This is a genomic window from Pseudomonas sp. LFM046 (assembly GCF_000949385.2).
Classification (GTDB): Bacteria; Pseudomonadota; Gammaproteobacteria; order Pseudomonadales; family Pseudomonadaceae; genus Metapseudomonas.
Map to the genome: position 1 here is coordinate 4,404,522 of NZ_JYKO02000001.1, position 57,671 is coordinate 4,462,192.

Sequence of the window (57,671 nt, forward strand, 5' to 3'; positions counted from 1 at the left end):
TTTCCAGCGCCAGCAATACCGAGAAGTAGCGGGTGGCAAGGCTCACCGCCGACTCCTGGGTCTTGGCGTCGAATACCGCGTCACTGAACAGGGTCCGATCCTTTCCCTGGCGGTACTCGGCCATGCGCTGCTTGTTGAACAGTGGCTGGCGCAGCTCCACGACTCCGCCCTGGGAGTCGTACTTGAGGTCGCTTTCTATCGTGCGCCCCAGTACGTCCTGTTCAGAGGTGCCGTCCACCCGCTTCCAGTACGCGGTAGCGTTGATGTTCGGCAGCAGGCCCGCCTTGCCCAGTTCCTTGTACTCCTGGCCTGCCTGGCGCTCGTGCACCGAAGCGAGGTAGGTGGGGCCCTGGTTCTGGTAGACGTCCCAGGCTTGCGTGAGGTCCATGGCCGTCACGGGCAGGGCGACGGCTCCGAGGAAACCGGCTAAGGCCATCCGGGCTCTCATGTCACTGCTCCTTGAATGCGTTACCGACGCGGCCCATCAGCGGTTTCATCAGGTAGCTCATCAGGCTACGTTCGCCGGTCTTGATGGTCACGGTAGCGGGCATGCCCGCGCGGATATTGTTCGGACCGAGCATCTTCATGCCCTCTTCCGTTACTTCTACCTGTGCCAAGTAATAGGGCTGTTTGCTGGCTTCGTCCACCAGGCGGTCGGCAGCCACCGTCAGCACGCGACCGGGAATGTTCGGCGTCTGGGCGTGGTTGAAGGCCGGGAAGGTGATATCCACAGACAGGCCGGGAACCATCTTGTCGATGGCCTGCACCGGCACCTGGGCATCCACCTGCAGCGGTTCCTTGTCCGGCACCACGTCCATGATCCGCGCGCCAGGCTGGATGACGCCGCCGACCGTGGCAATGTTCAGGCCCAGGACGATGCCGTCGATGGGAGAACGGATCACGGTGTTTTCCACCTGGTAGTCCACCGAGCGCAGGCGTTCGGCCAGGGAGGTGACTTCCTTCTGCACGTCGGTCAGCTGGGACTCCACTTCCTTCTGGAAGTCCTGCTCGCGCTGGAGGATGCGCAGCTTGAGTTCGGCGATCTGATTGCGGGTGCGGCCGATGTCCGCGACGTTCTGCGCCATGGAGCCGTTCAGCTCGGAGGCGTTTCGCTCCAGCTCCAGCATGCGGTTGCGCGGGATATAGCCTTCGGCCGCCAGGCTCCGTACGCCATCGAGCTCCTGACCCAGGAACTTCGACTGGCTGGCGCGGGTAGCCTGCACCTGGCGCAGGCCCTTGAGCTGCTCTTCGGCACCATTGAGGTTCTCGTGGAGGATGCTGATTTCACCCAGCAATGCCTTGCGCCGGGTATGGAACAGCCGCTGCTGCAGGGCGATGGATTCCTGCAGGCGCGGATCGCCGCCGAAGCGCTCCAGCAGTGCCGGGGCGAAGGTCACGGTATCGGCACCGTCGCGCTCGGCCATCAGGCGGTCTTCCACCGTCTTGGCGACGATGTACTGGGAGCTCAGGGCGCCCTGCTCGGCGATCGCCTGGGTCGGGTCCAGGCGCACCAGTTCCTGGCCGGCGCGTACCTTGTCACCCTCGCGCACCAGGATGGCATCCACTTCGCCGCCGGTGAGATGCTGCACCGTCTTGCGAGCGTTGGTCACATTGACCGTGGCGTTGGCCACCACGCCGGCATCCAGCGGGGCCAGCACGGCCCAGACCAGGAAGCCGCCGAACCCGGCCAGCACCATCCAGACGCCCCAACGGGCCGGACGGATGTCGTCCGTGTCCACCGGCGTCGGTTTGTCGACCCGTACCAGGGCCTTGCTTTCGCTTGCCGCTTGCATGATCGATTACTCCTTAGCCCGCATCGACGCCAGGTTGGGTGTGCCCACCGAGGGCATGACGCTGGCCTGGCGCAGCGCCGCGAAGACTTCTTCGCGAGGACCGAACAACTGCATGCCGCCGTCGCGCAGCAGCAGGACCTTGTCCACCGTGCCGAGCACGCTGGGCCGGTGGGAAATCAGGATCAGCGTCTTGCCGCGCTTCTTCAGGTCGAGGATGGCTTCCACCAGCGCCGCCTCGCCGACGTCGTCGAGGTTGGCGTTGGGTTCGTCGAGCACGATCATCGAAGGGTCGCCATAGATGGCGCGGGCCAGCGCGATGCGCTGTTTCTGCCCACCGGACAGCGGGCTGCCGTCCACGCCCAGGGGCGTGTCATAGCCCTTCTCGAAGCGCAGGATCATCTCGTGGACCCCGGCGCGCTTGGCGGCCAGGATCACTTCTTCGCTGTTCAGTTCGCCGAAGCGGGCGATGTTGTCGGCGATGGTGCCTTCGAAGAGTTCGACGTCCTGGGGCAGGTAGCCAATCCAGGGGCCGAGTTCTTCCTTGTTCCACTGGAAGATGTCGGCGCCATCCAGGCGCACCTTGCCCGACTGCGCCGGCCAGACACCCACCAGCAGGCGGGCCAGGGTGGATTTGCCAGACGCGGACGGGCCGATGATGCCAAGAGCCTCCCCGGCAGGCAGGGCGAAGTTGATACCGCGCAGGATGGCGACCCCGCCACCAGGAGCAGAAGTGGAAGCCTGCTCGACCGCCAGTGTGCCCTGCGGCTTGGGCAGGGCCATGGATTCGTTACGTGCCGGGAAGTCCTGCAGCAGCTTGCTCAGGCGCGCCCAGGAGGCACGGGCGGACAGCAACTGCTTCCACACCCCGATGGCCTGTTCCACCGGCGCCATGGCGCGGCCGCTGAGGATGGAGCTGGCGATCATCATCCCCGAGGTGATCTCACCCTTGATCGCCAGCAGGGCACCGGCGCCGAGGATCAGCGACTGCAGGCTTACCCGCACGAAGCGGCTGGCCCCGTTGATGAAGGCGGCGCGGTCAGAGGCCTGGGTCTGCTTCTCGAGGATCTTCTGGTGGCTGCCATACCAGCGGTCGCGAATGGCCGGCAGCATGCCCATGGCCTCGATCACTTCGGTATTGCGCAAGTTGTTGTTGGCGAAGGTGCCGGAAGCCATGGCCGCCTGGTTGGCCTCCATCAGCGGGCCACGCGTCAGCACTTCGGTGAGCAAGGCCAGGCCGAAGAGGATGGCCGACCCCACCAGGGTGATGACACCCAGCAGCGGGTGCACCAGGAAGATCACCAGCAGGTAGATCGGCGTCCACGGCGCATCGAAGAAGGCGAACAGGCCGTTGCCGGTGAGGAACTGGCGGACCAGGGCCAGGTCCTGCAGCGCCTGGGCCGGGTTGCCGCCGGCGCGCCGCAGGTTGCGCTCGAAGGAGGCGTTGAAGATGCGTCGGTTCAGGCTCATGTCCAGGCGGTTGCCGAGGCGGATCAGCACGGTCGAGCGCACCACCTCCAGCATCGACATGAGCACGTAGAGCCCAAGCATCAGCACCGTCAGCATGAGCAGGGTGGTGATGTTGCTGCTCGCCAGCACGCGGTCGTAGACCTGCAGCATGTAGAGCGCGGGCGCCAGCATCATCAGGTTGATGACGCCGCTGAAGCCGCCGATCACATAGAACGTGTGGCGCAGGCGGTTCAGGGCTTCGGACAGCTCGGATCGGGGCTGCGAGAAATTCTTCATCTCGTCGACGCTCCATCGGCGGAAGGTTGGATTGGGTCGTGCATGACCATTCTTATCGTTGAATCCGCAGAGCGTTTCGGCACCAGCCCCCGCGGCAACCTCTCAACAGGCTTAGCCAAGGGTGCTCCCGTCCGCCAGCCGGAATCCCGTGCCAGCGGACGGCTGAGGAACTTAGCCCGACCAACGCGACAGCGGGCGTCTCGATAGGCATTCGCGTTAGCGCTGAAAACCCGCTCCAGAGGCTCTGGATTGGGCCATTCCCCAGGTCGTGAGCCGTGCGGGCGCCTGCCATGCGACGCTTTTCCGCCAGATTCAACGTCAATTGCCTGACGCGTGGTGTCGAGCTGATTCCGGGACGGGAGATAGCGCATCGGTCCGGGCCCCATCAGGCCTTGGGATAAAGGACAGATCTCCGCTGTGCTTCGTTTGAGTGCGCTGCATAGGACTCACACATGGTGGCGCCGCTGGGGGTCCATTGCGGCGGCAGGTGGGATGGCGATCCGATGAGGCTTTTTGCCAGCATTCCGGACTGGCGCGGATTCTTGCGCGTCCGGATGGGCGGACGCAAGGAGTGATCGCCGATCGGAGCTGACTCAGGCGTTCGCCGTGCGCAAGGCCGGGCTGAAGCGCAGCATGTCCATCAGGCTGTCCACCAGGTCCTCCGCCTCTTGCGCCAGCGAATACCCGGCGGGGGTCAGCAGCCAGTTGGTCTGGACGCCTTCCACATAGGCATGGACGCAGATGGCGGCGCGGCGGCAGTCCAGCCCGGCAGGCAATTGGCCGCGACTCACCGCATTGCGCAGGGCCTTGGCGATGCGCAGATCGCACTCGCTGCTCAGGTCCTGCATCTTCTGCCGCAGGTCCCCCAGCTCCTCGGTGTATTCCACCTTGTGCCGAAGGATTTCGTGGATGCGACGGCTCTGGGGGTCCAGCTCCACGCGCCGGAGCAGGCCCACCAGTAGCTGGCGCATGCGCCCGAGGGGATCGGGCTCATCCGCGCTCTCGCTGGCCCGGGCCAGTTCCTCCAGGGGCATGTGGATGCGCTCCAGCATCGCCTGGAACAGGTCCGTCTTGTTCTCGAAATGCCAGTAGATGGCGCCCCGGCTGACACCGGCGGCGGCGGCGATTTCCGCCAGCGAGGCACGGGATACGCCTTTTTCGTGAAACACCCGCTCGGTCGCGTCGAGAATCTGCACGCGGGTCTCTTCGGCTGCCTCTTTGGTACGTCTGGCCATTCGCCTCGGGCCCTATCTGATTGCTCTCAAAGGAAAAATCCCCCGTCTCACGTAACGATTTCTGACATCGGCCTAGGAAGATTCAATTTACAAACATTCACGCATGTAAGTATATTCTTACGCCTCCGCAAGAATCCAGAACCTGCCCTGCGCCAAGCCATCTCCCAGTGGCTGCACTCAAGAAATGACGAGGTCCCTTCAGATGCCCATGAAGCCAGCCTTTGCCGCCTTGGTTTCCGCCATCGCTCTGGCCACCCTCAGCCTTGCCGGCTGCCAGGAAGCCTCAGCTCCACCCCCCGCACCGGCGCCCAAGGTCGGCGTCGTCACCCTCCAGCCCCAGAGCTTCACCCTGACCGCCGAACTCCCCGGACGCACCAGTGCCTATCGCATTGCCGAGGTACGCCCGCAGGTGAACGGCATCATCCAGAAGCGCCTGTTCACCGAAGGCAGCGAGGTCAAGGCCGGCCAGCAGCTCTACCAGATCGACCCCGCCGTCTACACCGCCACCTTCAAGAGCGCCCAGGCCAGCCTGGCGTCGGCCCAGTCCCTGGCGGCGCGCTACAAGGACCTGGTCACCGACCAGGCCGTGAGCAAGCAGGCCTACGACGAGTCCCAGGCGGCACGCCTGCAGGCCGAGGCCAATCTGGAGAAAGCCAAGATCGACCTGCGCTACACCAAGGTAATGGCCCCCATTTCCGGCCGCATAGGCCGCTCGGCGGTCACCGAAGGCGCCCTGGTGAACAACGGCCAGACCCTGGCCATGGCCACCATCCAGCAGTTGGACCCGATCTACGTCGATGTCACCCAGTCCACCAAGGACCTGCTGCGCCTGCGCCGGGAAATGGCTGAAGGCCAGCTGGAAAAGGCGGGCGACAGCGGTGCCAGAGTCTCCCTGCTCCTCGAAGACGGCAGCGAATATCCCCACAAGGGCAGCCTGGAGTTCTCCGAAGTCTCGGTTGACGAAGGCACCGGCTCGGTGACCCTGCGCGCGGTCTTCCCCAACCCGGAACACACCCTGCTCCCGGGCATGTTCGTCCACGCCAGCCTGAGTTCCGCGGTGAAGCAGCAAGCCATCCTCGCGCCGCAGCAAGGCGTGACCCGCGACCTCAAGGGCCAGGCCACCGCCCTGGTGGTGAACGCCGAGAACAAGGTGGAACTGCGCCACCTCAAGGCCGAACGTGCCGTCGGTGACCGCTGGCTGGTCAGCGAAGGCCTCAACCCCGGCGATCGCCTGATCACCGAAGGCCTGCAGTTCGTCCGTCCTGGCGTCGAGGTCAATGCCGGCCCGGCGACCAACGTGGCCGCCCAGAAGCCCGCGGGCGACAGTCTGGCCAAGAGCCACTGAGGAGCTCACTAGATGTCGAGATTTTTCATCGATCGCCCGATCTTTGCCTGGGTGATCGCGCTGGTGATCATGCTTGCCGGCGCCCTGTCCATCCTCAAGCTGCCGATCAACCAGTACCCCAGCATCGCCGCGCCGGCGGTAGGCATCCAGGTCAGCTACCCCGGCGCCTCGGCGCAGACGGTGCAGGACACCGTGGTGCAGGTCATCGAGCAGCAGCTCAATGGCATCGACGGCCTGCGCTACATCTCCTCGGAGAGCAACTCCGACGGCAGCATGACCATCACCGCCACCTTCGAGCAGGGCACCAACCCTGACATCGCCCAGGTGCAGGTGCAGAACAAGCTCCAGCTGGCCACCCCGCTGCTACCGCAAGAGGTCCAGCAGCAGGGCATCCGTGTGACCAAGGCGGTGAAGAACTTCCTGCTGGTCATCGGCGTCGTCTCCGAAGACGGCAGCATGGACAAGAACGACCTGGCCAACTACATCGTCTCCAACATCCAGGACCCGATCTCGCGGACCAAGGGCGTGGGCGACTTCCAGGTGTTCGGCGCCCAGTACGCCATGCGCATCTGGCTGGACCCGGCGCGGCTGAACAACTACCAGCTGACCCCGGTGGACGTGAAGACCGCCATCCAGTCGCAGAACGTGCAGATCTCCTCCGGCCAGCTCGGCGGCCTGCCCGCCTCCCCCGGTACCCAGCTCAACGCCACCATCATCGGCAAGACCCGCCTGCAGACCCCCGAGCAGTTCGGCGCCATCCTGCTGAAGGTGAACCGCGACGGCTCCCAGGTGCGCCTGCGTGACGTGGCGAAGATCGAGCTGGGCGGCGAGAACTACAGCATCAGCGCCCAGTTCAACGGCAAGCCGGCGTCCGGCATGGCGATCAAACTGGCCACCGGCGCCAACGCCCTGGACACCGCCAAGGCGATCCGCGCCACCATCAAGGAACTGGAGCCCTTCTTCCCCGCCGGGATGAAAGTGGTCATGCCCTATGACACCACCCCCGTGGTCTCCGCCTCCATCGAAGGCGTGATCCACACCCTGGGCGAGGCCATCGTCCTGGTGTTCCTGGTGATGTTCCTGTTCCTGCAGAACTTCCGCGCCACGATCATCCCCACCCTGGCCGTGCCCGTCGTACTGCTGGGCACCTTCGGCGTGCTGGCGATGTTCGGCTTCACCATCAACACCCTGACCATGTTCGCCATGGTGCTCGCCATCGGCCTGCTGGTGGACGACGCCATCGTGGTCGTGGAAAACGTCGAGCGGGTGATGGCCGAAGAAGGCCTCTCGCCCCTGGAAGCCACCCGCAAGTCCATGACCCAGATCCAGGGCGCCCTGGTGGGCATCGCCCTGGTGCTGTCGGCGGTGTTCCTGCCCATGGCCTTCTTCGGTGGTTCCACCGGCGTGATCTACCGGCAGTTCTCCATCACCATCGTCTCGGCCATGGCCCTGTCGGTGCTGGTGGCGCTGATCTTCACCCCGGCCCTGTGCGCCACCCTGCTCAAGCCCATCGACAAGGGCCACCATGAGAAGCGCGGCTTCTTCGGCTGGTTCAACCGCACCTTCGACCGCAGTGTGAAGAGCTACGAAAGCGGCGTGCGCGGCATCCTCCAGCGCAAGGCGCCGTACCTGCTGCTCTATGTGGCGATCATCGTCGCCATGGGCTGGCTGTTCACCCGCATCCCCACCGCCTTCCTCCCCGAGGAAGACCAGGGCGTGCTCTTCGCCCAGGTGCAGACCCCGTCCGGCGCCAGCGCCGAGCGCACCCAGGTGGTGGTGGACCAGATGCGCGAATACCTGCTGGAAAACGAAAAGGACACCGTGAAATCCGTGTTCACCGTGACCGGCTTCAACTTCGCCGGCCGCGGCCAGAGCTCGGGCATGGCCTTCATCATGCTCAAGCCCTGGGAAGAGCGCACGGCCGAAGGCCAGAGCGTGTTCGACCTTGCCCAGCGTGCCCAGAAGCACTTCTTCAGCTTCCGCGACGCGATGGTCTTCGCCTTCGCCCCGCCGGCGGTGATGGAGCTGGGTAACGCCACCGGCTTCAACTTCTTCCTGCAAGACCGCGCCGGCATCGGCCACGAAGCCCTGAACGCCGCCCGCGACCAGTTCCTCGAACTGGCGGCGAAGAACCCGGTGCTCAACCGCGTGCGCGCCAACGGCCTGCGTGACGAGCCCCAGTACCAGTTGCTGATCGACGACGAGAAGGCCCGTGCCCACGGCGTCTCCCTCGCCGACATCAACAACACCGTGTCCATCGCCTGGGGCGCCAGCTACGTCAACGACTTCATCGACCGTGGCCGCGTGAAGAAGGTCTACCTGCAGGGTGAACCCGAAGCGCGGATGAACCCGGAAGACCTGAACAAGTGGTACGTGCGCAACGACCAGGGCCAGATGGTGCCGTTCAGTGCCTTCGCCAGCGGCGAGTGGACCTATGGCGCGCCCAAGCTCGCCCGCTACAACGGCGTGCCGGCGGTGGAGATACTCGGCGAGGCGGCTCCGGGCCACAGCTCGGGTGAAGCCATGGCTGCGGTGGAAGAGATCGCCAAGCAGCTGCCGGCCGGTGTCGGCTACTCCTGGACCGGCCTCTCCTACGAGGAACGCCTGTCCGGCTCCCAGGCCCCGGCCCTCTACGCGCTGTCGCTGCTGGTGGTGTTCCTCTGCCTGGCGGCGCTCTACGAGAGCTGGTCGATTCCGTTCTCGGTGATGCTGGTGGTCCCGCTCGGGGTGATCGGCGCGCTGATGTTCACCAGCCTGCGCGGCCTGTCCAACGACGTGTTCTTCCAGGTCGGCCTGCTGACCACCATCGGCCTTTCGGCGAAGAACGCGATCCTCATCGTCGAGTTCGCCAAGGAACTGCACGAACAGGGCAAGAGCCTGTTCGACGCCGCCGTGGAAGCCTGCCGCATGCGCCTGCGCCCGATCATCATGACCTCGCTGGCGTTCATCCTCGGCGTGGTGCCCCTGGCCATCTCCAACGGCGCCGGTTCCGGCAGCCAGCACGCCATCGGTACCGGCGTGATCGGCGGCATGTTGACCGCCACCGTCCTGGCCATCTTCTGGGTGCCGCTGTTCTACGTGCTGGTCGGCTCGCTGTTCAAGGACAAGGCGAGCCGCGCCGCAATCAAGAAGGAGGCCCTGCAGTGAGGCGTTCCCTGATATCCCTGGCCATCGCCGCGACCCTGCTCGGTGGCTGCTCCATGATCCCCGACTACCAGCGCCCGGAGGCGCCGGTGGACGCCGCCTGGCCCGCGGGCGAGGCCTACAGCCAGAACCAGGCGCAGGTGAGCACCGCCGCCGCCGACCTGGACTGGCGCGACTTCTTCCAGGACCCGGCGCTGCGTCAGCTGGTGCAACTCGCCCTGGACAACAACCGTGACCTGCGCACCGCCGCGCTCAACGTCGAGGCCTATCGCGCGCTCTATCGCATCCAGCGCTCCGAGCTGTACCCCAGCCTCTCGGCCGACGGCGGCGCCACTCGCCAGCGCATGCCGGGCGTCATGAGCCAGAGCGGCGAGGCCGACACCAGCAGCACCTACAGCGCCACCCTCGGCACCAACGCCTGGGAACTGGACTTCTTCGGCCGCCTGCGCAGCCTCAATGAGCAGGCGCTGGAGCAGTACTTCGCCACCGAACAGGCGCGCCGCAGCACCCAGATCAGCCTGGTGGCCGCCGTGGCTACCGCCTACCTCGACTGGCAGGCGGACCAGGCCCTGCTGCAACTGACCCGCGACACCCTGAAGACCTATCAGGAAAGCTACGCCCTGACCCAGCGCAGCTTCGACGTGGGCGTCGCCGATGCCCTGGCCCTGAGCCAGGCGCGCACCGCCGTGGAAAGCGCCCAGGTCAGCCTGGCGCAGTACAGCCGCCTGGTGGCCCAGGACCGCAATGCCCTGAACCAACTGGTGGGCACCGGCCTGCCGGCCAACCTGCCGAAGGGCCTGGCCCTGGACGACGACCTGTTGGCCGAAGTGCCGCCGGGCCTGCCGTCCGACCTGCTGCAACGCCGACCGGACATTCTCCAGGCGGAACACCTGCTCAAGGGTGCCAACGCCAACATCGGCGCGGCGCGCGCGGCCTTCTTCCCCAGCGTCAGCCTGACCGCCAACGCCGGCAGCATGAGCAATGAACTCTCCGGACTGTTCGACGCCGGCTCCGGCAGCTGGCTGTTCCAGCCGAGCATCAGCCTGCCGATCTTCACCGCCGGCCGTCTTGAGGCCAACCTCGACTACAGCGAGCTGCAGAAGAACATCCAGGTGGCGCAGTACGAGAAGGCCATCCAGGTCGCCTTCCAGGAAGTCGCCGACGGCCTCGCCGCCCGCACCACCTACCAGCAGCAACTGGGCGCCCAGCGCGCCCTGGTGACCACCACCGAGGAGTACTACCGCCTGGCCGAGCGTCGCTACCGCACCGGTGTCGACAGCTACCTGACCCTGCTGGACGCCCAGCGTCAGCTGTTCAGCGCCCGCCAGCAACTGATCGGCGATCGCCTCAACCAGTTGGCCAGCGAGGTGAACCTGTACAAGGCCCTCGGCGGTGGCTGGAAAGATCAGGGGGAAACCGCCCCGAACGCGTGATCCGCGATTCCCCACGTCTCATGGAGGAGGCATCCACGCGGCGCCCCTGCCCTTCTTGGCGGGGGCGTTTTTTTGGTGCGCCAGAATTGCCGGGGAGAACGATGTCTCCGCCCATCCTTCCAGGAGGCGGAGTCCCCAAACAAGCAGAGCCGTCGGAAATACCCATGCCAGTCAGAGACTTGCATCTGCCCGCCGGTCCATTTTTTCGCCATCCGTCAGCTTGTCGTCGCGGGCTGTAACAAAGGCCGATCCTAGTTATCCAGCTCGTAAGGGGAACGAGTGGGGGAACAAGAGGACACGATGATGAAATCGACAATCAACATGACGACCCTCAGCGGCCTGTTTCTGGCCCTGGCGGTGACAACGGCTCCGAGCCTGGTCCTTGCGGAAAATGGAAGCGCTTATCTGGACCAGTACCGCATACGTCAGCAACAGCTACAGATGAAGGAGGGCTCCAGCGCAAGCTTCACCCGGATGGTCGAGGAACAACCGACTGCAGCCGGTGCACGGTATCAGGACGACGAAATGCAGTCCGTTGGAAGGCAAACACCGAAGTACCAATCGCTGATCCATCAGCAGAAGGTCGAGTACGGGAAATAACCCGGAATGACCGCCCGTCGGTTGCGCCCCCATCCGCGCACCCGGCGGGTAGCCAGCCCCCGCACTTTCCGACAACCGGCGCAACCGCGCAAAACCCCGTTCCAGAGCCATCCCGCTTTTGCCGGGGACAGCCGTCCCTGCCGCGCGTCTCCTGCTTCTTGCGGTGAATCCCGCACTGCCTCTAGTGTGCGCTCGTCCCTGCCTGGCGAAGGTGCCTTTGCCAGTACTCCGCTCAACGGATTGATTGACCGCTGAACCCGGCCCCGGCCGCTTTCCCTGGAGAGTCAACCCGTTGCAGAAGCCTGCCTCCCGCCGCTTCGGCGCGTCCCTGTCCTGGCAAATGTTCGCCATCACCGCCCTCTGCGGCAGCCTGCTGCTGGGTGCCACCGATGCCAAGGCCTCCTGGAGCCTCGACCCGGTGCTGCGCAAGGCGGAAAAGCGCTACGGCCGCAGCGGCCCGGCCAAGGATCGCCTCCAGGCCTGGCACGACCTCCTCGAAGGTAATCGCCAGAAGTCCGAACAGCAGCAGCTGCAGGCGGTCAACCAGCAGATCAACCAGCAGGTCCGCTTCAGCGACGACAGCGCGCTGTGGCAGCGCCGCGACTACTGGGCCACCCCCGTGGAAACCCTGGCCAAGGGTGCCGGTGACTGCGAGGACTTCGCCCTGGCCAAGTACTTCACCCTGCTCCAGCTCGGCGTCGATCCGCAGAAGCTGCACATCTCCTACGCCCGCGCGCTGAAGCTGAACCAGGCGCACATGGTGGTGACCTACTACGAAACCCCGGACGCCGATCCCCTCGTGCTGGACAACCTGGTGGACGCCATCCTCCCCGCCTCCCAGCGCAAGGACCTCGCCCTGCGCTACGCCTTCGATGCCCAAGGGCTATACGCGATGGAGCACGGCACGCTGAAGCGCATCGGCGAACCCGCCGAACTACGGCCCTGGCAGGTCGTTCTGACGCGAATGGAACGCGAAGGCTTCCGCCTCGCGAGCGCGCAGCTCCAGCCCGCCGGCGGCTGAGGCCGTCAGCGCAGCGCCCCCTTGAGCACCTTGCCCGCCGCATTCATCGGCAGTTGGGCCACCACCTCGACACTGCGCGGCACCTTGTAATTGGCCATGCGCTCACGGCTCCAGGCGATCAGCTCGTCCGCCGCGAGCACCGCCCCCTGGCGCGGGATCACGAAGGCCTTGCCAACCTCCCCCAGACGCTCGTCCGGTACGCCGATCACCGCCGCCTGCGCCACCGCCGGATGCTCCATGAGCAGGCGCTCGACCTCGGCCGGATAGCAGTTGAAGCCGCCGACGATGTACATGTCCTTGAGGCGGTCGGTAATCCGCAGGTAGCCGCGCGGGTCGAGCACGCCGATGTCGCCGGTATGCAGCCAGCCCTGCGCATCGATAGCCTCGCGGGTCGCCTCCGGGTCGTTGAAGTAGCCCTGCATCAGGTTGTAGCCGCGGATCAGCACTTCCCCCGGCTCGCCCGTTGGCACTGGAACTCCGCGATCATCCACGCAACGCACCTCGATGCCGTCCAGTGGCCGTCCACAGGTTCCAGCGACCGTCAGTGCATCATCGCCGGGCCGGCAGACGGTCGTCAGGCCACAGCTTTCCGTCAGCCCATAGGCCGTGACCACGCTGGCAAACCCCAGCTCCTCGCGCATCCGCTCCACCAGCACCGGCGGCACCGAAGCCGCCCCGGTAACCGCGACGCGCAGCGAAGACAGGTCGAAATCCCCCCGCTGCGGATGGTCCAGCATGGCGGAGTAGAGGGCGGGAGGACCCGGCAGAAAACTCACCCGGTCCCGCTCGATGCAACGCAGCACCGCCTCGGCCTCGAAGGTCCGCGCCGGCAGGATGGTCGCCCCCCGGATGAGCGCGGCGAGCCAGCCGGCCTTGAAACCGAAGCTGTGGAAAAACGGGTTGACGATCAGGTAGCGATCACCGCTGTGCAGCCCGACGATCTCGCTCCAGCTGTCGAACAACCGCAGGTTCTGCCCATGGGCACAGAGCACCCCCTTCGGATACCCCGTGGTGCCGGAGGTGAACATCAAGTCCGACAGGCTGTCGCCGTCGAGGCCATCGATCCGCTGTTGCAGGTCTTCTTCGGATAGCTGCCCGGCCAGGGCGAGAAAGTCCTGCCAGGTCTGATCGCCTTCCCGCGCCTGTTCCAGGACGATCCTGTGCCGCAGGCCATCCAGCGAATGCTCCGCCAGCAGCACCGGGTAATAGCTGCCCAGAAACTCGCCAATGCTGAACAGCACCCGCGCGCCGCTACGCCTGAGGATATCCGCCGCCTCCCCGCCCTTCATGCGCGTACTGAGGGGCACCAGCACCGCCCCGGCCATCAGGCTGCCCAGGGCCGCCACCAGCCACTGATGGCTGTTCGGCGCCCAGATCGCGACCCGCTCACCCGGTTCGAGGCCGAGCGCCAGCAGCGCCCGGCCGGCCGTCCGGCTGAGCTGCTCCAGCTCGGCATAACTGATCCGTACCGCGCCTTCTTCGATGGCGATGTGCGGCCCATGGCGGCGGGCGGACAGCGCCAGGGCGGCGGGAATGGTGCGCGCAATGGCGGCGGGTGGAGTCATGGGCGACCCTCTTGCGAATTGTCGGTTGCGCCCAGGGCCGGATAGTCGGTGTAACCGCGAGCCCCCGGGGTATAGAGCGTGGAACGGTCGAACCCGGCAAGTGCCTGCCGCTCGCGCAGCCGTGCCACAAGATCCGGGTTGCCGATGAAATGGCGCGCGAAGGACACCGCCTCCCCCACACCGTCCGCAACGGCTTGGGCGGCACTGCCCCCCTCGAAGCCATCGTTGAGAATCAGCGGGCCGCTGAAATGCCGACGCACCAGGGCAAAGGCATCCAGGCCTGGCTGCGGTGAGCGGCTGACCTGGACGTAGGCCAGGCCCAGCGGGTCCACCGCCTCCAGCAGCGCGCCGTAGGTGGCGGCGGGATCGTCGTCCTGCATGTCGTTGTAGGGATTGCCGGGGATGATCCGCAGGCCGACCCGGCCCGCGCCGATCGCCCCGGCCATGGCCTCCAGTGTTTCCACCGCGAAGCGGATGCGGTTGGTCAGCGAGCCGCCATAGCCGTCCTGGCGCTGGTTGCTGCCCGCCAGGAGGAACTGCATCGGCAGATAACCGCTGCTGCAGTGCAGCTCCACACCGTCGAATCCCGCTGCACGGGCATTCAGTGCCGCCTGCCGGTACGCCTCGATCACCCTGACGATCTCCGCGCTTTCCAGGGCGCGCGGGACGTCCATCGGCACCATGCCGTGGCTGTCGCTGTACAGGCTGCCCTGCGCGGCAATGGCCGACGGCGCCACGGTGTCGGCATCGACGGCCTTGTTGTGTCGACTTGCGACCCGCCCCACGTGCATCAATTGCAGGACCGTACTCGCCCCGCCGCGCTCGCGCACACGCCCGGTCACCCGGCGCCAGGCGTCGATCTGCCCGGCCGTGACGATGCCCGGCGTGCGGCAATACCCCTTGCCTTCAGGGCTGGGATAGGTGCCCTCGGCAATGATCAGGCCGGCGTCCGCGCGCTGGCCGTAGTAGGCCGCGTGCAGTTCGCTCGGCGCGTCGAAACCGTCGGCGCGGCTGCGGGTCATGGGTGCCATGACAATGCGGTTGGCCAGGCGCAGCTCGCCCAGTTGCACCGGTTCGAACAGGCGGTCGAGGGTGGCGGATTCGACACGGGCCATCAGCGCACCCTCACCCGGGGTGCGGCCGAACCGCGCCGCATGCGTTCCAGGAAGGCGTCCAGCGGTGCCGGCTCGGCCACTTCCGGCAGGGCATCACCCGGCTTTTCGCTCCAGAAGGTCTTCCAGCTCGGCCACAGCTCATGCCAGGAGCCGTCGTAGGGCTCGCGGCCCGGCCAACGCATCTTCTTCTCGCCGATGGGCGGCTTGTTCAGGTCGCTGGCGTAGAGGTAGCACGGCAGGCGCCGGCGGAAGAACCAGCGTCCATCGATGCGCTGGTAGTCGTCCCAATAGAGCATCTGCATGATCACCCACTCGGGGCCGGCCTCGTGCTCGTTCTTCGAATAGACCACGCCACAGGCGTTGTCCGGGTCCTTGAACTCGATGATGTGGCCGCCGATATGGTGCGAGGTGGTGCTGAACTGCAGGCGCAGGGTGTCGTCGATCCAGGCCTTCAAGTGAGCGCGGCCGACCTTGTCCTGGCCGACCTTGATGTCTTCAGGGAACAGCCCGACCCAGGCGTCCAGGTCACGCATGTCCAGGGCCAGCGCGTACTTGGCCGGAAGCATGCGGATTTCCTCCAGCGATTCCAGCCGGTCCAGCCGCGCCTGCAAGGTTTGCTCGTTCATGGCGATCTCCCGGATCAGCGCTGCGAGGAAATGTTGCCGCCGTCGACGACGATCTCGGCGGCGTTGATGTAGCTGGCTTCGTCGGACAGCAGGAAGCGCACCACCCGGCCGATCTCCTGCGGCTGGCCCAGGCGGCCAAGGATGATCCGGCGCTCGAAATGACCGGGCCGCGCCGCGGCGATCGGCGCCACCATCGGCGTGAGGATCTGCCCCGGCGAAACCGAATTGACGCGAATGCCATCGGCGCCCAGGGCGTCGGCCAGGGAACGCACCATCGACAGCATGCCGCCTTTGGAGGCGCTGTAAGCCGGAATCAGCCCGTTGCCGAGGGTGGCGTTGATCGAGGCGATGCCGACCACCGCAGAACCCGGATGGGACCGCAGGTCCGGCAGCATGGCCTGCACCAGCAGCGCCATGGCGCGCAGGTTGACGTTCAGCACCAGGTCCCAGCGCTCCGCCGTGAGCTGTTCCAGGCCGCTCTGATCGACCACGCCAGCGGCATGCACGAGGGCGCCCGGCGCACCCAGCTCGGCGCGGGTAAGGTCCAGGGCTGAATCGATGGCCGCCGGATCGCGCAGGTCGATGCCCACACCCAGGCAGGGCACGCCGTACTGCTCGGCCAGACGCGCCGCCACGGCCTGGGCCTTGTCGGCCTGCAGGTCCCAGATGGCCACCGGGCGCTTCACGGCCGCCAGCGCCTCGGCAGTGGCCTCACCGATACCGGAAGCACCGCCAGTCACCAGCACCGGGCTGGCTGGAACATTCAGTTGGATATCCATGGGTCACGCCTCGCTCAGGGCCGATCTGATTTCAGTGGAAGTCGCCGAGGTGTAGTCGCTGGCGCCGACGTTGAGTTCGCTGGTCTTGCCGCCATCGACCACCAGGGTCTGGCCGGTGATGTAGGAGGCTTCGTCCGAGGCCAGGAAGAGGATGGCGTTGGCCACTTCCTCGGGCTCGCCGATGCGCTTGAGCGGAACCGACCGCGCGGTGCCGGCGGCCATCTCTTCGCTGCGCATCGCCTCGCGGGTGCCTTCGCTCCAGACCACGCCCGGAATCACCACGTTGACCCGGATGTTTTCGGGGGCGCCTTCCAGTGCCGCCGCGCGGCTGAAATTGACGACGCCCGCCTTGGCCGCGCCGTAGGCGCTGAGACCGGGGCTGCCGAGCAGGCCCACCACCGAGCCCATGTTGACGATGGAACCGCCCTTGCCCTGCATCACGCGCATGGCCGCGCGGGTGCCGAAGAAGGCCACGTCCAGGCTGCCGCGCAGGCTCTTGTGCCACTCCTCGGTGGACAGCCCCACCAGCGGGCCCCAGGTGTAGTTCACCGCGTTGTTGACCATGATGTCGAAACGGCCGAAGCGCTCCAGGGTCTTGCTCACGGCGCGATCCACGGCCTGTTCGTCGGTGACGTCGGTCTGCACCCAGTCGGCCTCCCCGCCCTGCTTGCGAATCTGGGCCACCACCGCCTCCAGCGGCGCCTGGCGGCGGCCGCAGACCATCACCCTGGCGCCCTGGGCGGCGAACAGCCGCGCCGCCGCCGCACCGATCCCCGTACCGGCGCCACTGATCAGCGCCACCTTGCCTTGCAGTCGTCCACTCATGGGAAGTCCTCTCAGAGCATCATCATGCCGCCGGCGGCGGCGAGGGTTTGTCCGGTAAACGCACTGGCTTCGTCGCTGGCCAGGAACAGGCAAGTGCGGGCGATTTCGTCCGGCTCCAGCAGGCGTCCCAGGGGAATGGCGCGTTCCAGGGCCTGCTGCCATTCGCGAGAGATCGACTGCATCATCGGCGTGCGGGTCGGCCCCGGGCAGATGGTGTTGACGCGGATTCCGCGCGGGCCGAGGTCCCGCGCCAGGCATTTGCCCAGGCCGATCACCGCGGCCTTGGATGCGCAGTAGGCCGCCGGCCCTTCGCCGCTGAGCGCGGACAGGCTGGCGATGTTGATGATCGAGCCGCGCCGGCCGCTGGCGATCATCAGGCGCACCGCCGCACGGCTGCAGTAGAAGGTGCCGCCCAGGTTGATATCGACGATGCGCTGCCAGCCGGCATCGGTCAGGTCGACGACCATGTCGGTGAACACGTCGGGCTCGACACCCGCCGCCAGCTGCTCATTGCGGCGCGCCAGCCGCTGCTGGTACTGGTCGAAGCCATCGCCTGGCACCTGGCCGATGCCGGCGTTGTTGACCAGCACATCGAGGCAGCCGTAACGCGCCTCCACCTCGGCGAACAATCTCGCCACCGCCGCGCTGTCACCGATGTCACAGGCCCTGGCAAGACTGCTCTCGCGCGTTGCCAGTTCGGCGACCGTGCGCTGCGCCGCCGCCTCGTCGATGTCCACCACCACCACGCTCGCCCCTTCGGCAGCGAACAATGCCGCCGTGGCGCGCCCCATTCCCGATCCTGCGCCGGTAACCAGCGCGACCTTGCCTTCGAGCCTCATGTCCCGTCCTTCCGTTTCTTGTTGTTCTCAAATGCCCAGCTCAGATCAGGTGCAGTTGGCTGCGGGCCTGTTCGGGCACTTCGGCGAGCTGCTGCCAGACACCGCCCTTGCACTCGAATACCTTGCGGGTCGGCACAGGCAGGTCGGCAACGTCGGTGTAGAACTGCTCGTACCACTCGCGCAGCTGGTACACCGGGCCATCCCCCTCGCAGAGAATCGGTTTGTCGATGCGGGTCTTGCTGTGCCAGATCTCCACGTCCTGGAAGAAGGACTTGTGCGCCTGCCCGGCATAGCCTTCGGCGATGGCCAGGTTCTGCGCCTCGGACAGCCCCGGCTGCTTGCGCACCTTGATGGCGTAGCGCAGCTCGAAGCTGTTCTGGTCGATCGGCACGTGGCAGTTGAGCAACAGTGAGTCGAGGGTCTGCTCGCCGGCCTGCGCGCTCATGCGGGTGATGTGGTAGGCGGGGCCGAAATAGGCGCTGTCCGCGCGCAGACCGCTGCCCAGCAGCTCGCTGTCCTCGCCCTGGAACATCTGGTAGCCCCGATGCCCGTCGAAGGTGTTGCAGAAGTAACTGGCCGGCGAGCCATGCACCGGCCCGAAATGCGCGAAGTCGGCGAGGTTATCCACCAGTTCGCGGCAGTTCGTCTGGATGACCATCTTGCGCATCATCCACTCCGTCCACTCGGACGAATAACAGGCCTCGATGCGCGGCACCTCCACCTCGGGGTCCGGCGCATTGCCCTCGGGGTCGTTCCAGACGTACAGCAGCTGGTTCTTCTCCAGCGTCGGCCACGCCTTGACCCGCGCCCGCAGGGGCACGCGCTTGCAATAGGGAATCGACACGCACTTGCCGTCGCTGCCCCACTTCCAGTGATGGAACGGGCACACCACGGCATCGCCCTCCACGTGCCCACTGGCGAGGTCCGCGCCCATGTGCGGGCAGTAGCCGTCGAGGATGTGCATCGCGCCATCTTCGCCACGGAATGCCACGAGGCGGGTGCCAAAGATGTTCAGTGGGTGAGGCTTGCCGTCTGCGTAATCGGCGACCAGGCCGAGGCAGTGCCAGCCTCGGGCGAAGCGCGGCGCGGATACGCCGCCTTGAAGGGGAGTCGACTGTTCCATGCTGATCTCCTGACAGGGGATGGATGTCGACTCGAACTATTCTCCATCCCCGATTCCCGGACATCCTTGCCCGGGACTAGCCCACGCGGGTTAGGTCCGGCAGGAGAGACGCACCATAACGCTTCACCGGTCCACCATCGGCGTACGGCATGGCAAGGACGGTGGAAATAAAAAGCGATTTCCACCCTACGGCACTGTGCCCAAACACGGGTGCGCACAGCGCACCCTACGGGATGGTCCTTGCACAGGCTCCACCGTAGGGTGTGCCGCGCGCACCGAGAGCGGGGCTACAGGACCGGCTTGGGATACGCCTCGAGGAACTGCCCGGCGAAACGCTCGACGGCTTCGGCCGGCAAACGATTGATCCCCGCTGCGCGCTTGCGCCCTCCCCCGGTGGCGAACCCCCGGCAGAAGGCATCCGCCTCCAGGCTGGCGGTGGCCGGCACCCGCAGGCTGAACATCCAGTCACCGTCCGTCCTGACACTCAGCAGACCCAGCGCACGCCCTGGGTCGCGGGCGGCCAGCTGGTTCGCCAGCACGCCGCTGACCCGCCGGGCCCAGGGCTCGGCCGGCAAGCGGTAGAGGGTCGCCCCACGCCCCGCCTGCCAGGGCTCCAGGCTGGCCGCATGTGCCATATCGGCGGCGTGCCCGGCGCGCAGGCGGGCGAAGCTGGGGCTGTTGCGGATGAAGTCGAGCGGGTCCTGATACGGCAGCAACTCGGCGGCCAGGGCCACCGGCTCGAAATGCAGGTCGGCCAGGCTGTCGCCGTAGGCGTTGTAGTTCAGCAGCAGGCCCAGCTCTTCGAGCGCGCGGATATCCGCTTCCTCCAGCCCATGACGCGCGGCCAGCAACCGAGCCGGCCCGGCCATGCCATCGCCGAAGGCCGCCGCCACCGCCCAGCGGTGGAATCGCCCGTCCAGGAAGCGATCCACCAGCAGGCTGGTGCAGACATCCGCAGCGGTGTCGATGTAGGACTCGAAGCCGGGATGGTCCGGCAGCTCCCCGGCGAAGTGGTGGTCAAAGTAGCGGACACGCCCGCCCGCGCCGAGAATCCGCGCCGCCTCGGCGCGGTTTTCCTCGTGGGAGACGTCGAGCACCGTCACCCGCTCCCCGGCTGCGGCCTGCACCCGTTGCAGCAAGGCAATGTCACGCTTCACCCCGCTGACCAGGCGCACATCCGCCGCCAGTTCGCCCGCGAGGCGCAGTTGCTGAAGCGCGCAGAGTCCGTCCGCATCGCCGTTGAAAGCACAATGATCGAGCATCGTCGTCTCCCCCTCACTCAGCGCATCAGCTCGCCACCATTGGCGTCCAGCTGCACACCGTTGATGGCGCTGGCGTAGTCGGAGGCCAGGAACAGTGCCGCGCGGGCGCATTCCTCGTCGCCCGGCATGCGCCCGCCGGGAATCCCCGCGCTGAATTCGGCGCGCACCTGCTCCTCACTCACACCCCGTGCCGCCGCTGCCTGACGCACGTGCGCCTGCACCGGCTCGCCCCACATCCAGCCGCAGGCCAGGCCGTTCACCCGCAGGCCATGCTCGGCGAGCTCGGATGCCAGGTAACGCACCGCCACGGCCAGGGTGCCCTTGGACACGGCGTAGGCACCGCCGCCCGCATAGGGCTGGTGAACGCCCAGGGTGCTGATCATGACGACGGCGCCGGCGCGCTGGGCCTTCATCTGCGGCAGGACGGCGCGGGTCAGGTGCAGCGAGCCGAACAGGTTGACGTCCAGGGCCTCCTGCAGCAGCTCGTCCGAACAGCCTTCCAGCGAGTCGAAGCCGCCATGGGCATAGGCGCTGTTGACCAGGGCATCAATGCGCCCGAAGCGCTCCACCGTGGCCTTGGCAAAGGCCCGGCAGGCCTTGGCATCGCTGACATCAGTGGGCATCCAGAAGACCTGGCAGTCCGTGCCCAGGGCGCGGATGCGCTGCTCCGCGTCACGCAGGCGCGCCTCGTTACGGGCGCAGATGGCGACGGCGCGAGCGCCTTCACGGGCGGCTTCCAGGGCGAGCTTGATGCCCATGCCCGGGCCGATGCCGGAGATCATCACAACCTTGTCTTTCAGCAGCATGTTCGATTCCTCTTGTTGTTATTCATCTGCACAAAAAAAAGCGGCGCCGCCCGGTTCAGGCCAGGTGGCGCGCACGGTACTCGCCGAAATCGCGCTGCAGCCGCGCCTCGTCGAGGCCGAACGCCTCGGCGTCGTAGTGATGCGCGGCGCGCTTCTCACGGCCATTGGCGGCCAGCCAGTCGACCATGGCGGCGCGCACGTCCGCCGCAAGCTCCAGCCCGGCGAAGCGGTAGATCCGCTCCACCACCTCCAGCGGCTGGCTGACGGTGTCCTCGAAGTGCACGTCGAGAAACGCCCCATCCGGCATGGGCTCGCGGACCGCCATGGTGTGGCGCAGGGCGCGGGCCATGCGGGTGTTCCACTGCTCGCCCACCTGGGCCGGGTCCGCCTCTTCGCTGTAGATCTGCCAGAGGGTGTGGATAAAGCTCGCCAGGGAAGGAATGGTCTTGCCCGGATCGCGGTGGGTGAGCACCACCTGGGCACGCGGGAAGACCTGGAACAGCAGCTCCAGGGTGTGCAGGTGCTGCGGGCTCTTCAGCAGCCAGCGGCGCCCCGGTGCGATGCCGCGACGGGCCTGCTGCCAGCTCAGGAACTGCAGCATCTTCTTCAGGTAGGCGTAGACCTGGACCTGGTCCTGGCGATCGAGCCAGGCGGTATAGGCCGGCACGTTCACATAGGAATCCATGGCGCAGAGGAACGAATGCTCCATGAGCATGAACTCTTCGTCCGGCTGCTCGGCATCCAGCGGATGGATGGTGAGGATCTGCGGCACGAACTCGATCATCGCGGCGACCTCGGCCTTTGCCCGGCCGATGCGCACCTCAGGTTGCTCCAGCGTCTCCCCGGGCAACGGCGCCGGGTAGCGGGTCTCCCACCATTGCGCCTTGCTGAACTGCGGGTCCACCGACAGCACGCGCTGCAACAGCGTGGTGCCGGTACGCGGCAGGCCGACGATCACCAGCGGATCGTCGATGGACTGCTGGAGGATTTCCGGATAGCGCTTGCAGTGGTCTTCGATCACCAGGCGGTTGACCAGTTGCGCCACCAGCTTCTCCCGAAGCAGGCCGCGTCCGTGGGCAGAGAGGCGGGCCTCCTGGTTCAGGGCGCCCTCAAGGACCTTCAGGGCCTCGCGGAAGTCGCCAGGACCGAAGTCCTCCAGGCCGCCAGCGCGGGCACTGGCCTCGGCCAGCAGGCTGTCGGGGGCGAATTCGCTGCCCGGTGCGATGGAAAGGGTCATTGCAGCTCCTTCAGGTGGTCCAGCTTGACCACGCGGGTGGTGGGATGGACGGGCCGGCGGGCGCCGACCCAGCGCAGGCAGAGGGTGCCGTTGGCATGGCCGGCGGTTTCCAGCCAGTTCGGCAGGCCGGGGTTGCGGTGGCTCAGCACCAGGCGGACGCCACCACGCTCATCCAGCTGCGCCGAATGCTTGTTCAGGCAGATGCGGTGGTGGCGGTAGTCCAGCGACTCCATCCAGTAGTTGTTGATTTGCAGGTTCCAGAAATCGCAGTCCGGCACCTGGTCGACCTCGATCAGCAGCGCCTCGTCGTCAGCCAGGTCCCAGTAGCCGTGGTAGTAGAAGATGTTCGGGTCGCCGCCCACCGACTGACACAGGGCCTGGTCCGCCGGCGGCAGGCGGTTGGTCTGGACCTGGTAGCTCTCGGCCCAATCCGCGAACAGGCGCGCGGTGTTCTCGACGAAGCTGGCGGCGCGGCCCAGGCTCTGCTGCAGGCGCGCGGCGCTCAGGGGCTCGGGCTGCTGGCGACTGTCCAGCCGCTCGATGCGGAGTTGCGCGGGCTGCTCGCTGGCGCGGTCGAGGAAGGTCTGGCGCACGATCAGCGCGTTGCTCTCCGGCTCCAGGCGCACCCAGTTGCCCTGGGCCGGCGGCTCCTGGCTGAGGATGACTTCGAAGCTGCCATCGGCCTCCAGCTGCAGCTGGCTGGCATCGATGAAGCCGGTCTGGATCATCTTGCCGTCGCTCTCGTAGCCGCCCTTCTGGGTGCCGAAACTGAGGTAGGACACGCTGCCGCGACGGCCGCTGACGCGGTACTGATGCTGGCCGTTCAGGCGGGCGTACTGGTAGAGGTTGTCCGGGTTGTCGGCGCCGATCTTGGCCGTCTCGTGGGACGGCGAGAAGAAGCCGGGGAAGTCCGGGTCAGCGAACTCCAGGTGCATTTCCAGGGCAATGCGCAACAGGCGCGTGAGGTAGCGGAACCCCTCGGCGCGGGTGTGCGCATCGCTGGGTGCCTCGCTGCGCAGGATCTGCTCACCGCTACGTTTGAGCTGGTCGCAGAAATCGCTCCAGACCTGCCCGCTGCACACCTGTTGCTCGATGTTCTCGGTCGTCATCTCGGTCTCCTCTGGTCCGGCGGATGGCCCGCCACTGCGGAAACCTTAGGGAGAGGGACGGGGCGGATTCTTCGTCTGGGTGGACTAAAAGCACAGCCCAAAGCGAACCTCGAACGCTCGCATTGGACAGTCGTAGGATGGGTGGAGCGGAGCGATACCCATGCGGACAGAAGCTGATGGGTATCGCAGACTCCACCCATCCTACGGTTTGAAGTGGGACGCTCAACCTAGTCCACCCGGACGAGGAACCCGGCGCGGCGTGCGCGGAGCATCGGCCGGATCGGTGCCGCGCGGTGCGGTGCCGCCTGTGACCCTAGGAGTCCCCGATGCCTGAAGAAAAAAACCTGGTCCGCTCCCTGACCGTGGATATCGCCGCCCCCGCCGAGCTCGTGTGGTCGGTGCTGGTGGACCTGGCGCGCTATCCCGAATGGAACCCCTTCACCGTCAAGGTGGAGTCCAGCCTGCAACTGGGTGAACCGGTGAACCTGTTCCTGCCCAATCCCGCCAGCCCCGGCGAGCTGGTGCACGTGATCGAGCAACTGGTGGCCTTCGAACCGCACCGCCTGCTCTCGTGGGAGATGTTCGCCAGCGCCGACAATCCCGACGCAGCCCGTCGCGACCAGGTGATCGAAGCCACCGGTCCGGCAAGCTGCCGCTACTACACCACCGACCTGTTCCTCGGCCCCACCGCCGACCAGGTGATGGAACTGCACGGCCCCTGGGTCAAGCAGGGCTTCGATGCGGTCGCCCTGGCGGTGAAGGCACGGGCCGAATCGCTGTTCGGCGCCAACCGCTGAAACCTTGTCCGGTCAGACGAAGAACCCGAAGCGACGCATTCCCTACCGTGGAAAAAAGCCGGCCCGCCTCATGCGGCGCCGGCTCCATCCAACGGAGGCAAGCGATGCTGACACACCTACAACGACTGGAAGCGGAGAGCGTCCAGATCATCCGGGAAGTCGTCGCCGAGTGTGAAAACCCGGTGATGCTCTACTCCATCGGCAAGGACAGCGCGGTCATGCTGCACCTGGCGATGAAGGCTTTCGCCCCCGGCAAGCCACCCTTCCCCCTGCTGCACGTGGACACCACCTGGAAGTTCCGCGAAATGATCAGCTTCCGCGACCAGACGGCCAGCCGCCTGGGCCTGGAACTGCTGGTACACGTCAACCCGGAGGGCGTGGAGCGCGGCATCAACCCCTTCACCCACGGTTCCGCCCTGCACACCGACATCTGGAAGACCCAGGGCCTGAAGCAGGCGCTGGACCAGTACGGTTTCGACGCCGCGTTTGGCGGCGCGCGGCGCGACGAGGAGAAATCCCGCGCCAAGGAGCGGGTGTTCTCGATCCGCTCCGAGCAGCACCGCTGGGACCCCAAGCAACAGCGTCCCGAGCTGTGGCGCCTGTACAACACTCGCAAACGCAAGGGCGAGAGCCTGCGCGTGTTCCCGCTCTCCAACTGGACCGAGCTGGACATCTGGCAATACATCTACCTCGAAGGCATCCCGATCGTGCCCCTGTACTTCGCCCAGGAACGTCCGGTGGTACGCCGGGACGGCACCCTGATCATGGTCGATGACGAGCGTTTGCCGCTGCTGCCCGGCGAAACACCCGAGCTGCGCAAGGTGCGCTTCCGCACCCTCGGCTGCTACCCGCTGACCGGTGCCATCGACAGCGAAGCCGACAGCCTTCCGGCCATCATCCAGGAAATGCTGGTGAGCCGGACCTCCGAACGCCAGGGCCGACTGATCGACTCCGATTCGTCCGGTTCCATGGAGAAGAAGAAGCAAGAGGGGTACTTCTGATGACCGCGATTTCGAACCTGGACCAGTACCTGCAGCAGCAACAGCACAAGGACCTGCTGCGCTTCATCACCTGCGGCAGCGTCGATGACGGCAAGAGCACCCTGATCGGGCGCCTGCTCTACGAAACCAAAGTGCTCTTCGAGGACCAGCTCGGCCAGCTGGAAGCCGACTCGAAGAAGCTCGGCACCCAGGGCGGCGAGCTGGACTTCGCCCTGCTGGTGGACGGCCTGGCCGCCGAGCGTGAACAGGGCATCACCATCGACGTGGCCTACCGCTTCTTCGCCACCGACAAGCGCAAGTTCATCGTTGCCGACACCCCCGGCCACGAGCAGTACACCCGCAACATGGTCACCGGCGCCTCCACCGCCGACGTGGCGGTGATCCTGGTCGACGCGCGCCAGGGCCTGCTGCCGCAGACCCGCCGGCACAGCTACCTGGTGTCGCTGCTGGGCATCCGCCGGGTGCTGGTGGCGGTGAACAAGATGGACCTGATGGGCTATTCCGAAGAGGTCTTCAACCAGATCGAAGCCGACTACCGCGCCTTCGCCGAACAGCTCGGCCTGAGCGATATCCAGTGCATCCCGCTGTCGGCGCTCAAGGGCGACAACCTCATCGAACGCAGCACCAGCATGCCCTGGTACCAGGGCCCCAGCCTGCTGCAGCACCTCGAAACCGTGCCGCTGGACGACGACCGTGCGAGCCACGCGCCGTTCCGCCTGCCGGTGCAGTGGGTGAACCGCCCCAACCTCGATTTCCGGGGCTACTCGGGCAACGTGGCGGCGGGCAGCATCCGCGTCGGCGAGCGCATCCGCGTGCTGCCGTCGGGCAAGCAGAGCCGGGTGAGCGGCATCCTGGGCCTCGCCGGCGAACAGCAGGAAGCGGTCTGCGGCCAGGCGGTGACCCTGACCCTGGAAGACGAAATCGACATCAGCCGTGGCGACCTCATCGCCCTGGCCGACGCGCCGCCGGCGGTGGCCGACCAGTTCGAGTCCACCCTGGTCTGGATGGGCGAGGAGCCAATGCTGCCCGGCCGTCCCTACCTGCTGAAAATCGGCTGCCGCACCCTGGGCATGAGCTGCACCACCCTCAAGCACAAGGTCGACGTCAACAGCCTGCAACAGCTGGCGGCGCGGACCCTGGAGCTGAACGAGATCGGCGTCTGCGACCTGAGCCTGGACCAGCCGATCCCCTTCGATGCCTATGCGGATAACCGCGACACCGGCGGCTTCATCATCATCGACCGCCTGACCAACCAGACCGTCGGCGCCGGCATGCTGCACTTCGCCCTGCGTCGCGCGCAGAACGTGCACTGGCAGGCCATCGACGTGAACGGTGCGGCCCGCGCCACCCTCAAGGGCCAGACGCCACGCATCCTCTGGTTCACCGGTCTCTCCGGCGCCGGCAAGTCGACCATCGCCAACCTGGTGGAGCGCAAGCTGCACGCCCTGGGCCGGCACACCTACCTGCTGGACGGCGACAACGTGCGCCATGGCCTGAACCGCGACCTGGGCTTCAGCGAAGCGGACCGGGTGGAAAACATCCGCCGCGTAGCGGAAGTGGCGCGGCTGATGCTGGATGCGGGCCTGATCACGCTGGTGTCCTTCATCTCGCCGTTCCGCGCCGAGCGCGACCTGGCACGCAGCCTGGCGGGCGAAGGCGCCTTCCTGGAGATCTTCGTCGACGCCTCGCTGGAACTGGCTGAACGGCGAGACCCCAAGGGGCTTTACCAGAAGGCCCGGCGTGGTGAGCTGAAGAACTTCACCGGCATCGACTCGCCCTACGAGCCGCCGCTGGCGCCGGACCTCCACATCGACACCGGACGTGAATCGGCCGAAGCCGCCGCGGAACGCATCGTCGAGCACCTGCTGGGGCTCTGACGACGCCACCCTGTAGGGGCGAATTCATTCGCCCCTACAGGTCATGCGCGGCTTGCCATATAGGCCAAACGGACGATTTATCCACGCTCCGGCCCACCAATACTCGGCTCATCCAGCCCGACAACCACAACAAGCGAGGCGAGGATGCACGACTACAGACACGCCCATGAACTTGCCGCCATCAGCTCCGTGGAACTCAGCGAGCTGCTGGCCTTGACCTACCAGGGGCCGCTGGAGTCCACGCCCTGGGCCGGCCTGCTGGAAGCGCTGCGCCAGCGTTTCGAGGCCAGCTTCCTGACCCTGGTACTGCGCAACCCCGCCCACGAACGGCCGGGGTTGATCGTCAACGCCTCGATCCACGGGCCGCACCTGCCGGGCGAGCCCTCCTACAGCGAGCATTACTACGCGATCTGCCCCTTCCTCCACTGGCCTGCCGACCAGGTGGCCAGCGCTGACCAGGTGATGGGCAGCGACCACTGGCTGGCGCACGATTTCTACCGGAACTACCTGCAACCGCTGGACCTGCGCTACGTGATGGTGGCCAACATGCGCACGGCGGCGGGCATGCATTGCGCGCTGTTCGCCTGCCGCGAGCACGCCAGCCGGGACTTCGACGATGGCGAAATCGCCCTGGTGCGCCTGCTGCTGCCGCATTTGCAACAGGCCGTGGACCTGCATTCCACGGTGGACCAGTTGGACTCCGAGCGCCTGCTCTATGCCGCCACTATCGACCGCCTGCTGGTGGGCACCGCCATCCTCGACGAGAACGGCAAGGTGATGCGCAGCAACCAGGCCGCCCAGCACCTGTTCGACAGCCGTGACGGCCTCGAATGCCGGCAGGAAAAGCTCAGCGCCTTCTCCGGCCAGGACAACCGCAACCTGCAACGGGCGATCCTCGCCGCGCTGCAGCATCACCAGCACGGCCGGGAAGACTGCGTCGAAGTGCTGACCCTGACGCGCCCCACCGGCGAAGTGCCGTTGAACGTGCTGCTGCGGCCCATCGCCCTGGACCACGAAAGCCGTGGCGCCGCCCGACGGCCTGCGGTGGCGGTGTTCATCCGCGACCCCAGCGACTCGCCCCAGGCCTCCCGGCAGCTGTTGCGCAGCCTGTTCCAGCTGACCCGCACGGAAACCGAGGTGGCGATGCTGATCATGGACGGCCTGACCCTCGACGAAAGCGCAGAACAGCTCGGGGTCACGCGCAATACCGTGCGGGCGCACCTGCGCGGCGTGTTCGCCAAGACCGGCGCGACCCGCCAGGCACAACTGGTGAAGACCCTGCTGAACAGCGTCGCTTCGCTGGCTTGATCGGATTGCGTGCGGTAACCGCTCCCCTCCGTGCAGCCGGTCTGTCGGCCGCTGCTGCCTTGGGGACCCACGTGATAAAACGCCTAGCCCGTTCGAACGATGAACGGGTCAATCATCCGGGTAACGCTGTATTACCGGACCCGTTGAAACCTCGCGACTGCCACGATTTTCGCGCCGCCTGCAGGGTGAACAAGCATCATGAATCCATCCGACATCTCCCTGGATCAGCTCAGCCAGCTCATCGAGCAGATCTACGAAGGCGCCAGCGAAGAGCTGCCCTGGCAACGCAGCCTCGAACAGCTGCGGACCGCGCTGGGCGCCAACTACGTCACCCTGATCCTGCGCCCCAGCGCACCGGGTGACCCCGGCTTCATGGTCAACGCCGGCCCGGTCGAGACCTGGGCGATCTCCGCCTACAGCGAAACCTATTACGCCCTCGACCCCTTCGTCGGCCTGCCTGCCGGCGAGGTCCACACCGTGGCCGAACTGCTGGGCGAGGACCGCTGGCTGAAGTCGGATTTCTACCTGCAGTTCAATGCACCGCTGGATGTGTTCCACATCATGGGCGCCGACCTGTATACCGCCAACGGCATCGAGTGCCGCCTGCGTGTCTGCCGTCCGCACCAGGACAGTGCTTTCACTGCGCAGGACAAGGCGTTCTGTGCCCGCCTGCTGCCCCATCTGCGGCGGGCGGTCAACCTGTACGGCCAGCTCAAGCGCAGTGAAGTCGAGCGCCAGCTGTATGCCTCGGCCGTCGAGCGCATGCAGATCGGCACCATCATCCTCGACAACCATCTGGAGGTCCTGGAAACCAACCAGGCCGCCAGCGAAATGCTGGGTGAGGGAGACGGCCTGAACGTCTCCGGCAGCCGTCTCGGTGCAGCCTATCGGCGCGACAACCAGACCTTGCAGCGGTTGATCAAGCGCGCCCTGGAGGAACGCTTGTCGGAGGGCCCACGAATCGCGGAAGCCATCACCCTGCAGCGCCCCTCCGGCCGCAGCAGCCTGGGCGTGGTGGTGCAAAGCCTGCCCCGTGGGGAAAGCCTGGAAGGCCGACACCCGGCCGTGGCGGTTTTCCTGCGCGACCCGGAACGCCGGGCAGACGTGCAGCAGCAACCGCTGCGCCAGCTGTTCGGCTTCACCCCCGCCGAAGCCGCCCTGGCGATCCAGCTGGCCCATGGCAACACGCTGGACGAAGCCGGCGCCCAGTTGAACATCCGCCGCAACACGGTGAAGGCGCACTTGCGGGCGATCTTCTCCAAGGCCGGCGTTACCCGTCAGAGCGAGCTGGCCTATGTCCTGCACAACAGCGTGGCGGTGCTGGGCGGCAGTGCGGCGGGTGCAAGCACCGCACACAACGCGGGCCCCTGAGCAGGTAGATCGTAGGGTGCGCCGTGCGCACCGAATTCGATGCCAAGCCTGACGCCGAGCCTGCCGATACCCCGGTCTGGTGCGCGCGGCGCACCCTACTGCCATACACCGTGCTGGGCGGCAGTGCCGCAGGCGTGGAAAGCGCCAGAGCTCTGTAGATCGGTTGTGGGGGCGAATTCATTCGCCAAGGGCTGCGCAGCAGCCCCAAGCTGACTGCCGGGCCTGCCGCCTTACCCCGCCATCCTGCGCAGGGCGTCCTTGGTCACCTTGCCGGCCGCGTTGAGGGGCATGGCATCGACCAGCAAGGCGCGGCGCGGCACCTTGTAATTGGCCATCTGCTCACGGCACCAGCCGAGGAAGGCCTGGGTATCCACCGGCTGGCCTGCGGCGGGCAGCAGGAAGGCCATGGCCACCTCCCCCAGGCGCTCGTCGGGAATGCCGATGACCGCGGCCTGGGCCACCCCCGGATAGCGCAGGATGACCTGCTCGATCTCCGCCGGGTACACGTTGAAGCCGCCGGTGATGAACATGTCCTTGAGGCGGTCGGTGATGCGCAGGTAACCGTCCTCGTCGAGCACGCCGACATCGCCCGTGTGCAGCCAGCCATCGGCATCGATGGCTTCGGCCGTGGCCTCGGGGTTGTTGAAGTAGCCCTTCATCAGGTTGTAGCCGCGCACCAGCAGCTCCCCCGGTTCGCCGGTCGGCACCGGGTTGCCGGCGCCATCGACGCAGCGCACTTCCACGTCCGGGAAGGCGCGGCCCGAAGTGGTGGCGATCCGTTCTGCGGAGTCCCCCGGACGGCAAATGGTGACGAAGCCGCACGCCTCGGTCAGGCCGTAGGCGGTGACGATGGTCTCGAAGCCCAGCTCGCTGGCCATGCGCCGCACCATTTCCACCGGCACCGAGGCGGCGCCCGTGACCGCCACGCGCAGGCTGGAGAGGTCGTATTGCTGGCGATCGGGGTGGCTGAGAATCGACTGGTACAGCGTCGGCGGGCCTGGCAATACGGTAATGCGTTCGCGGGCGACCCGCTCCAGCATCACCGGCACGTCGAAGATCTGCTGCGGCAGGATGCAGCAGCCGCGCATCAGCGCCGCCAGCCAGCCGGCCTTGTAACCGAAGCTGTGGAAGAAGGGATTGACGATCAGGTAGCGGTCGCCCTGGCGCAGGCCGACCATGGCGCTCCAGTCGCGGACGATGCGCAGGTTCTGGCCGTGGGCGGTCATCACGCCCTTGGGCTTGCCGGTGGTGCCGGAGGTGAACAGCAGGTCGGACAGGCTGTCCTGGTTCACGTCGCCTTCGCGCACCGCCAGTTCCGCCGGCGAGACTTCATTGCCCAGGGCCAGGAACGCGTCCCAGCCCAGGCAGCCCGGCGAATCCCCACGCAGGCAGACGCGCGTGCGCAGCTCGTGCAGCGCCTCGCCGGCCAGCAACGCCGGGTAGTCGGTGCCGAGGAACTCGCCGATCACGAACAGCAGGCTGGCGCCGCTCTCGCGCAGGATGAAGCCGGCCTCGGAACCCTTCATGCGGGTGTTCAGCGGCACCAGCACGGCGCCCACGCTCTGCAGGGCGATGGCGGCGACGATCCACTCGTGGATGTTCGGCGCCCAGATGGCCACGCGCTCGCCGGCCTGCACCTCAAGCGCCAGCAGGGCGCGGGCGGCCTGGCGGCGCAGCTCGTCGAGCCGGTGATAGCTGATGCGGGTGCTGGCGTCCTCGATGGCCATGGACTCGCCGTAACGGGTCGCGGCGGCGGCCAGCAGTTCAGGGATGGTCAGGGCGCTTTCCAGGTCGGTCATGGGCTTTTCTCGGGCGCGACGGGGCGACGGCCGGAAAGTCCGGCCGCTGCAGGGAGGTTGGAATCAGGCTTGCGGGGGTGCGAAGCGGCGGCCGGCGGAGAAACCGCCGTCCACGGCGATCATCTGGCCGCTGACGAAGGAAGACTCATCGGACGCCAGGAACAGCGCCACGTTGGCCACTTCCACCGGCTGCCCGGCACGGCACAGCATGTGCTGGGAAGCGAAGTAGGCGTGGAACTCCTTCTGCTCCTTGACCATCTGCGTCATGGGGGTGTCGATCAGCCCCGGGCACAGGCCATTGACGCGAATGTTGGCGTAACCGTAGTCGATGGACATGGAGCGGGTGAGCTGGCTGATACCGCCCTTGGCGGTGTTGTAGGCGGCGTTGCCGTCGCAGCCCTGGAGGCCGAAGATCGAGCCGAAGTTGATGATCGAGCCGCTGCGCTGGGCGACCATCTGCGGCAGGGCGTACTTGCTGGTGAGCATGCTGCCGGTGAGGTGAATCTCCAGCACGCGGCGCCATTCCTCGGTGCTGGTTTCGGTGATGCTGCCACGGCTGGCGATGCCGGCGGCGTTGACCAGCGCATCGATGCGGCCGAAGCGCTTCACCACGTCATCCATCACCGCCTGCACCCGGTCCTCGTCACGCACGTCCAGGGTCATGAACAACGGCGCCAGCGGCAGCCCTTCCAGGCTCGCGGCAGCCTCAGGGCGCGGCTCGCCCATATCCAGCCCGACCACCTGTGCGCCTTCCTCGGCGAAACGGCGGACGCAGGCCAGACCGATACCCGATGCGGCGCCGGTAATGACGGCAACCTTGTTCGCAAGACGTGCCATGGATCTTCCTCGCTCTTGTTCTAATGGGAGTGGAGCCTGCGCCGCAGTCTAACCCCGGCGGGTTAGCCTGTTGATCGTCCGTTGAGACTACGCCCAGGCTCATTGTGGGAGCGATATCAATCGCGAAAGCCGCATAGCGGCCGTAGGGTGGATCACGCTTTATCGATCCACCACCGGCGCCCACCGGAAACACCGCCGGTGGAAGTGAAAAGCGACTTCCACCCTACACACTTCGTGTGATGGGTTTCGCAGGCTCGCGGAACGCCGCCCGACCCATCCTACAAAAGCAGTCCCTGCGCCCTCGGGTGCCAAAAAAAATGCCCGGCCAAAGCCGGGCATAAAGGCACAGACATACACGCTCAATACCACCCCGCAGGGCGGCAGGACCCGGCTGTCACCCCGGGAACCTCAGTTTCAGCCGCGCGCTGCCCGGGCGGCCCTGGCACGCCAGGGTCCAGCCTTCGGCCAGTTCGGCGGGGCTGAGAATATCGTTACGGGAAAGGACCACTTCGCCCTCCTCCACCTTGCACATGCAGGCGCCGCAGAAGCCCTCCTCGCAGGAGTAGGGCGCATCGAGGCCTGCGTTGCGCATGCTTTGCAGCAGCGTCTCGCCCGGCTGGGTGGACACTTCGCTGAGCTGGCCATCCAGTTCCACCAGCAGTTGCTCCAGCACGGTACCCGTCGGCGCCGGTGCGTCCTCCACCACCGCATCCGGATCGGGCGGCGACACGAAGCGCTCCACGTGGATGCGATCCATGCTCTCACCGGCCGCCAGCAGGGCCCGCTCCACGGTGTCCATGAACGGCCCCGGTCCGCAGATGTAGAACTCCGCACCGGCGTGGCTACGCACCAGTTGGCGCACTTCGCCGTCCGTGAGGAAGCCCTGCACCGAATCCAGCACATGGATCACTTCCAACTGGTCGACGTGGGCCTTGGCCAGCGCCTTCAACTCATCGCGGAAGATCACCGAGGACTCGTCGCGGTTGGCGTACACCAGCTTGATGCGGCGCTGACTGGTCTTCAGCGCCGACTTGAGGATGGAGAACACCGGGGTGATCCCCGAGCCGCCACCGAACAGCACCAGGTCATGCTCGCCGGCGCGCAGGTGGAAATGCCCGGCCGGCGGCAGGACGTCCAGCAGGTCGCCGGCACGCACCTGGTCGTTGAACCAGTTGGACACCCGGCCGCCGTCCACCCGCTTGATGGTGACCTTCGGCAGGGTGTCGCAGTCCGGCGAACTGGACATGGAATAGCAGCGCGTCAGTCGTTTGCCGCCGACCATCACACGGAAGCTGAGGAACTGCCCCGCCTTGTAGCGGAAGCGCTCTTCCTGCCCCGCCGGAATCCGCAGCACGACGGAACGGCTGTCGTGGGTTTCGGCGATCACCTCGGCCACTTCCAACTGGAAGCCACCGGACTGCTGGTTTTCGATCACGATTGGCTGCGCGCTACCCATGTCCATCTCCGCGTCAAATCAGGCCGCTGATGGTCTGCGCATTGTCGATGCGCAGCTCGCTGCCGTTGATGAAGCGCGACTCGTCCGAGGCGAGGAAGAGCACCAGGTTGGCGATGTCGCGCGGGGAGCACATGCGGTTCTTCGGGTCCTGGTCCAGCACGTCCTGCGGCACGTTCTGGAGGCCCGTCAGCGGCTGGGTCATCGGCGTGTTGATGCCGTCCGGGTGCACGCTGTTGCAACGGATCCGGTAGCCCTGCTGCTTGCAGTGCACCGCGACGGAGCGGGTCAGCGCGGCCACCGCGCCCTTGGAGGCGGAGTAGGCGCAGAAGGCCGGCATGCCACCCAGGGCGGCCACCGACGACATGTTGATGATGGAGCCGCCGCCGCTGTCCTTCATCGCCGCGATGGCGTACTTGCAGCCGAGGAAGTAGCCGTCGCTGTTGACCCGCTGGATCTTCTGCCAGAGCTCCAGGCTGGTGTCCTCGATGCTGGCCAGGGCGAGGATGCCGGCGTTGTTCACCAGCACATCGAGGCGGCCGAAGGTTTCCAGGGTGACCTTGATGACGTTCTGCCAATCGGCTTCGCTGGAAATGTCCTGGCGCACGAACACCGCGTTCGCGCCGATCTCCGCGGCGACCTGGCGGCCGGCCTCGTCGTTGAGGTCGGTGAGCACCACTTTCGCCCCTTCGCTGGCCAGCAGCAGCGCATCGTCGCGCCCCGCCCCGCTGGCGGCACCGGTAACGATGCAAACCTTGCCTTCGACTCGTTTCATTGTTGTTCTCCTTTGGAAGCCTTGGTGGCCCGCACCAGACCGGCCACGTGAGCGCCGGCGCGGCGTCCCGAGTAGACACAGTCAGCCAGGGACAAGCCGGATACATAGAAATTGGACGCGACGCCCACCGCATTGCGGCCGGCGCTGAACAGGCCGGGAACCGGCTGGCCGTCGTGGTTGAGCACCTGGCCACTGCGTTCGCAGACCCGCAGCCCGCCGAGGGTGATCACCGGACAGGGGTAGAGCTTGCTGGCGAAGGACAGGTCCAGGGCGTACCAGGGGCCCTGTTCCAGGGAGACCAGGAAACCGCGCGACTTGCCCAGGGCATCTTCGCGTTCGCCACGGGCAACGGCGTTGTAATCCGCCAGGGTCCGCGCCAGGGCCTCGGGAGGCAGGCCGATACGCTCTGCAAGCTGGGCGACGCTGTTGCCACGCCGGGCGTTGAACAGCAGGTTGAGCAGGGCCGGCAGGCGCTGGAACGACCAGACCTTGCCCGGGCCGATCTGCGCGAACGCCTCGCGGAACAGCGCCCGGTTGATGATCAGGATGGCGCGGCCGCCCTGCTCTTCCACCATGGCGTGGCCCAGCTTGGCGCCGTAGACCTCTTCGTTGCAGTAGCGCTGCCCGACGGCGTTGACGATCACGCCCCTGGCCCAGGCCAGCGGGGGATTGATGAAGCGCCAGGCACTTACCTTGTCCATGCGCTGCAGCGTGCCGCCGGCACTGCGCCCAAGGCGCAGGCCACTGCCGTTGCAACCGCTGGTGCCCAGGGGCAGGCCATCCAGGTAGCGCGGCGCATGCACAGTCAGCATCGCGCGGTTGAACACGAAACCACCGGCCGAGAGCAGCACGCCGTGCAGCGCGCGGATCAGTCGGCGCTCCCCATGGGCCAGCTCCAGTTCCCGGACCTTGCGCCGCAGGCGCTCGGCCAGGGGCGGCGCGTAGGGATGCAGCGCGTCGGTCCAGCGCGCCAGGCGCGCATGCCGTCGCGCGGCCGGGCTGCCGGCTGGAATTTCCCAGGCCTCGACGCCAATCACCCGGCCGCTGGCATCCGTCACCAGACGGCGCACTTCGCACTGGCTGCGCAGGCGCACACCCTGGCGCAGCGCACTGGCCTTGAGCGGGTTGTAGAGGTTGTAACCGGACATCCCGGAGCCCAGGGCACGGTGCCCACGGGGCGCCGGCTGGGCCGTGGCGGCGTAGCTCGGCACGGCCTCGTTGCCGGAGTAATAGAGAAAGTATTTGTCGCTCGGATAGGACGTCTTCATCGGCGGCACGCTGCCCTGGAAGCCGGCGCCCTGCCGTTCCAGCCAGGCCAGGTTGTCGCGGCTGCGCTCGCAGAAGTCCCGCAGGGTCTCCTCGGACACCGCGTCACCGACCTCCTGACGGAGGTAATCGAACATCGCCTGGGGCGAGTCCTTGATGCCGGCCTCCGCCTGGTGCGGGGTGCCGCCACCGGCATAGACCACGCCGCCACTGCGGGCCGTGGCACCGCCACCGGCGAAGCGCTCCAGCGCCAGCACGGATACGCCCTGGCCGCGCGCCTCCAGGGCGGCGCAGACACCTGCACCGCCAAGGCCCACGACCAGCAGGTCGGCGCTGTCATCCCAGCTGAGCCGGGCGGCATCGGCGACCTGCAGCGGGCTGTCGAGACCCGGCTCCATGGCGGTCATGGGCAGCCCTCAGCTCGCAGCGGCCAGCGACGGCGCGGTGGTGGTGTAGGCGCCGTTCAGGTAGACCAGCGGGCTGATATCCGCGCTGTTGTGAATCTCGGCGATACGGCCGATGAAGATGGTGTGGGTGCCGTAGCTGAACTTGCCGTCCTGCTGGCAGAGGATGGCCGACTGGGCATCGCCCAGGTAGGGAATGCCACCCTCACTGGTACGCCAGTCGCCGCGCTGGAAGCGCGCCTCGCCCTTGACCGGGCCGCTGCACAGGTGGGACAGCTCTTCCTGTTCCAGGCCGAGGATGTTGACGCAGAAGTCCGCGCCGGCATCCAGCACCGCATGCAGGGAGGCGGTCTTGTTCACACAGATGAGCAGCGACGGCGGCTCGGTGGAAAGCGAATCCACCGCCGTGGCGGACATGGCGAAACGCTCGCTGCCATTGCTGGTGGTAATGATGGTCACGGACTTCGCCAGACGACGCATCGCCTGGAGCATCGCGGCTTTCAGATCGGCCTGGCTCATCGCACTGCCCTCTTGTTGTTCTCACAGTGATGCCGATTCTTCGCCTTGACCCGCCCCGCAACATCGTCCGAGGGGACTAGTCACTCCGACGGTCTGCCAGGCGACTTCCCTGTAGGGGGGAATTCATTCGCCCCTACAAAGACCGAGCCGCATGCACAGGCCGGGCATATGGTCCGTTTGAAGGATGCCGCCCCGATTGCCCATTGATTGAATGCCCGGCGATGGGTGGAAAAGCCTTCAACCGGAGAACAACAAATGCTCGACCACGACCTGATTCGCCAACGCCTGAAACAACGCGCCCGTGAACTCGTGCCGGTACTGCGCGAGCGCGCGCCCCTGGCCGCAAAGAACGGCCAGCTGCCCGAAGAGACGATCCGTGACTTCCAGGAAGCGGGCTTCTTCCGCATCCTCCAGCCCGCGCGCTGGGAGGGCTACGAGCTGGAGCCCAAGGACTTCTTCGAGGTGCAGATGACCCTCGCTGAAGGCTGCATGTCCTCGGCCTGGGTGCTGGGTGTGGTGGCCATCCACAACTGGCAGCTGGCGCTGTTCGATGACCGTGCTGCGCAAGACGTCTGGGGCCAGGATTCGAGCGTGCTGATTTCCTCGTCCTATATGCCGGTGGGCAAGGTCACCCGCGTCGACGGCGGCTTTCGCCTCAGCGGCCGCTGGGGTTTCTCCTCCGGCAGCAAGCACTGCCAGTGGGCCTTCCTCGGCGCCATGGTGCCCCCGGCAAAGGAAGGCGACGGCCCGGACTACCGCACCTTCCTGGTTCCGCGCAGCGACTACAGCATCATCGACAACTGGGACGTGATGGGCCTGGAAGCCACCGGCTCCCACGATGTCCTGGTGGAAGACGTGTTCGTGCCCGAGCACCGCACCCACCGCTCCATCGACGGCTTCCTGCAGAACAGCCCGGGCAACGCGGTGAACACCTCGCCGCTGTTCCGTCTGCCGTTCGGTCAGATCTTCGTGCGCGCGGTGTCGTCCTCCACCATCGGCGCGCTGCAAGGGGCCATCGAGCTCTTCGTCCAGGCCAACAAGGGCCGCGTCGGGGTCAACGATGGCCGCAAGATCATCCAGGACCCCGGCGCCCAGACCGCCCTGGCCAACGCCATGGTCACGGTGGACGAATGCCGCACCGTGCTGCTGCGCAACTTCGAGCTGATGATGGAGCGCGCCAAGGCCGGCGAGGCGCTGACCATGGCCGAGCGGGTGAAGATGCGCTACGACTCGGCCATCGTCCCGGACAAGTGCGCCGAGGCGGTGAAGGCCCTGATGTACAACAGCGGTGCCTCCACCATCTTCCGCCAGCACGGTATCAACCGCGCGTTCCGCGATATCCACACCGGCCGCGCCCACGTGGCCAACTGCCCGGGCAAGTACGCGCTCAATCTGGGCGGCGTGGAAATGGGGTTGGACAGTACCGACTTCTTCCTCTGAGGACCTTGCCAGCCCCGGTGACGTAGGGTGGATCACGCTTCACCGATCCACCATCGGCGATGGGATCAACACCGATGGTGGACATGAAAAGCGATGTCCACCCTACGAAACCCCAATCACCCCCACGACGCCCGCCCTGCGCGGGCGTCGTGCTTTCCGGGCAACCAAGATGACTAGTCTTTTTGGAGGATTCCGGCGCTTTGCCGATCCCACACCATGCGTTCAAGCCCCGGAATTACGGGTTGACTGGATCAAGAACAACAAGGGCAAAGCGCATGAAATTCTCCCTGATCTATGAGGCACAGACGATCGACAGCAGCCGCGAAGGCGACCGTCGCATCTTCGACGAAACCGTCGAGCAGGCCGTGCTCGCCGACAAGCTCGGTTTCGACAATTTCTGGTGCGTGGAACACACCGCGCTGACCAACTACTCCCACATGTCCGCGCCGGAAACCATGCTGGCCTTCGTCGCCGGCAAGACCGAGCGCATCGGCATCGGCCACGGCGTGGTCTGCCTGCCGCCGGCCATGAACCACCCGGTGAAAGTGGCTGAGCGCATCGCCACCCTCGACCTGCTGTCCAAGGGCCGTGTGCACTTCGGCGTCGGCAAGGGCGGCACCCAGCAGGAAGCCGGCACCTTCGGCTACGACCTGGCCACCCTGCAGCCGCAGATCGACGAAGCCATGTACCTGATCCCGAAAATGTTCGTCCAGGACGAGATCGAACATAACGGCGACTTCGTGAAGATCCCCAAGCGCCCCATCCATCCCAAGCCCTACCAGGACCCGCACCCGCCGATGTACCTGGCGTGCACCAACACCGAGTCGCTGAAGAACGCCGGCGGCCGTGGCATGGGCGCCCTGGTGCTGGGCTTCGGCGGCCCCGAGGAAATCGCCAAGAAAGTGGCCGTGTACCACGAAGCCTGGGACAACCGTGACGAGAAGGACCAGGTCGGTTTCCGCCCGAATCGCCACATCGCCGCCCTGTGCCCGGCCATCGTCCTCGACGACAACGAGAAGGCCCGCCACATCGGCATCCGCGGCCAGCGCTACTTCATGGAATCCCTGGCCTACTGGTACGCCGGCGGCGAACGTCCGGACCCGGAGAAGTGGAAGGACGACACCTTCGTCGACGGCAACGGCCAGGCAGTGATCAAGTCGCGCTTCGCCTCCGAAGAGGTCAAGGTCGACTTCTCCGACCCGACCATGGCGATGATGAACCCCAACCATGCCTACGGCACCGTCAACGACTGCATCGGCTACGTGCAGCGCCTGATCGATGCCGGCGCCGACGAAATCCTCTTCATCTGCCAGATGGGCACCGTGCCTCAGTGGGCGCAGCTGGAGACGCTGAAGAACATCGGCGAGCACGTGATTCCCTACTTCCGCAAACAGAACGGACTGACCTGAGCAGCGGCGGTATGGAATGAAAACGGGCCCTAGGGCCCGTTTTCTTTTTTGGAGCAGGCCTGCGGGCCATCTCTTGTAGGGGCGAATTCATTCGCCAAGCAGACCGCAGGTCTGCCGTAGGTTGGTGCCGAGGAACGAGGCCCAACATCGAGCAAGCACGGTCACCCCGACTTCTTCACAATCACCTCGGCAATGCTCGCCGGCACGTCAGCATAACGGGCGAATTCCATGGAGAAGCTGGCCCGGCCCTGGGACATCGAGCGCACGTCGGTGGCGTAGCCAAACATCTCGCCCAGGGGCACCTCGGCGCGGACGATCTTCCCGGACAGCCCGTCTTCCATGCCGTGGATCAGGCCGCGCCTGCGGTTGAGGTCGCCCATGATGTCGCCCATGTACTCCTCAGGCGTCACCACCTCCAGTTTCATCACCGGCTCCAGCAGCACCGCGCCGCCCTTCTGCGACAGCTGCTTGGTGGCCATGGAGGCGGCGATCTTGAAGGCCATCTCGCTGGAATCCACGTCGTGGTAGGAGCCGTCGAACACCGCCGCCTTCAGGCCGATCAGGGGATAGCCCGCGAGCACGCCGTTCTTCATCTGCTCCTCGATGCCCTTCTGGATGGCCGGGATGAACTCGCGAGGGACGACGCCGCCCACCACTTCATTGACGAACTCCAACCCTTCCTTGCCCTCGTCCGCCGGGGCGAAGCGAATCCAGCAGTGGCCGTACTGGCCACGACCGCCGGACTGGCGGACGAACTTGCCCTCGATCTCGCAGGTCTTGCGGATCGTCTCGCGGTAGGCGACCTGCGGCTTGCCGGTATTGGCCTCGACGTTGAACTCGCGCTTCATGCGGTCGACGATGATGTCCAGGTGCAGTTCGCCCATGCCGGAAATGATGGTCTGCCCCGTCTCCTCGTCCGTCTTCACCCGGAATGAGGGGTCTTCCTGGGCGAGCCTGCCGAGGGCGATGCCCATTTTTTCCTGGTCGGCCTTGGTCTTGGGTTCCACGGCGATGGATATCACCGGCTCGGGGAAGTCCATGCGCTCGAGGATGATGGGTCTGGTGAGGTCGCACAGCGTGTCGCCGGTGGTGACGTCCTTCATGCCGATCAGCGCGGCGATGTCGCCGGCACGCACTTCCTTGATTTCCGCGCGGTGGTTGGCGTGCATCTGCACCATGCGGCCGACGCGCTCCTTCTTGCCCTTCACCGAATTGAGCACGGCATCCCCGGAATTGAGCACGCCGGAGTAGACGCGGATGAAGGTCAGGGTGCCGACGAAGGGGTCGGTGGCGATCTTGAAGGCCAGGGAGGAGAACGGCTCGGTGTCGTCAGCGTGGCGTTCGTCTTCCTTGTCCGGGTGATCCGGGTGGGTGCCCCGGATGGAGGGAATCTCGGTGGGCGCCGGCAGCAACTCGACCACGGCATCCAGCACCAGGGGCACGCCCTTGTTCTTGAAAGACGAGCCGCACACCGCCGGAACCACCTCGCAGGACAGGGTGCGGATGCGCAGCCCCGCCTTGATCTCCTCCTCGGACAGTTCGCCCTCGTCGAGGTACTTGGTCATCAGCTCTTCATTGGCCTCGGCCGCCACTTCCAGCATGACGTTGCGCCAGTGCTGCGCGTCGTCCAGCAGCTCGTCCGGGATCTCCTCTTCGCGGAAGCTGGCGCCCTGGTCGGCGTCGTTCCAGTAGATGGCCTTCATGCGGATCAGGTCGATCTGGCCGTTGAAATTCTCTTCCTGGCCGATGGGCAGCTGGATGGGCACGGGCGTATGGCCGAGGCGCTGCCTGATCTGCTCCACCACCCGCAGGAAGTCGGCACCGGCGCGGTCCATCTTGTTCACATAGGCGATGCGCGGCACGTGGTACTTGTCGGCCTGGCGCCAGACGGTCTCGGATTGCGGCTCCACGCCATCGGCACCGCTGAACACCACGACGGCGCCGTCCAGCACCCGCAGGGAGCGCTCTACCTCGATGGTGAAATCCACGTGGCCGGGGGTGTCGATGATGTTGATGCGGAACTTGTCCAACTGCTTGCGCGAGCCGGTCCAGAAGGCGGTGGTGGCGGCCGAGGTGATGGTGATGCCGCGCTCCTGCTCCTGGACCATCCAGTCCATGGTCGCGGCGCCGTCGTGCACCTCGCCCATCTTGTGGTTGACCCCGGTGTAGTACAGGACCCGCTCGGTGGTGGTGGTCTTGCCGGCATCCACGTGGGCCACTATGCCGATATTGCGGTAATGGCTGATGGGGGTTGTACGTGCCATGGCGATCACCTCCGTGCGGATTTATGGAATTCGGCAGGGTCGCACGCCTTCCGCCGGGACCCCGGAGAGCCGGACTCGATGACGAAAAGTTGTGGGCGGCGATAGACCGGACGGCCCTGTCACAACGGGCAAGGCACGGCCCCCTGGCCGGCACCTCCCCTCCTCTAACGCTAGCACCGCCCCCGGTTGTGCACTGGCCGCTCATCCGCTAGTCCAGCCGGACGATGCACCGCACGCTGCCAGGCCGCATGTTCTGGCCCGCACTCATCCAACCTTGAAGGACCTTGCCGTGGAAAAGATCATCTACACCCTGTGGCGCACCCCGCAGGACAGCGCCGAAGCCTTCTCCCAGCGCCTGCGTGGCGAGCTGGCCGATCAGCTCCTCACCCTGGGCGCCCAGGGTCTGCAGATCAACCTGGTGGACGCGGATGTCGCCCCCGCCGCCGGCCTGCGCCAGGAAAACAACCGCCCGCTGCCGGATGCCACCCTGTCCCTCTGGGCCGACAGCGCCAACACGGAAAGCCGCCGTCCCTTCGATGAAGTCCTCACCCCGGCCACCAGCCGTCTGGCGGCCTATCTGGTGAGCGAATCGGTGGTGATCCGCAATACGCGCTTCCCGGCCAAACTCGGCGAGCGCACCCACGGTTTCTCCCAGATCGCCTTCCTCAGCTGCCCGCCGCGCCTGACCCGCGACGCCTGGCTGGACGTCTGGCGCAACTACCACACCCGTGTGGCCATCGACACCCAGGACAACTTCCTCTACGTGCAGAACCTGGTGGTGCGCCCCCTGACCCATGGCGCCACGCCGCTGGACGCCATTGTCGAGGAAGCCTTCCCGCCGGCCGCGATGACCGACCCGATGGCTTTCTTCGATGCCGTGGGTGATGCAGAGAAGTTCCAGAAGAACCTCGCGGCCATGATGGAGAGCTGCAATCGCTTCATCGATTTCGACCGGATCGATGTGCTGCCCACCAGCCAGTACGTGATCAAGACCGCTACCGCGAGCTGATGGACGACCGATGGGTGAACGGGGAAACCGAAAACCGGCGTCCCCGTTCACCGCGCCCCGTCACACGTTCTTCAGCAATTGCCGGAACTCCTGTTCCGAAAAGCCGCGCAGGGTCTGCGTCCGTACATTGCCCAGCGACCCGGCTTTCAGGAGCAGGGTCGTGGCGGCCTCTTCCGACCCCTCGACAATCAGCACGAGGTCATAGTGGCCGACTGTCCAGTAAGCGTCCTTGACCGAGACGCCGAGTGATTCGGCAAGCGCCTTGAACGCCGCGAAGCGATCAGGCGACTCCCTGACGTTGCGGATGCCCTGATCGGTGAAACTCGCCAATGCGATGAAGGTAGCCATGTGTTCGCTCCTGTGGGATTGCAGGGCGACGGTCTGACTGTGGGGAAGTCACTGCATCGGAAGAAGGCCGCCACTCTCCCGGCCATGCATGCCCATCGGACGAAACCCGCCACGGGCCCTGTCGACAAACATGCTTCCGACGACCTCCTCCGGGAAGGAATAGCACTCCCGGGCGCCCGTGCATGACCACTGATCATCCTCCTTCCGGGCATCGTCGGAGCACCGACCTATACTGTTAGGCCCGGTAGGCCAGCAGGCCTGCCGCTGCCTCTGCCGTGTTGTCGGCAGACCTTTCCTGCCCAAAGCCAAGGAGAACGTACATGGCAATCCGCATTGGTGATGAAGCGCCCGATTTCACCGCCGAAACCACCGAAGGCACGCTCAACTTCCACCAGTGGATCGGCGACCAGTGGGCCATCCTGTTCTCCCACCCGAAGGACTTCACTCCGGTCTGCACCACTGAACTGGGCTACATGGCCAAGCTCAAGCCCGAATTCGACAAGCGCAATACCAAGATCGTCGGCCTCTCCGTGGACCCGGTCAGCGACCACCGCAAATGGGTTGGCGACATCGAGGAAACCCAGGGCCATGCCGTGAATTACCCGATGATCGGCGACGATAACCTGGTGGTGGCCAAGCTCTACGACATGATCCACCCCAATGCCAGCGCCGGCCCGCGCACTGCCGTGGACAACGCCACCGTGCGCTCGGTGTTCATCATCGGCCCGGACAAGAAGGTCAAGGCCATGCTGGTGTACCCCATGAGCGCAGGGCGCAACTTCGATGAAGTGCTGCGCCTGCTGGACTCCCTCCAGCTCAATGCCAAGCACACCGTGGCCACCCCGGTGAACTGGCGGCCGGGCGACGATGTGATCATTCCCACCTCGGTATCGGATGAAGACGCGAAGAAGAAATATCCCGACGGTTACAAGACCCTCAAGCCCTACCTGCGGGTAGTCGCCCAACCGAAATGACCCTCCGCGCGCCCTCTTCCGGGAGGGCGCGCCACGGGCTGCCATACTGTCCTGCATGGTCAGGGCAACGTTCCGCTTTTATGAAGAGCTCAACGATTTTCTGCCGGCCGATCGTCGCCGGCAGGCCTTCACCTGCGCCTGCGCCCGAGCGGCCACGGTCAAGCACATGATCGAGGCCCTGGGCGTCCCCCACACCGAAGTGGAACTGGTGCTGCTCAACGGCGAGTCGGTGGGCTTCGACCGGGTGCTGCTGGATGGCGACCGCCTGGCGGTCTACCCCAAGTTCGAGACCCTGGATATCAGCCCCTTGCTCAAGGTGCGTGCCCGGCCGTTGCGGGTGCTGCGCTTCGTCGCCGACGCCCACCTCGGCGGGCTGGCCAGCCTGCTGCGCATGAGCGGCTTCGACACCCTTTACGACAACGGTTTCGAGGACGGGCAGATCGCCGAGATCGCCGCCCACGAGGGGCGCATCGTGCTGACCCGCGACCGCGAACTGCTCAAGCGCCGGATCATCACCCACGGCTGCTACGTGCATGCGCTCAAGCCCGCGCTGCAGTTGCGCGAACTCTTCGAACGCCTGGACCTGGCCCGCAGCGCCCGCCCCTTCAGCCTCTGCCTGCACTGCAATCGCCCCTTGCGGGAAATCGACCCGGAACTCGCCCGCCCCCGCCTGCCACCGCGCATCGGCGCGCTCTATTCGCGCTTCCTCTCCTGCGACGCCTGCGACCGCCTGTACTGGGAAGGCTCCCACTGGCGCAGCATGTGTGCCCTCCTCGCCCCCCTGCTGGCTGTGGATAAGTCCGGCGAATCCTGACGGGCGGTTACCCACAAAGGCGGTGGATTAAGCTGTGGATAAGCTGTCGGGCAATGGCCAGGGGCCAGTCCTGGCGCGGGGCGGCCTGGGCCGGGTCAATTTCTGAGCGGTTTCAAGTGGTTAATGGACATGTGCACAGGCCTGATTTCTTCCTGGTGGGGGCGAATGAATTCGCGAATTGGCCTGGCGCCGAGCAGGCCTGTACGCACCCTCACTGGGAGTTCCGCCCTACAGCGGCATCCGCGCCCTTCTCGACTGCTGACCCACCGGCGTCGCCGCTGGCTGGCGGATCAGCGCCGCACGCCATTCGCCCGCCGTGACGCCATCCACCTCCTGCAGCATCGCCACCTTGCCCGCCACCAGGGTCGCCACCGGCACACCATCGCGGTACAGCAGGCGATTGCCCGCCACCGCCGGCACCTTGCCGCCGTTCAGCAACGTACCCAGCAGGTTCAACGGGTCACAGGCCGAGAGGCTGACCAGGCTTCCCTCCAGCGGACGCTTGCGCACTTCCCGCAACAACCCCACGGCGTCCGGCAGGGCGAACTGTTCGCCGGAAACCCCGGCGACGAAGCGGCCGCCGCGGATCTCGCCGCGCGCTTCCAGGCGATGGTAGACCCGCAGCAAGTCGCGCCAGGGCGGTAGCCAGTCGGCCTCGCGCTCCAGCAGGCGCCAGCCCACCACGCCGTAGCGGCGCAGCAGCGTGCGCGCCACATGCTCCAGGGCTTGCGCCGGCACCTTGCCGCTCCCCTCCTCCGCCTTGCCGCGCAGCAGCGCCCAGCGGCCGGCGTCCTGCATGTTGGCCAGGGCCAGGCGTGCGCGGCGGTCGTGGCGGCTGCGCCGGGCCGCCGGCAACAGCAGGGAGCGCAGGCCGGCGAAGCTGTCGGCATTGGCCAGGCCCAGGGCGACCAGTTCGCCCAGGCAGTCCTCCAGTTCGCTGCGCAGCAGGTGAGCCTCTTCCATCAGTTCGTCGAAGAACAGCGCCCCCTGGCTGGCCAGCACCTGGCGAACCCGTTCGGCGCGGGAGGACGGTTCCGGCGCTGGTCCTTCGGGCAGGCAGGCGCGCCAGAGGCCCAGGCTTTTGCGCGGCAGCAACAGGATGGGCGTACCGCGCACCGGGCCAGCCGCCGCCTTGCCGCGTCCGCCCAGGCGGCACCAGACCACCCGGCCGGCGCGGCACAGGTCGTCCAGCCAGTTGATGCCGTAGTCGGCCACCCGGCTGGGGAGAATCTCGCTCTCCCAGGCACCAGCCGCCGCCTCGAATCCCTCAAGCTGCGCCAGCACCCCGGCCAGGGCCTCGGCGCCGCGTACCTGGGCGTTCGGTGCCACGCGTTGCCAGTCGAACAGGAAGCGCATGAAGTCCGCCCGCTCCACCGGTTCGATCTCGCGGCGCAGGCGCTTGACGGTGTAGCGGTGGATGCGCGCCAGCAGGTGGCGCTCGCACCATTGCTCCTCGACCGCGCCGGGGGTGAAGCGGCCGCGCAGCACCTGCCCCTCCCGCTCCAGGCTGGCGAGGGCGAAAGCCAGGGCGGACGAGGGCTGGCGCAGGTCAGCGGCCAGTTTCTCCAGGGTCAACGGCCCGAAGCCGCCAAGGCGTGCCCGCACCACTTCCACCAGGGCGGGTTCGGCGTCCCAGGCCCCGGTAAAACCTTCGGGCGCGGCAATACCCGGCTTGAGGCTGGCCTCCGGGTAGAGGACGCGAAACTGCTCCAGGCGCTCGGCCGGCAGCCACAACAGCGCTTTCCCGCCCAGTTGCAGGCAGGTGGCACGGCGGGCCTTGGCCAGTTGTGCCAGCCACCCGGCCCAGCCGTCGTTGGCCTTCACTTCCGACGCAGTGATGCAGGCCAGTGCCAGCAGCGCTTCATGCATCTCGTCGGCATCCCGCACCAGTGGCCAGGCTTCTTCGGCCACGGCGGCAATGGCCTCCGGGTCCAGGGCGCCGAGGTCGTCGGCGGATTCCGGGTCGGTCCAGCGACGATTCTGCACAGCCTGGGTGCGGCGTTCTTCCAGCGGCGCATCGTCGAGGAAGGCATAGGGCCGCGCACCGAGGATTTCCGCCGCCAGGGCCGAAGGCGCCGGCAGGTCGCGGGCGATGAGGGCCACTTCGCCGCGCTCCATGCGCCGCAGCAGGGCCAGCCAGCCTTCGGTATCCATGGCCTCGTGCAGGCAGTCGTCCAGGGTCTGGGCCACCAGTGGGTGATCGGGGATTTCGCGCTCGCCCACCAGGTTCTCCTGGCAGGCCACCTGGTCGGGGAAGACGCTGGCCAGCAGGTCCTCGCTGCGCATGCGCTGGATCTGCGGCGCCACTTTGCGCCCACCGGAGAAGCGCGGCAGGGCCAGGGCGGCGGACGCGTTCCAGCGCCAGCGCACGCCGAACAGCGGGGCGTCGAGAACGGCCTGGATCAGCACCTGCTCGGCGCTGTTGGAATGCAGGTAACGCCAGACTTCCTCCAGCGGAAAACTGTGGCTGGTGGAAAGGGACAGGATCAGCGCGTCCTCGGTGGCCGCCGCCTGCAGCTCGAAGTTGAAACTGCGGCAGAAGCGCTTGCGCAAGGCCAGGCCCCACGCGCGATTGATGCGGCTGCCGAAGGGTGAATGGATGATCAGCTGCATGCCGCCGGTCTCGTCGAAGAAGCGCTCCATCACCAGCCGCTCGCGGGTTGGCAAGCCGCCCAGCGCCGCCCTGGCCCGCGCCAGGTATTCGACGATCTGCCGCGCCGCCACTTCACCGAGGCCAATGCGCTCGCGCAATCCTTCGATTGCGCGCTCAATCTGCTCCCCTCTCCCTCCGGGAGAGGGGCTGGGGGTGAGGGAAGCTCCCGCAGACTCGGACTCGCCAAGCCAGGTCTCCACCTCGCCCCTCAACCGCGCCACCCCGACCGACAACTCATCCGTCCGCCCCGGCGCCTCACCCAGCCAGAACGGAATATTCGGCGGCTGGCCCTGGGCGTCCTCCACCCGCACGCGCCCCGGTTCCACCCGGAGGATGCGATAGGACTGGTTGCCCAGCTGGAACACGTCGCCGGCCAGGCTCTCCACGGCGAAGTCCTCGTGGACGTTGCCCACCGGCACGCCCTGGGGCTCCAGCAGCACGGCGTAGTCGGCAGTCTCGGGAATGGCGCCGCCCGAGGTGATGGCGGTGAGGCGCGCCGAGCGCCGCCCCCGCAGGCGGCGATTCACCGCGTCGCGGTGCAGGTAGGCGCCGCGCACGCCCTGGCGGCCGCTGTACCCCTCCGCGAGCATTTTCACCAGGGCGTCGAAGCGTTCCCGTGGCAGGTCCGTATAGGGCATGGCGCGGACCATCAGCCGGTAAAGCGCGTCCTCGCCCCATTCCTGACAAGCCACTTCGGCCACCATCTGCTGGGCCAGCACATCCAGCGGCGCATGGGGGATCACCAACGCATCCAGTTCATCGCGGCGCACGCAATCCAGCAACGCCGCGCACTCGATCAAGTCGTCTCGCGATTGCGGGAACAACCGCCCCTTGGGCGTGCCGCCGACGCTGTGCCCCGAACGCCCGACCCGTTGCAGGAATGCCGCGATGCTGCGCGGCGAGCCCAGTTGGCAGACCAGTTCCACATCGCCGATGTCGATGCCCAGCTCCAGCGAGGCGGTGGCCACCAGCACCTTCAGTTCGCCTCGCTTGAGCCGCTGTTCGGCGTCCAGGCGCAGGTCCCGCGCCATGCTGCCGTGGTGGGCGGCCACCGCGGCATTGCCGAGGCGTTCGGACAGATGTCGGCTGGCGCGCTCGGCCAGGCGCCGGGTGTTGACGAAGACCAGGGTGGTGCGATGCGCCACCACCAGTTCGGCGAGGCGGTCGTAGACCTTTTCCCAGGCATCAACGCTCAGCACCGCCTCCAGGGGCACCGGCGGCACCTCGATGGCGAGGTCTCGCTCGCGGCTGTAGCCCACATCCACCAGAGTGCAGGCATCACGCCCCTGACCCATGAGGAACTGCGCCACCCGTTCGATGGGCTTCTGGGTCGCGGACAGGCCGATGCGCTGCAACGGCCGCCCGCACAGGGCCTCCAGCCGTTCGGCGCTGAGCATCAGGTGGCTGCCGCGCTTGCTGCCGGCGATGGCGTGGATTTCGTCGATGATCAGGCTGCGACAGCCCGCCAGGATGGCGCGGCCGGAATCGGAGCCGAGCAGGATGTAGAGGGATTCCGGCGTGGTGACGAGGATATGCGGCGGGCGCTTGCGCATGGCCTCGCGCTCGGCCTGGGGCGTGTCGCCGGTCCGCACGGCGGTGCGGATATCCACATCGGCCAGCCCCTGGCGCGCCAGCTCGGCGCGGATGCCGGCCAGGGGTTCCTCCAGGTTGATGCGGATGTCGTTGGACAGCGCTTTGAGCGGCGACACATAGACCACCGTGCAGCGGTCCGGCAGGCCGCCCTGCTCCAGGCCCTCATGCACCAGTTCGTCGATGGCGGAGAGGAAAGCGGTCAGGGTCTTGCCCGAGCCGGTGGGCGCCGCGACCAGAGTGGAGCGCCCGGCGCGGATCGCCGGCCAGGCCTGGGCCTGGGCCGCCGTGGGCGCGGCAAAACTGGAGCGGAACCAGGCGGCGACGGCGGGATGGAAGCCTTCCAACGCAACCTGGGGGGATTGGGTGGTCGAGGTCATGGCACCCACTATGGTTGCCACCGGGCGATGGCTCAAGGCGCACGGACCGATGGTCGCCGGCGTGCCCGACGAGAACCACCCAGGCCATTCGACGGCGCCATTCATCGGACGGCCGCCCGCGCGGAGCCTGCATAGACGCCATTCGCCCTCCACGCCGCTGGCGGACGCCTGCGGGACGGGCGCCCGGCCACTAAACTGAAATTGTCTGGCGATTGCTGGACATGGAAGGAGCCACCGTAGCTATACGACTCGGCTGCCGAGGCTCCTTCCTCTCTCCCCTTCCGATTCCATGCCGTTGCATTCAGCTGTCGCCCCAGCCAGCCGAAGCAGTGCCTTGCCAGAGGAGGACAGTCGATGGACGAGGCCAGACTCAACGAATTCATGGGCAAGCTGGTGACCGACATGGGCGGCGCCGCGATGCTCGCCAACATCATCCTGGGTGAAGAACTCGGTCTCTATCGCGCCATGGCCGACAGCCAGCCGGTCAGCCCCGAAGACCTGGCCGCCAGGACCGGCTGCAACGCGCGGCTGGTGCGGGAATGGCTGAGCGCCCACGCGGCGTCCGGCTACATGGAGCACCAGGACGGATGCTTCCGCCTGCCGGAAGAACAGGCCCTGGCCCTGGCCGTCGAGGACTCGCCGGTGTACGTGGCGGGCGGTGCCGTGGTCATCGCCGCGCTGTTCCACGACAAGGACAAGCTGGTGGCAGCCATGCGTGGCGACGGCGGCCTGCCCTGGGGCGACCATCACCCCTGCATGTTCAGCGGCACCGAGCGGTTCTTCCGCCCCGGCTACCGCGCCCACCTGGTGGACGAATGGCTCCCCTCCCTGGATGGTGTGGTGGATAAGCTCAACGCCGGCGCCAAGGTGGCCGACATCGGCTGCGGCCATGGCGCGTCCACGGTGATCATGGCCAAGGCGTTCCCGGCCTCGCGCTTCGTCGGTTTCGACTACCACGGCCCGTCCATCGAAACCGCCAACCAGCGCGCCCGTGAAGGCGGCGTCGCGGATCGTGCGACCTTCGCCCAGGCCAGCGCCAAGGACTACCCCGGCGGCGATTACGACCTGATCTGCTACTTCGACTGCCTGCATGACATGGGCGACCCGGTCGGCGCCGCCAGACATGCTTTCCAGACCCTCAAGCCGGACGGCACCGTGCTGCTGGTGGAGCCTTACGCCAACGATCATCTCGACGACAACCAGACCCCGGTGGGCCGCCTGTTCTATGCCGCCTCCACCTTCATCTGCACGCCCAACTCCCTGTCCCAGGAAGTGGGCCTAGGGCTCGGCGCCCAGGCGGGCGAGGCGCGCCTGCGCAAGGTCTTCCAGGAGGCCGGGTTCAGCCACTTCCGTCGGGCGGCGGAAACGCCCTTCAACCTGATCCTGGAAGCACGCAAGTAAGTGCGGTAAAGCCGATGTAGCGTTGCAGTTCTGCGCAGGAGGTTTTCCATGGCGACCGTCGCGGTATTCGGAGCCGGCACCATCGGCTGCTACGTGGGTGGGCGCCTTGCCACCGGAGGTGTGGAGGTTGTCTTCGTCGGCCGTGAGCACATGGCGGCAACCCTGTCCCGACAGGGGCTGACCCTCAGCGACCTGTTCGGCTGGAAGACCAAGCTGACACCGTCGATGCTCGACTTCACCAGCGACCCTGCGGCGGTGGCCGGCGCCGACCTGGTGCTGGTCACCGTGAAGTCCGGGGACACGGCCAGCGCCGCCGATGCCATGGCGTCGCACCTGCGCCCATCCACCCCGCTGCTGACCTTCCAGAACGGCCTGCACAACGCTGAAGTGCTGAGCGACCGGCTCCCCGGTCACCCGGTGCTGTCCGGGTCCATTCCCTTCAACGTGGCGCAGGTCGCCCCCGGCCATTTCCACCAGGGTTCGGAGGGCACCCCGCAGGTCCAGCGCTCGCCTCTGCTCGACCCGGTGCGCGAGGCGTTCGAACGGGGTGGCCTGCGCCTCGTCGAGCACCAGGACTTCCCGGCCGTGCAATGGGCCAAGCTGCTGTTCAACCTCAACAACGCCGTCAATGCCCTGTCCGGACTGCCGCTGCGCGATGAGCTGATGCAACGCCCCTATCGCCAGGTGCTCGCGGCGGCGCAACGGGAAGGCCTGGCCCTGCTGAGCGAGAAACATCAGCACCTGGCCCGGCTGACGCCCTTGCCGGCGCAGTGGATCCCCATGCTGCTGGAAACCCCTGACGCCGTCTTCCGCCTCGCTGCCAAACGGATGCTGGACCTCGACCCGCTGGCCCGGTCGTCGATGCAGGACGACCTGGCGGCCGGGCGCAAGACGGAAATCGACTTCCTGCAGGGGGAAATCCTCGACCTGGCCCAGCGCCTGAACCGCCAGGCACCGGTCAATGCCCGTCTCCTGCAACTGGTACACACCGCTGAGGAGGGTGGCCGGCGCAACTGGTCGGGCGACGCCCTGCTGGCCCAGGTGCGCGGCTGATTCGGCTGCCCCGGGCGAGCGCAGGATGCAACCGCACCGAGAAAGTCCTTGTCATACAGACGCTAATCTCGCTATTACGCTGATCCATAAGCGCAAAATCGTTCCCGCAACCTATCCGTAACCTCGTAATGCCCAGATAAGAAGAACCGCCTCAACCTGCGCCATGGAAATCGGCGCCCAGCATTCCGCCAAGTGTGGCCTCCCGCCCACGCGGCATCGCTTCAAGGAAATCTCGAATGCACAGAAGACAAGTCATCAATGCCCAGGTCAGCCCCAAGGGCGCCCTCGACACCCTCTCCCAATTCGAAGTGCAGCAGCTCAGCGAAGCCGGTTCCGGCCGCATGTACCAGCTGTTCCGCCAGTGCGCCCTGGCCATCCTCAATACCGGCGCCCATAGCGACAACGCCAAGACCATCCTCGACGCCTACAAGGACTTCGAAGTCCGCATCCACCAGCAGGACCGTGGCGTACGCCTGGAACTGATCAACGCTCCGGCCGACGCCTTCGTCGACGGCGAGATGATCGCCGGCACCCGCGAGATGCTGTTCAGCGCCCTGCGCGACATCGTCCACACCGAGAACGAACTGAAGAGCCGCCGCTTCGACCTGGACAGCTCCGAAGGCATCACCGACTACGTTTTCCAACTCCTGCGCAACGCCCGCACCCTGCGCGCCGGCGTCGAGCCGAAGATCGTCGTGTGCTGGGGCGGCCACTCGATCAGCACCGACGAATACAAGTACACCAAGAAGGTCGGCCACGAGCTGGGCCTGCGCAGCCTGGACGTCTGCACCGGCTGCGGGCCGGGCGTGATGAAGGGCCCGATGAAGGGCGCCACCATCGGTCACGCCAAGCAGCGCACCCACGGCGGTCGCTACCTGGGCCTGACCGAGCCGGGCATCATCGCCGCCGAGGCCCCCAACCCCATCGTCAACGAACTGGTGATCCTCCCGGACATCGAGAAGCGCCTGGAAGCCTTCGTGCGGGTGGGCCACGGCATCATCATCTTCCCGGGCGGCGCCGGTACGGCGGAGGAATTCCTCTACCTGCTGGGCATCCTGATGCACCCGGACAACCACGACCTGCCCTTCCCCCTGGTGCTCACCGGGCCGAAGAGCGCGGCGGCCTACCTGGAACAATTGCACGCCTTCGTCGGCGACACCCTCGGTGTGGCTGCGCAGAGCCGCTACAAGATCATCATCGATGACCCGGCGGCAGTGGCCATCGAGATGGCCCAGGGCCTGAAGGCGGTGAAGCAGTTCCGCCGCGAACGCGCGGACGCCTTCCACTTCAACTGGCTGCTGAAGATCGACGAAAGCTTCCAGCACCCGTTCGAGCCCTCCCACGAGAACATGGCCAGCCTCGAACTACGCCGCGACCTGCCGCCCCACGAACTGGCCGCCAACCTGCGCCGCGCCTTCTCCGGGATCGTCGCCGGCAACGTGAAGGACAAGGGCATTCGCCTGATCGAGCAGCACGGTCCCTATGAGATCCACGGCGACGCGGCGGTGATGCAGCCGCTGGATGACCTGCTGAAAGCCTTCGTCCGCCAGCACCGGATGAAACTGCCCGGCGGCGCGGCCTATGTGCCCTGCTACCGGGTGGTGCAGAGCGGTGCGCACGAGCTGGCGAGCTGACGGTTTGGAGCAACGACGCGAGTCCCCCCTCTCCCTCTGGGAGAGGGGGCCCTGCTCGAACTCCCAAGGGCAGCCCTTCGGCCTGCTTGGCGAATGAATTCGCCCCTACAAAGAACCCCGCCCTCCGCGCCCTACCGAATTGGCTTCATCCTGCTAGCGCGGACATTCCCACGTTCAGACATTCTCCTGCATCTAGCTGACCGGGACCACCGGCGGGCGGACATCGTGGCCGCCACTCAATGCCGGCAGCATCTCGGCGGCCTGCTGGTGGGGAACCCCGAGCTCCACTTCGCTGGCGGCACTCAGGCGCTGGTACTGCTCGTCGCTCAGCTCCACCGTCAGGGCGCCCAAGGTGGCGTCGAACTGTTCCCGGGTGCGCGAGCCGAGGATCGGGATCAGCGCGGTGCTGGACCGGCGCGCCTTGTGCAACAGCCACGCGATGGCGACCTGGGTCGGGGTGCTGCCCTGCTCCGCGGCCACGGCGAACAGCGTATTGAGGACGGTTGTCTCACGGGCAGTCTTCTCGCCGTGGACCAGCATGCCCAGCTTGGTGGCGCGGGAGTCGTCGGAGCCGTTGCGGTATTTGCCGGTGAGGAAGCCGCCGCCCAGGGGGGACCACTGGGTGACGGCCAAACCCAGGGCTTCGGCCATCGGCAGCAGCTCACGGTCGGCGGTGCGCTCGGCCAGGCTGTATTCCAGCTGGATGCCCACCAGCGGCGCCCAGCCGCGCAGCTCCGCCAGCAGGTCGGCACGGGCGATGCGCCAGGCGGGGAAGTTGGACAGGCCCGCGTAGTGGATCTTGCCGGCGCTGACCAGGTCGTCGAAGCCGCGCAGGATTTCGTCCATGGGCGTCACGCCGTCGGTGATGTGCGCCCAGAGCAGGTCGATATGCCCGGTTTTCAGGCGCTTCAGGCTTTCCTCCACGGCGCGGACCATGTTCTTCCTGTTATTGCCCGTGCGGGCCATGCCGTCCGCCGGGGTTGTGCCCAGGGTGTACTTGGTGGCGATGACGTAGTCGTCCCGCTGGGCGGCGATGAAGTCCCCGAGCAGCGTTTCCGCCTGCCCGGCCTGGTAGCCGTTGGCGGTGTCGAAGAAGTTGCCGCCGGCCTCCACGTAGCCGTCGAAGATTTTCTTCGCCTCATCCCGCTCCGCACCGTGCCCCCAGCCAGTGCCGAAGTTGCCGGTGCCCAGGGCCAGTTCGGAAACGCGAAGGCCGGTACGACGGCCGAAAGTCGAGTAGCGCATGGTGATCTCCCGCCGGGGGTTTTCCTGGATGACATCCATCCCGGGTGGAACGTCCGGCCTGGTCCCTGACCTTAGACGATCAGGCAGACAGGCGGCGGCTATTGGTCGAAAAGCCCCCGGCAATGCGGTCGCGGGTTGGCGTGGGTGGGCTAGTCTCTCCGGGACGCCCGACAGGGGAAAAGCGCCATGCGATCCAGCCTTGCCACCGGTGTGACACGCCGGGAAATCTGGGCCTGGGCGATGTTCGACTTCGCCAACTCCGGCTACACCACGGTGATCATCACCGCCGTCTTCAACGCCTACTTCGTGGCCGTGGTGGCCGAGGGCAAACCCTGGGGCACCCTGGCCTGGACCAGCACCCTCGCCCTCTCCTACGCCCTGGTGATCCTCACCGCGCCCATTATCGGCGCCTACGCCGACGCTACGGCCCGCAAGAAACGGCTGCTGCTATTCAGCACCCTGGGCTGCGTGATCTTCACCGCCGCCCTGGCCCTGGCCGGCACGGGTGGCTTGGCACTGGCGGTGCTCTTCGTGGTGCTGTCGAACTTCTGCTTCGGCACCGGAGAAAACCTGATCGCCGCCTTCCTCCCCGAACTCGCCCACGACGAGGCCCTCGGCCGGGTGTCCGGCTGGGGCTGGGGGCTGGGCTACATCGGCGGGCTGGTCAGCCTGGGCGCCTGCCTGGGCTACGTGAGCTGGGCCCAGGGCCAGGGGCAGACGGCGGCGCAATTCGTGCCGGTGTGCGTGCTGATCACGGCCCTGCTCTTCGCCATCGCCAGCACCCCGACCTTTCTTTACCTGAAGGAACGCAGCCAGCCGCAACCCGTCGGCTCCGGCGGTGCCTGGGCGCGCGTCGCACGGACGATGCGGGAGGCCGGCCGCTATCGCGACCTGCTGCGCTTCCTGGCCTGCACCGTCTGCTACCAGGCCGGGATTGCCGCGGTGATCAGCCTGGCCGCCATCTACGCCGACCAAGTCATGGGCTTCACCACTCAGGACACGCTGATGCTGATCTTCATCGTCAACATCACCGCCTCCATTGGCGCGGTGATGTTCGGCTGGCTGCAGGACCGGATCGGCCATCGCCCCACCCTGGCGCTGACGCTGCTGGGCTGGCTGGCCATGGTGGGCCTGATCTGGCTGGCCAGCGGCCCGGCGCTGTTCTGGGCCGCCGCCAATATCGCCGGCCTGTGCATGGGCGCCAGCCAGTCGGCCGGGCGCGCCATCGTCGGCCTGCTGGCGCCCCCCACGCGGCTGGCGGAGTTCTTCGGGCTCTGGGGCCAGGCGGTGAAACTCTCGGCCATCCTCGGCCCCATGACCTACGGCCTGGCCAACTGGCTGTCCGGCGGCGATCACCGGATGGCGATGCTCATCACCGGCAGCTACTTCGTCATCGGGCTGCTGCTTCTCGCCAGCGTGCGCCTGGAACGCGGACGCCGGGCGGCGCTGACGGGGTGAGCCCCGTGCCACCGACGCTCAGCGCTTGAGGAAGCCCTTCAGCAATTCACCGACGCGCTCGCCCAGCTCCTGGTTGGCGGACAGTTGCAGGCCGCGCGCCAGTTCGCTGTCCACCACCTGTTCCACCAGCGGGCGCAGGGCGAGCAACTGGCGATTCAGCGCGTCCAGTTCGTCGACATGGGGCAGACTGCCGGAGAGCAGCGGGTTGACCAGATGCTGGACGATCATCCGCACGATGCCGGCGGACACCGGCTCCACCTGGCGGCGAATGGCGGCGAATTGCTCCAGCAGCACATCCAGCGGAATGCCCGAACGGTAGAGCTGCGCACCGGCGCTGAAGATGCGTGGGTTGAGCACCCGCAGGTGATCGCCGGCGAATTCGATCAGGCCCAGTTCGCGGGCCCGGTCCATGTTGTCGTCGGTGAGGTCGGCGCCGAACAGCGCCTGCACTTCGTCGAAGCCGAGGCGGGTCGGCTCCACCTGGTTCCAGGCGCCGACGATGGCTTCCTCCAGCCCCAGCACATGGGCCAGGTCCCGGCCCTGGTCCCAGGCATCCAGCAGTTCGCGGATGCTGGCGATGCTGTAGCCCCGCTCCAGCAACTGGCCGATCAGCCGCAGCCGCGCCAGGTGCTCGCCGTTGTAGATCCCCACCCGTCCGCGCCGCTCCGGCGGCGGCAGCAGGCCGCGATCCTGGTAGGCACGCAGGTTGCGCACCGTGGTCCCGGCTTCGCGGGCCAGTTCATCCACGGTGAATTCGGCGTCCGGCGGAACCGGGATGTCGGCGGCCTGGTTGAGCAGTTTGCTGAGGAAGGAGGGGACATTTTTCATGGGCCGGATCATATCGCCGCCCCTCTCACCCCAACAACAGCGCCCTGAACGGCCCAACCATTGGCTGGACTTGCCCCGGCCGGTTGCCACCGATTGCGCCGAAACCCGATCGCAGCCGCTCTACGCCGGGCATTTTCCGCTTTCGGTAACGCGGTAACAGCGCC

Annotated in this window: 46 protein-coding genes (1 of these 46 only partly in view); 20 read left to right on the forward strand and 26 right to left on the reverse strand. The window is 66.6% G+C overall.

Annotated elements, in window-relative coordinates; all coding sequences use genetic code 11:
* The 4 genes from TQ98_RS20220 to TQ98_RS20235 all read right to left on the reverse strand — a co-directional run.
* Positions 1–448 carry the beginning of a TolC family outer membrane protein gene (locus tag TQ98_RS20220; protein WP_044871393.1) on the reverse strand. 893 nt of this gene lie to the left of the window's left edge, so the window shows 448 of its 1,341 coding nt (coding positions 1–448); its start codon is at positions 446–448; its stop codon lies off the left edge, out of view.
* 1 nt (position 449) lies between these two features.
* A complete protein-coding gene (locus tag TQ98_RS20225; protein WP_044871394.1) occupies positions 450–1,793 on the reverse strand; it encodes an HlyD family type I secretion periplasmic adaptor subunit in 1,344 nt (447 codons plus the stop codon).
* Between the two features lie 6 nt (positions 1,794–1,799).
* Entirely contained in the window at positions 1,800–3,536 is a 1,737-nt protein-coding gene (locus TQ98_RS20230) for a type I secretion system permease/ATPase (RefSeq protein WP_044871395.1), read from the reverse strand.
* 593 nt (positions 3,537–4,129) lie between these two features.
* A complete protein-coding gene (locus TQ98_RS20235) occupies positions 4,130–4,771 on the reverse strand; it encodes a TetR family transcriptional regulator (RefSeq protein WP_044871396.1) in 642 nt (213 codons plus the stop codon).
* A gap of 202 nt (positions 4,772–4,973) precedes the next feature.
* Between TQ98_RS20235 and TQ98_RS20240 the strand changes: the two genes are divergently transcribed.
* The 5 genes from TQ98_RS20240 to TQ98_RS20260 all read left to right on the forward strand — a co-directional run bounded on the left by TQ98_RS20240 (position 4,974) and on the right by TQ98_RS20260 (position 12,314).
* A complete protein-coding gene (locus TQ98_RS20240) occupies positions 4,974–6,116 on the forward strand; it encodes an efflux RND transporter periplasmic adaptor subunit (RefSeq protein WP_044871397.1) in 1,143 nt (380 codons plus the stop codon).
* A gap of 12 nt (positions 6,117–6,128) precedes the next feature.
* The gene (locus TQ98_RS20245; protein ID WP_044871398.1) at positions 6,129–9,263 is read left to right on the forward strand and encodes an efflux RND transporter permease subunit; all 3,135 of its coding nucleotides are present in this window, start codon (positions 6,129–6,131) and stop codon (positions 9,261–9,263) included.
* Positions 9,260–10,693, forward strand: a complete 1,434-nt coding sequence (adeC, locus tag TQ98_RS20250; RefSeq protein WP_044871399.1) for an AdeC/AdeK/OprM family multidrug efflux complex outer membrane factor — start codon at positions 9,260–9,262, stop codon at positions 10,691–10,693. The genes TQ98_RS20245 and adeC overlap by 4 nt, the downstream gene beginning before the upstream one ends.
* Positions 10,694–10,996: 303 nt before the next feature.
* The gene (locus TQ98_RS20255; protein WP_044871493.1) at positions 10,997–11,293 is read left to right on the forward strand and encodes a hypothetical protein; all 297 of its coding nucleotides are present in this window, start codon (positions 10,997–10,999) and stop codon (positions 11,291–11,293) included.
* 292 nt (positions 11,294–11,585) lie between these two features.
* Positions 11,586–12,314, forward strand: a complete 729-nt coding sequence (locus TQ98_RS20260) for a transglutaminase-like cysteine peptidase (protein WP_044871400.1) — start codon at positions 11,586–11,588, stop codon at positions 12,312–12,314.
* A 5-nt stretch (positions 12,315–12,319) separates the two neighbouring features.
* Here the strand turns inward: TQ98_RS20260 and TQ98_RS20265 are convergent, their stop codons facing one another.
* From TQ98_RS20265 to TQ98_RS20315, 11 genes are all read right to left on the reverse strand, one after another.
* Positions 12,320–13,879, reverse strand: a complete 1,560-nt coding sequence (locus TQ98_RS20265; protein WP_044871401.1) for a FadD3 family acyl-CoA ligase — start codon at positions 13,877–13,879, stop codon at positions 12,320–12,322.
* Positions 13,876–14,994 carry an alkene reductase gene (locus tag TQ98_RS20270; protein WP_044871402.1) on the reverse strand — a complete coding sequence of 373 codons (1,119 nt, stop codon included), beginning with the start codon at positions 14,992–14,994 and terminating at the stop codon, positions 13,876–13,878. Before TQ98_RS20270 ends, TQ98_RS20265 begins: the two co-directional genes overlap by 4 nt.
* Positions 14,994–15,620, reverse strand: a complete 627-nt coding sequence (locus TQ98_RS20275; protein WP_044871403.1) for a nuclear transport factor 2 family protein — start codon at positions 15,618–15,620, stop codon at positions 14,994–14,996. The genes TQ98_RS20270 and TQ98_RS20275 overlap by 1 nt, the downstream gene beginning before the upstream one ends.
* Before the next feature lie 14 nt (positions 15,621–15,634).
* Positions 15,635–16,399: an SDR family NAD(P)-dependent oxidoreductase gene (locus TQ98_RS20280; RefSeq protein ID WP_103103023.1), complete on the reverse strand. Its 765-nt coding sequence runs from the start codon at positions 16,397–16,399 to the stop codon at positions 15,635–15,637.
* A 3-nt stretch (positions 16,400–16,402) separates the two neighbouring features.
* Positions 16,403–17,224 carry an SDR family NAD(P)-dependent oxidoreductase gene (locus TQ98_RS20285; protein WP_044871406.1) on the reverse strand — a complete coding sequence of 274 codons (822 nt, stop codon included), beginning with the start codon at positions 17,222–17,224 and terminating at the stop codon, positions 16,403–16,405.
* 11 nt (positions 17,225–17,235) lie between these two features.
* Positions 17,236–18,063 carry an SDR family NAD(P)-dependent oxidoreductase gene (locus tag TQ98_RS20290; RefSeq protein ID WP_044871407.1) on the reverse strand — a complete coding sequence of 276 codons (828 nt, stop codon included), beginning with the start codon at positions 18,061–18,063 and terminating at the stop codon, positions 17,236–17,238.
* 40 nt (positions 18,064–18,103) lie between these two features.
* Positions 18,104–19,186 carry a Rieske 2Fe-2S domain-containing protein gene (locus TQ98_RS20295; protein WP_044871408.1) on the reverse strand — a complete coding sequence of 361 codons (1,083 nt, stop codon included), beginning with the start codon at positions 19,184–19,186 and terminating at the stop codon, positions 18,104–18,106.
* 287 nt (positions 19,187–19,473) lie between these two features.
* Positions 19,474–20,448 carry a hypothetical protein gene (locus TQ98_RS20300; protein WP_044871409.1) on the reverse strand — a complete coding sequence of 325 codons (975 nt, stop codon included), beginning with the start codon at positions 20,446–20,448 and terminating at the stop codon, positions 19,474–19,476.
* Positions 20,449–20,465: 17 nt separating this feature from the next.
* On the reverse strand, positions 20,466–21,254 hold the full coding sequence (locus TQ98_RS20305; protein WP_044871410.1) for an SDR family oxidoreductase: 789 nt from the start codon (positions 21,252–21,254) through the stop codon (positions 20,466–20,468).
* 55 nt (positions 21,255–21,309) lie between these two features.
* A complete protein-coding gene (locus TQ98_RS20310; RefSeq protein ID WP_044871411.1) occupies positions 21,310–22,491 on the reverse strand; it encodes a sulfotransferase in 1,182 nt (393 codons plus the stop codon).
* Entirely contained in the window at positions 22,488–23,600 is a 1,113-nt protein-coding gene (locus tag TQ98_RS20315) for a DUF1214 domain-containing protein (protein WP_044871412.1), read from the reverse strand. Before TQ98_RS20315 ends, TQ98_RS20310 begins: the two co-directional genes overlap by 4 nt.
* Positions 23,601–23,926: 326 nt before the next feature.
* On the opposite strand from TQ98_RS20315, the gene TQ98_RS20320 reads away from it, so the two are divergent.
* The 6 genes from TQ98_RS20320 (at position 23,927) to TQ98_RS28280 (ending at position 30,112) form a co-directional block, all read left to right on the forward strand.
* Positions 23,927–24,397, forward strand: coding sequence for an SRPBCC domain-containing protein (locus TQ98_RS20320; protein WP_044871413.1), 471 nt, complete (start codon positions 23,927–23,929; stop codon positions 24,395–24,397).
* A gap of 86 nt (positions 24,398–24,483) precedes the next feature.
* Positions 24,484–25,398 (forward strand): sulfate adenylyltransferase subunit CysD, encoded by a 915-nt coding sequence (cysD, locus tag TQ98_RS20325; protein WP_197708620.1) that lies wholly within the window; start codon positions 24,484–24,486, stop codon positions 25,396–25,398.
* Positions 25,398–27,275 carry a sulfate adenylyltransferase subunit CysN gene (gene cysN, locus TQ98_RS20330; RefSeq protein ID WP_044871415.1) on the forward strand — a complete coding sequence of 626 codons (1,878 nt, stop codon included), beginning with the start codon at positions 25,398–25,400 and terminating at the stop codon, positions 27,273–27,275. Before cysD ends, cysN begins: the two co-directional genes overlap by 1 nt.
* Before the next feature lie 144 nt (positions 27,276–27,419).
* Positions 27,420–28,583 (forward strand): helix-turn-helix transcriptional regulator, encoded by a 1,164-nt coding sequence (locus TQ98_RS20335; protein WP_044871416.1) that lies wholly within the window; start codon positions 27,420–27,422, stop codon positions 28,581–28,583.
* A 198-nt stretch (positions 28,584–28,781) separates the two neighbouring features.
* On the forward strand, positions 28,782–29,954 hold the full coding sequence (locus tag TQ98_RS20340) for a LuxR C-terminal-related transcriptional regulator (RefSeq protein WP_044871417.1): 1,173 nt from the start codon (positions 28,782–28,784) through the stop codon (positions 29,952–29,954).
* Positions 29,955–29,977: 23 nt separating this feature from the next.
* Positions 29,978–30,112, forward strand: a complete 135-nt coding sequence (locus TQ98_RS28280; protein WP_277949294.1) for a hypothetical protein — start codon at positions 29,978–29,980, stop codon at positions 30,110–30,112.
* A gap of 72 nt (positions 30,113–30,184) precedes the next feature.
* On the opposite strand, the gene TQ98_RS20345 is transcribed toward TQ98_RS28280, so the two are convergent.
* The 6 genes from TQ98_RS20345 to TQ98_RS20370 form a co-directional block, all read right to left on the reverse strand.
* Positions 30,185–31,753, reverse strand: coding sequence for a FadD3 family acyl-CoA ligase (locus tag TQ98_RS20345; RefSeq protein ID WP_044871418.1), 1,569 nt, complete (start codon positions 31,751–31,753; stop codon positions 30,185–30,187).
* Positions 31,754–31,816: 63 nt separating this feature from the next.
* Complete coding sequence (locus tag TQ98_RS20350) at positions 31,817–32,590, reverse strand: SDR family oxidoreductase (protein WP_044871419.1); 774 nt, start codon at positions 32,588–32,590, stop codon at positions 31,817–31,819.
* A gap of 394 nt (positions 32,591–32,984) precedes the next feature.
* Entirely contained in the window at positions 32,985–34,046 is a 1,062-nt protein-coding gene (locus TQ98_RS20355) for a ferredoxin--NADP reductase (protein WP_044871420.1), read from the reverse strand.
* Between the two features lie 13 nt (positions 34,047–34,059).
* Positions 34,060–34,818, reverse strand: a complete 759-nt coding sequence (locus TQ98_RS20360; RefSeq protein WP_044871421.1) for a glucose 1-dehydrogenase — start codon at positions 34,816–34,818, stop codon at positions 34,060–34,062.
* Entirely contained in the window at positions 34,815–36,491 is a 1,677-nt protein-coding gene (locus TQ98_RS20365; protein WP_044871422.1) for an FAD-binding protein, read from the reverse strand. The genes TQ98_RS20360 and TQ98_RS20365 overlap by 4 nt, the downstream gene beginning before the upstream one ends.
* Positions 36,492–36,500: 9 nt before the next feature.
* Complete coding sequence (locus TQ98_RS20370) at positions 36,501–37,007, reverse strand: flavin reductase family protein (RefSeq protein WP_044871423.1); 507 nt, start codon at positions 37,005–37,007, stop codon at positions 36,501–36,503.
* Between the two features lie 255 nt (positions 37,008–37,262).
* Between TQ98_RS20370 and TQ98_RS20375 the strand changes: the two genes are divergently transcribed.
* A complete protein-coding gene (locus tag TQ98_RS20375; RefSeq protein WP_044871424.1) occupies positions 37,263–38,447 on the forward strand; it encodes a flavin-dependent monooxygenase in 1,185 nt (394 codons plus the stop codon).
* A gap of 275 nt (positions 38,448–38,722) precedes the next feature.
* A complete protein-coding gene (locus TQ98_RS20380; RefSeq protein ID WP_044871425.1) occupies positions 38,723–39,856 on the forward strand; it encodes an LLM class flavin-dependent oxidoreductase in 1,134 nt (377 codons plus the stop codon).
* Between the two features lie 161 nt (positions 39,857–40,017).
* Here the strand turns inward: TQ98_RS20380 and fusA are convergent, their stop codons facing one another.
* The gene (fusA, locus tag TQ98_RS20385; RefSeq protein ID WP_044871426.1) at positions 40,018–42,120 is read right to left on the reverse strand and encodes an elongation factor G; all 2,103 of its coding nucleotides are present in this window, start codon (positions 42,118–42,120) and stop codon (positions 40,018–40,020) included.
* 289 nt (positions 42,121–42,409) lie between these two features.
* Here fusA and TQ98_RS20390 point away from each other — a divergent pair, with 289 nt between their 5' ends.
* A complete protein-coding gene (locus tag TQ98_RS20390; RefSeq protein ID WP_044871427.1) occupies positions 42,410–43,129 on the forward strand; it encodes an EthD domain-containing protein in 720 nt (239 codons plus the stop codon).
* A 60-nt stretch (positions 43,130–43,189) separates the two neighbouring features.
* On the opposite strand, the gene TQ98_RS20395 is transcribed toward TQ98_RS20390, so the two are convergent.
* Positions 43,190–43,477, reverse strand: a complete 288-nt coding sequence (locus tag TQ98_RS20395; RefSeq protein WP_044871428.1) for a GYD domain-containing protein — start codon at positions 43,475–43,477, stop codon at positions 43,190–43,192.
* Between the two features lie 320 nt (positions 43,478–43,797).
* Here TQ98_RS20395 and TQ98_RS20400 point away from each other — a divergent pair, with 320 nt between their 5' ends.
* Both TQ98_RS20400 and TQ98_RS20405 read left to right on the forward strand, forming a co-directional pair.
* Positions 43,798–44,451, forward strand: a complete 654-nt coding sequence (locus TQ98_RS20400; RefSeq protein ID WP_044871429.1) for a peroxiredoxin — start codon at positions 43,798–43,800, stop codon at positions 44,449–44,451.
* A gap of 55 nt (positions 44,452–44,506) precedes the next feature.
* Entirely contained in the window at positions 44,507–45,265 is a 759-nt protein-coding gene (locus tag TQ98_RS20405; RefSeq protein WP_044871430.1) for a Mut7-C RNAse domain-containing protein, read from the forward strand.
* A 228-nt stretch (positions 45,266–45,493) separates the two neighbouring features.
* Here TQ98_RS20405 and TQ98_RS20410 read toward each other — a convergent pair whose 3' ends face one another.
* The gene (locus TQ98_RS20410; RefSeq protein WP_103103024.1) at positions 45,494–49,888 is read right to left on the reverse strand and encodes a DEAD/DEAH box helicase; all 4,395 of its coding nucleotides are present in this window, start codon (positions 49,886–49,888) and stop codon (positions 45,494–45,496) included.
* 354 nt (positions 49,889–50,242) lie between these two features.
* Here TQ98_RS20410 and TQ98_RS20415 point away from each other — a divergent pair, with 354 nt between their 5' ends.
* The 3 genes from TQ98_RS20415 (at position 50,243) to ppnN (ending at position 53,976) form a co-directional block, all read left to right on the forward strand.
* Positions 50,243–51,289, forward strand: coding sequence for a class I SAM-dependent methyltransferase (locus TQ98_RS20415; protein WP_044871433.1), 1,047 nt, complete (start codon positions 50,243–50,245; stop codon positions 51,287–51,289).
* 48 nt (positions 51,290–51,337) lie between these two features.
* Entirely contained in the window at positions 51,338–52,342 is a 1,005-nt protein-coding gene (locus TQ98_RS20420) for a 2-dehydropantoate 2-reductase (RefSeq protein ID WP_103103025.1), read from the forward strand.
* 236 nt (positions 52,343–52,578) lie between these two features.
* On the forward strand, positions 52,579–53,976 hold the full coding sequence (gene ppnN / locus TQ98_RS20425; RefSeq protein WP_044871436.1) for a nucleotide 5'-monophosphate nucleosidase PpnN: 1,398 nt from the start codon (positions 52,579–52,581) through the stop codon (positions 53,974–53,976).
* Positions 53,977–54,168: 192 nt separating this feature from the next.
* Here ppnN and TQ98_RS20430 read toward each other — a convergent pair whose 3' ends face one another.
* Positions 54,169–55,221, reverse strand: coding sequence for an aldo/keto reductase (locus TQ98_RS20430; RefSeq protein WP_044871494.1), 1,053 nt, complete (start codon positions 55,219–55,221; stop codon positions 54,169–54,171).
* A gap of 186 nt (positions 55,222–55,407) precedes the next feature.
* Between TQ98_RS20430 and TQ98_RS20435 the strand changes: the two genes are divergently transcribed.
* Entirely contained in the window at positions 55,408–56,679 is a 1,272-nt protein-coding gene (locus tag TQ98_RS20435) for an MFS transporter (RefSeq protein WP_044871437.1), read from the forward strand.
* Positions 56,680–56,697: 18 nt separating this feature from the next.
* Here the strand turns inward: TQ98_RS20435 and TQ98_RS20440 are convergent, their stop codons facing one another.
* Positions 56,698–57,507, reverse strand: coding sequence for a MerR family transcriptional regulator (locus TQ98_RS20440; RefSeq protein WP_044871438.1), 810 nt, complete (start codon positions 57,505–57,507; stop codon positions 56,698–56,700).
* Between the last annotated feature and the right edge of the window lie 164 nt (positions 57,508–57,671).

What these genes read in the sequence shown, in the direction of transcription:
- TQ98_RS20230 (WP_044871395.1), bottom strand. Translation starts at nt 3,536, where the DNA reads ATGAAGAATTTCTCGCAGCCCCGATCCGAGCTGTCCGAAGCCCTGAAC.
- TQ98_RS20355 (WP_044871420.1), bottom strand. Translation starts at nt 34,046, where the DNA reads ATGGGTAGCGCGCAGCCAATCGTGATCGAAAACCAGCAGTCCGGTGGC.
- TQ98_RS20245 (WP_044871398.1), top strand. Translation starts at nt 6,129, where the DNA reads ATGTCGAGATTTTTCATCGATCGCCCGATCTTTGCCTGGGTGATCGCG.
- TQ98_RS20370 (WP_044871423.1), bottom strand. Translation starts at nt 37,007, where the DNA reads ATGAGCCAGGCCGATCTGAAAGCCGCGATGCTCCAGGCGATGCGTCGT.
- TQ98_RS20350 (WP_044871419.1), bottom strand. Translation starts at nt 32,590, where the DNA reads ATGGCACGTCTTGCGAACAAGGTTGCCGTCATTACCGGCGCCGCATCG.
- TQ98_RS20435 (WP_044871437.1), top strand. Translation starts at nt 55,408, where the DNA reads ATGCGATCCAGCCTTGCCACCGGTGTGACACGCCGGGAAATCTGGGCC.
- TQ98_RS20405 (WP_044871430.1), top strand. Translation starts at nt 44,507, where the DNA reads ATGGTCAGGGCAACGTTCCGCTTTTATGAAGAGCTCAACGATTTTCTG.
- TQ98_RS20235 (WP_044871396.1), bottom strand. Translation starts at nt 4,771, where the DNA reads ATGGCCAGACGTACCAAAGAGGCAGCCGAAGAGACCCGCGTGCAGATT.
- TQ98_RS20280 (WP_103103023.1), bottom strand. Translation starts at nt 16,399, where the DNA reads ATGGATATCCAACTGAATGTTCCAGCCAGCCCGGTGCTGGTGACTGGC.
- TQ98_RS20305 (WP_044871410.1), bottom strand. Translation starts at nt 21,254, where the DNA reads ATGCTGCTGAAAGACAAGGTTGTGATGATCTCCGGCATCGGCCCGGGC.
- TQ98_RS20410 (WP_103103024.1), bottom strand. Translation starts at nt 49,888, where the DNA reads ATGACCTCGACCACCCAATCCCCCCAGGTTGCGTTGGAAGGCTTCCAT.
- TQ98_RS20240 (WP_044871397.1), top strand. Translation starts at nt 4,974, where the DNA reads ATGCCCATGAAGCCAGCCTTTGCCGCCTTGGTTTCCGCCATCGCTCTG.
- TQ98_RS20430 (WP_044871494.1), bottom strand. Translation starts at nt 55,221, where the DNA reads ATGCGCTACTCGACTTTCGGCCGTCGTACCGGCCTTCGCGTTTCCGAA.
- TQ98_RS20320 (WP_044871413.1), top strand. Translation starts at nt 23,927, where the DNA reads ATGCCTGAAGAAAAAAACCTGGTCCGCTCCCTGACCGTGGATATCGCC.
- TQ98_RS20380 (WP_044871425.1), top strand. Translation starts at nt 38,723, where the DNA reads ATGAAATTCTCCCTGATCTATGAGGCACAGACGATCGACAGCAGCCGC.
- TQ98_RS20335 (WP_044871416.1), top strand. Translation starts at nt 27,420, where the DNA reads ATGCACGACTACAGACACGCCCATGAACTTGCCGCCATCAGCTCCGTG.
- TQ98_RS20315 (WP_044871412.1), bottom strand. Translation starts at nt 23,600, where the DNA reads ATGACGACCGAGAACATCGAGCAACAGGTGTGCAGCGGGCAGGTCTGG.
- fusA (WP_044871426.1), bottom strand. Translation starts at nt 42,120, where the DNA reads ATGGCACGTACAACCCCCATCAGCCATTACCGCAATATCGGCATAGTG.
- TQ98_RS20275 (WP_044871403.1), bottom strand. Translation starts at nt 15,620, where the DNA reads ATGAACGAGCAAACCTTGCAGGCGCGGCTGGACCGGCTGGAATCGCTG.
- ppnN (WP_044871436.1), top strand. Translation starts at nt 52,579, where the DNA reads ATGCACAGAAGACAAGTCATCAATGCCCAGGTCAGCCCCAAGGGCGCC.
- TQ98_RS20255 (WP_044871493.1), top strand. Translation starts at nt 10,997, where the DNA reads ATGAAATCGACAATCAACATGACGACCCTCAGCGGCCTGTTTCTGGCC.
- TQ98_RS20415 (WP_044871433.1), top strand. Translation starts at nt 50,243, where the DNA reads ATGGACGAGGCCAGACTCAACGAATTCATGGGCAAGCTGGTGACCGAC.
- TQ98_RS20270 (WP_044871402.1), bottom strand. Translation starts at nt 14,994, where the DNA reads ATGGCCCGTGTCGAATCCGCCACCCTCGACCGCCTGTTCGAACCGGTG.
- TQ98_RS20310 (WP_044871411.1), bottom strand. Translation starts at nt 22,491, where the DNA reads ATGACCCTTTCCATCGCACCGGGCAGCGAATTCGCCCCCGACAGCCTG.
- TQ98_RS20285 (WP_044871406.1), bottom strand. Translation starts at nt 17,224, where the DNA reads ATGAGTGGACGACTGCAAGGCAAGGTGGCGCTGATCAGTGGCGCCGGT.
- TQ98_RS20345 (WP_044871418.1), bottom strand. Translation starts at nt 31,753, where the DNA reads ATGACCGACCTGGAAAGCGCCCTGACCATCCCTGAACTGCTGGCCGCC.
- TQ98_RS20420 (WP_103103025.1), top strand. Translation starts at nt 51,338, where the DNA reads ATGGCGACCGTCGCGGTATTCGGAGCCGGCACCATCGGCTGCTACGTG.
- TQ98_RS20375 (WP_044871424.1), top strand. Translation starts at nt 37,263, where the DNA reads ATGCTCGACCACGACCTGATTCGCCAACGCCTGAAACAACGCGCCCGT.
- TQ98_RS20365 (WP_044871422.1), bottom strand. Translation starts at nt 36,491, where the DNA reads ATGACCGCCATGGAGCCGGGTCTCGACAGCCCGCTGCAGGTCGCCGAT.
- TQ98_RS20340 (WP_044871417.1), top strand. Translation starts at nt 28,782, where the DNA reads ATGAATCCATCCGACATCTCCCTGGATCAGCTCAGCCAGCTCATCGAG.
- TQ98_RS20360 (WP_044871421.1), bottom strand. Translation starts at nt 34,818, where the DNA reads ATGAAACGAGTCGAAGGCAAGGTTTGCATCGTTACCGGTGCCGCCAGC.
- TQ98_RS20300 (WP_044871409.1), bottom strand. Translation starts at nt 20,448, where the DNA reads ATGCTCGATCATTGTGCTTTCAACGGCGATGCGGACGGACTCTGCGCG.
- TQ98_RS20295 (WP_044871408.1), bottom strand. Translation starts at nt 19,186, where the DNA reads ATGGAACAGTCGACTCCCCTTCAAGGCGGCGTATCCGCGCCGCGCTTC.
- TQ98_RS20290 (WP_044871407.1), bottom strand. Translation starts at nt 18,063, where the DNA reads ATGAGGCTCGAAGGCAAGGTCGCGCTGGTTACCGGCGCAGGATCGGGA.
- TQ98_RS20265 (WP_044871401.1), bottom strand. Translation starts at nt 13,879, where the DNA reads ATGACTCCACCCGCCGCCATTGCGCGCACCATTCCCGCCGCCCTGGCG.
- TQ98_RS20395 (WP_044871428.1), bottom strand. Translation starts at nt 43,477, where the DNA reads ATGGCTACCTTCATCGCATTGGCGAGTTTCACCGATCAGGGCATCCGC.
- TQ98_RS20440 (WP_044871438.1), bottom strand. Translation starts at nt 57,507, where the DNA reads ATGAAAAATGTCCCCTCCTTCCTCAGCAAACTGCTCAACCAGGCCGCC.
- TQ98_RS20225 (WP_044871394.1), bottom strand. Translation starts at nt 1,793, where the DNA reads ATGCAAGCGGCAAGCGAAAGCAAGGCCCTGGTACGGGTCGACAAACCG.
- cysN (WP_044871415.1), top strand. Translation starts at nt 25,398, where the DNA reads ATGACCGCGATTTCGAACCTGGACCAGTACCTGCAGCAGCAACAGCAC.
- TQ98_RS20400 (WP_044871429.1), top strand. Translation starts at nt 43,798, where the DNA reads ATGGCAATCCGCATTGGTGATGAAGCGCCCGATTTCACCGCCGAAACC.